The sequence below is a fragment of the Sodalis sp. CWE genome (genome assembly GCF_019646055.1).
Lineage (GTDB): Bacteria > Pseudomonadota > Gammaproteobacteria > Enterobacterales > Enterobacteriaceae > CWE.
On record NZ_JAESFE010000001.1, the window covers coordinates 115,343 to 173,013 of the forward strand.

The following is a 57,671-nucleotide window of genomic DNA, read 5'->3' on the forward strand; positions in this document are numbered from 1 at the left end:
AAGTTTAGGATCAAGCTTTCCCATAATGCTATTAGCACGCAACGATGTTTGCAAAAGAAAGAAAAATAAGTATAAAAGCATTGCAAAAAATAGGCTAAAAAATTGTTTTCGGCGCGAATTTACCATCGAAAATGGAATTGCAATTATTGCCATGATAGGTATTGAAACTATTAGTGTAAATCTCCAATGCAATTCTGCGCGTTTTTTAGATTCTTTAGAATTCCATAACTGTAATAAAGTTAATTGGTTAATATTTTGTTTAAAAAGCAAAGTTTTTTTTTGTTGATGAATAACAATTTTAGTTTGATCAAAGTCAGTAATGCGAAAAATAAGAAATGGGTTTTTTTTTTCATAAAAAGTGCCTTGTTTTAGAACAAAAACTTGTGATCCATCTGATCTATAATTTAGATATCCGTGATCGGCTATTACTATAAAAGGATATGTATCTTCTATTTTTCTAAGTTGTGCCAGAAATATATGATTAAAATTATTATTTGTGATTTGTTCAATAAACAGAACAGAATTTCCGTTCTGCATTGATTTAAATCGGCCTTCCATTATTGCTGATACACCAATATCAGCCTTTGATTCTGACATAACTATATCTTGATATTGACACGACCAAGGAGAGATCCACATTACGTTGATTCCTTCCAAGACTATTGTGATTAAACTAAGTAGGAGTGCTGAACGTAGCAGTTCAATTTTACTAAAACCGCAAGCATACATAGCGATAATTTCATTTTTGGCATACATATAACTTAACGTTATTAAAAGACTTAGGAAAAGGCTCAATGGAAAAATAAGTTGCGCCATCTCAGGCATACCTAAAATGAGCAAAGGAACAATCAGATTCTTTGATACAATACCATCAGCTGTTGCATCAAGTACCCTAACCAATTTTTGACAAAAGAAAATAAAAAATAAAATAAATAAGATAGTAACCTGGTTTTTGAGCGTTTCATAAATAAGATATCTAATAATAATCACAACTATTCGTCTATAAGGCCTTTTTAATAGAGAAAAAGCAGTAGTACCATCTTATTTTATTATAAGCTAAAAAAACTTTTTCGTTTAAAAAATAAATGACAAATATCTTTTTAAAGGCTTTTATTACTTAATTTAGTAAAACTAGAAGCAATCATTTAATTATTGAAGAGATAGATAGGAGATTTTTGATTTACTAAAATATATTTATGCAAGACGTGGATATTTTATTATTTACATGAATGTATACTAATATTTCCATGCACAGATCACCATAATTAAGACCGAAACATTAATTATTTCAAATTGACATACCAGACTATTAAAATTTTTTATAAAAAAGCAGAGAATCATTATAGTTATGATGATTCATATGGAACTTTAGTTTAAAGAACAAGAGTAAAAAAATTTAGAGATTTTCTTTTTTTTTTGAAACTTTTAAAAAATTTTCTCTAAAATAGAGAAAATAAATATATCATTATTACAATTATCTTCTAAGAAGAAGGAAATAGAATCTGTTCTTTATTAGAATTGCTTATTTACAATAAATAAATTTTCTATTTAGTTGTAGAAGCAACTTAATTAAGTTAAGTAGTTACTCTTTGATGCTGATATTTTAGATATTCTCTTCATTAAAGAGATTTAAGTTCTAATTCAAACAGAGTGCAAATCTAATTTTTTAATCATTCTTACTTTTTTAAATAAAATTTACTAGAAATAATGTCATTACGGATTGTAACATAATGTGCATAAATACTCAGATAAGTTTCATTTCATGACAACGCTTACACAAACTAGGATAATTAGGCAGATTAATAATAATGGATAAAACATATCATCCAAGAGATATTGAGCAATCACTTTACAACGATTGGGAACAAAAAGGATATTTTAAACCTAATAACAATACCCAACAAAATAGCTATTGCATTATGATGCCTCCGCCTAACGTAACTGGAAATTTACATATGGGTCACGCTCTCCAGCATTCTATTATGGACGTCTTGATTCGTTATCAGCGCATGCAAGGAAAAAATACTCTCTGGCAAGTAGGTACAGATCATGCAGGCATTGCAACACAAGTAATAGTGGAAAAAAAGATCGCTGCTGAAGAAGGAAAAACCCGTCACGACTATTGTCGTGACGGGTTTATTGAAAGAGTTTGGCAATGGAAATTTCAGTCTAGTAAAAAAATTTACTATCAAATGCGTCGTTTGGGTAATTCTGTAGATTGGGAAAGAGAACGATTTACATTAGATGAAGGATTTTCTAATACAGTTAAAGAAGCATTTGTTCGTCTATACCAAGATAATTTAATTTATCGAGGTAAACGCTTAGTAAATTGGGATCCTAAATTAGGTACCGCAATTTCAGATTTAGAAATAGAAAATCGTGAGTCAAAAGGAACTATGTGGTACTTTCGTTATCCACTTTCTGACTCAATAGTTACTCGTGATGGATTACCTTATATTGTGGTTGCTACCACACGGCCAGAAAGTATACTTGGAGATACAGGTATTGCAGTACATCCAAAAGATCAACGTTATCAAAATCTAATAGGTCGATTTGTTTTTTTACCTTTAGTTAACCGTCGTATTCCTATCATTGGAGATCACTCTGTTGATGCAACTAAAGGAAGCGGATGTGTCAAAGTTACGCCAGCACACGATTTTAATGACTACGAAATTGCAAAAAGACATGTCTTGCCAATGATAAATATACTTACTTTTGAAGGTAGAATTCGACAACATGCAGAAATTTTCAATAGTAAAGGTGAAATTAGTAATATTCTCTCAAGAGAAATTCCAGATTTCCTGCAAGGATTAGAGCGTTTCGCCGCACGAGCGAAAATTATTTCTAAAATGAAGAGTCTTGGTTTACTTTCTGATGCTAAAAATCATAATCTTACAATTCCATACAGCGATCGTAGTAATGTAATAATTGAGCCAATGTTAACCGATCAATGGTATGTTCGGACTAAATCATTAGCAAAAGTAGCAATAAAAGCAGTAAAACAAGGAAAGATAAAATTTGTACCGAAGCAATACGAAAACATGTACTTTAGTTGGATGTATAATATTCAGGACTGGTGTATTTCTCGTCAACTTTGGTGGGGACATCGTATACCAGCTTGGTATGATCCTATAGGAAAAATTTATGTTGGTCGTAATGAGATTGAAGTACGTCAAAATTATCAATTGAAAGATGACATAGCCTTACGGCAAGATGAGGATGTTCTAGATACTTGGTTTTCTTCAAGTTTATGGAGTTTTTCTACTCTCGGTTGGCCAAAAGCAACCAATGAACTACGTATTTTCCATCCAACTAATGTATTGGTAAGTGGTTTTGATATTATTTTCTTTTGGATAGCACGCATGATTATGTTAACAATGTATTTCATTAAAGACGAATGCGGTGATCCACAAGTGCCATTTAAAACTGTTTATTTAAGTGGATTAATTCGCGATGAGAAAGGAAAAAAAATGTCTAAATCTAAAGGAAATATTATTGATCCACTAGATATGATTGATGGTATTTCATTAGCTAACTTAGTTAAAAAACGTACTGATAGTATGATACAACCAAAATTAGCAGAAAAAATTCAAAAACAGACTTCAAAACAATTTCCTAATGGAATTAAAGCGTATGGAACTGATGCTTTACGCTTTACGCTTATGGCATTAAATTCTACTGGTCGTGATATCAATTGGGATATGAAACGTTTGCAAGGTTATCGTAATTTTTGTAATAAATTATGGAACGCTAGTCGTTTCATATTAATGAATACTAAAGACCAGGATTGTGGATTTTACGGTGGTGAAAAAAAATTTTCACTAGCAGATCGCTGGATCTTAATTGAATTTAATCAAGTAGTAAAAAAGTTTCGCGAAGCATTAGATAACTTTCGATTTGATATAGCTGCTAATATTTTGTATGAATTTATTTGGAATAGATTTTGTAATTGGTATTTAGAGCTAACTAAATCAGTAATAAGCAATGAAGATAACAACAATAAAGCTGAACTGCGCGGAACACGATATACCATGATTACTCTGTTAGAAAAACTATTGCGTTTGTCACATCCAGTCATTCCCTTTATTACTGAAGAAATTTGGAAGCAAGTTAAAATTATTATTGGAAACAGAGGTGACACTATAATGTTACAACCTTTTCCATTGTATGATAAAACCTTAAAAAAGGATGTAAATGCTTTACTTGATTTAGAATGGATTAAACAAACGGTTTTTGCTGTACGTAGCGTACGTTCTGTTCTTGGTATTGCTCCTAATAAGCCGTTATCAATATTGCTACGTCAAGCATCCAAAGATGTAGTCCGTAGAGTACATGAAAACAAAAGGTTCATTTTAAAATTAGCCAAACTCAATAGTATTTCATTATTATCACCGAATGATAACGAACCAATTTCTTTCATTAAAATTATCGACAACGCTGAACTTCTTGTTCCAACAAAAGACCTAATTTACGAAAAAAAAACCGAACTAAACTGTTTAATTAGAGAAACTGAGCGAATTGATGATAAAATTAATCATATTATTGCTAAACTTAACAATAAAAATTTTATCAATTATGCTCCAGAGCAATTGGTATTAAAAGCTCAAAAAGAACTGATATCTTATAAAAAATCTAAAGAGGTGTTACTTAAACAATGGAAAAATATTACTAATGAATAATATTCGTCTCTGTGAGTAAATGAATTTTTTGAAATTTGTGAATATAAAAGCTATGTTTTAGCGAAAATACCAACAGCTTTATGCACTCTTTCCAGAGTAGAGTTAGATTGAACTTTGGCTTTTTTTGCTCCATCATATAGAATTTGATTTAAATAATCCTCATTCGTACGTAATTTACGATAACGACTCTGTAAAGAAATTAATATTTCTAATACTACATCTGAAACGACAGATTTTAAATGCCTATATGTTTTTCCTACAAAAACTTTTTCTAATTCCTCAACAGAGTCACCAATTAAACCAGAAAGTATTTCCAATAGATTTGAAATACCGGGTTTATTTATTGGATCATAACGTATTACTGATGGCTTATCTGAATCAGTTACTGCTCGCTTAATTTTTTTAATAATAGATTCTGGATCATCTAGTAAAAAAATAACGTTGTTTTTATTACTATCTGATTTTGACATCTTTTTCTCTGTATTTAATAGAGACATAATCTGCGAACCATGTTTAGGAATAAGTGGATAAGGAATAGTAAATATATTTCCGTATAAAGTATTAAATCGTTTAGAAATTTTTTGAATCAGTTCTAAATGTTGTTTTTGATCCCTTCCAACTGGCACTTGATTAGTTTGATAAAGTAAAACATCCGCAGCCATCAGGACTGGATAATCAAACAATCCAACATTTATATCCTTAGCATAACGAATTGACTTATTTTTAAATTGTGTCATTCGATTCAGCTCACCAAAATAAGTATAACAGTTCAACAACCAACCTAACTGGCTATGTTCTGCAACATGAGATTGAACGAAAATTATACTTTTTTCTGGATCAATACCACAAGCTAAAAGCAACGTGAGGACATCTAAAATCGACTTGCGAAGTTTTTGAGGGGGTTGACGAACTGTAACAGCATGTAAGTCAACGATACAATATATGCATTCATAATCATCTTGCATTGCTCTCCATTGTTGTAGAGCGCCTAAATAATTTCCAATTGTTATTAATCCTGATGGTTGTATTCCACTAAAAACAATTAATTTTTTTGTTGTCATAAATTTATTTCAATTTAAATTGAATAAAAAATTAACGAAATAAAAACGACGCATCTTTTTCAGACAAGTTTTTATAAAAAAATTTTTTCATTCAAGATGACCGACGTTTAACGGTCATATAAATTATTTTTCTAACTTAGAATAAAATATATATTTAAGTTTTTTAGTATCTACTCGTCTTTAAAAGAGCTTGGCGCATAGCGCCAATTGCAACACTGTAATCTGGTTGATTGAATATGGCTGAGCCTATAACAAAGACATTAGCTCCTGCTGAAGCGATGTCCCCGATATTACTTACTTTGATACCTCCATCCACCTCAAGCCAAATATCTCTTCCACTCCGATCTATCATTAAACGAGCTTGACGTACTTTTTCTAAAGTAAAAGAAAGAAAAGATTGCCCGCTGAAACCTGGATTAATCGACATCATCAAAACAAGATCAATCTTGCTCAAAACATATTCAAGGCAACTTAAAGAAGTAGCTGGATTAAAGGCTAATCCAGCTTTACAACCGCAATTTCTAATCAACTGCAAGGATCGATCAACATGCTCCGATGCCTCAGGATGAAAAGTAATATAGTTAGCACCAGCAGCAGCAAAATCTGGAATTAAATCATCGACTGGTTTTATCATTAAATGTACGTCAATATTAGAAGTAATTCCATACTTACGTAGTGACTTAAGTACCATGGGACCAACAGTTATATTTGGAACATAGTGGTTATCCATAACATCAAAATGTATTATATCCGCTCCAGCAGCAATCACTTGAGTAATATCTTCACCTAGTCTAGCAAAATCCGCAGAAAGAATAGAGGAAGAAATTAAATAATTTTTCATTTATATGTTTCTCCGTCTCATAATAATCATAATTAGTCAGTCAAGTGATATGTTTTATTATTTTATTAACTTAGGAATTAGTTAATTTTATAGATTAATTATTAAGTTTAATGCATATTTTTTTTACATTTGAACGTAAAGGTGTGTCTATTTTGAAATATGAATTCTTGATTCTTTCATTTAAGAAGCTTTGTTAATTTTTAATAAAAAACAATAATTTCCTTTAGAAAGGAAAGGTGAATCAAATAAAGCACACATGTACATCATGATATTTCAATAAATGTAAAGAAAGTTATTAATTAGTGTCCTTATCAATTCAGCAGCTATTATGAAATGATTTTTTAAATAGATTTAGATAAATATAACATTAGTTAGTTTCAAAAAACCTAAAAAGTAGTATACATTGTCGGACAATTTCTTTTCGTTACATATAGCAAGATCTTAAAAGGACAAAAGATGAAGAAAAAACAGCCCTAAACTTCTTAAATAAAAAGAAGAAACTGTCTAAGTAAAATTGCATTGAACTAAAAAAACTATTTAAAGCAGCTTAACGTATATTCAATTAATTTACTAAATTTTGACAATCTTTAATAGACGCCATTGCCACATCATTAGTTACATTAGCATATACTTTTGCACTTCCAATCTCAGTTGGTAGCACTAAATGTAATTGTCCAGATTTAACTTTTTTATCACGCATCATATATGGTAAGTAATCGTTTGGTTTCATATTTATTGGGCCACTGATTGGCAATCCAGCACGTATCAGTAATGTACTAACACGTTTAGCTTCAAAATCATTGAATTGACCAAGTCTATAAGAAGCAAAGGCGGCCATCATTATTCCAGCAGACACAGCTTCGCCGTGAAGCCAATTACCATCATAACCTGTGTGAACTTCAATGGCGTGCCCATAAGTGTGGCCAAGATTTAACAATATACGCTGACTTTTTTCGTATTCATCGTTAGTGATTACCTTACTTTTTAACTTACAACAATGACAAACACAGTAAGCCAAAGCTTTTGGTTCCAGTTTGAATATTAATTCGAGATTATTTTCAAGCCAGTAAAAAAAACTTGCATCAAAAGCAATACCATACTTAATAATTTCAGCTAAACCAGAGGAAAATTCACGTCGTGGCAATGTATCAAGACAATCCAAATCAATTATTACTGATACTGGTTGATAAAAAACTCCAATCATATTCTTTCCAAGGGAATGATTGATAGCTGTTTTTCCTCCAATCGAAGAATCGACTTGAGAAAGTAGTGTAGTAGGCGCATGAATTAAACGAACACCGCGCTTATAGCTAGCAGCTGCAAAACCAGCTAAATCTCCAATGACACCACCACCTAATGCAATTATGGTAATCTCACGACTATAAGACCTTTTTAACAAAAAGGTAAAGATGCGATCTAGCATCAATAGTGATTTATTTTGCTCTCCGTCTGGTAAAATTATACAATCAACTTTAATGCCAACTTGAACCAATCGTTTGTAAAGAGGATCTAGATATAAAGAAGTAAGACGATCGTTCGTTATCAAAATAGCACTGTCGCCACTAATTAATGGCCAAAAAGCAGTTGGATCTTTAAGTAACCCGAAGCCAATGGTGATTGGATAACTTCGTGTTCCTAATGAAACAGTAACTTTTTCTATTTGAACGTTCATTCAAACTTAATATCCCTTATAAGGTTTTAAAAATGTTCATATTTGTTTAATAACTATTTTCTAAATATAGCGACAATATGATTTGCAACGATTCTGGTACTTTGGTCATCAGTACAAATAGTTACATCTGCTATTTCTTCGTATAGAGGATTTCGTTTGCAAGCTAATTGTTCAAGAGTATTCTGTAATAGAGTCTTAGTTTTTAACAGGGGTCGTCTTTTGTCTCGTTGAGTTCGAATCAACTGTTTTTCTATGGTTGTTTTCAGATAAATAACCATGCCTCTTGCAGAAAGGCGGTTACGTGTTTCTCTTGATTCGATGGATCCGCCACCAGTAGCCAATATAATTCCTTTTTTTTCAATTAATTGACTAATAATTTTTTCTTCTCGATTGCGAAATCCGTTTTCACCTTCTACGTCGAATATCCAGCTGATATCAGCTCCAGCACGTCGCTCGATTTCTTGATCAGAATCAAAAAATTCCATATTAAGCTGTTGTGCTAACTGGCGACCTATAGTGCTTTTCCCTGCACCCATAGGTCCAATTAAAAAGATGTTACGTTTCTCTGCCATATTATTAGTTAGATTATTTATTGTGTCGAAAACTCACTTAATCTAAGATCCACATTTTTTATCTGATTTTGTACTTTAGTGGTAAACTTGGCTAAGCGACGTGCATTTAACATTTCGTTGGTTGGTAATTTAATCTCCTGAATTTTTGATTTCATGATTCGCTCAATATTGTACAACAAACGACGTTCATGATGTTCCACAAACAATAAAGCACGTCCAGGTCGTCCAGCTCGTCCTGTACGACCAATACGATGAACGTAAGATTCTGAATCTATCGGAATGTCATAGTTTATAACTAAACTAACACGATGCACATCTAACCCGCGCGATGCGACATCGGTAGCAATAAGAACATCTAAACGACCGTCTTTCAGACGACCTAGTGTCTGCTCACGAAGTGCTTGGTTCATATCACCGTTTAAGGCAGCACTATTATAACCGTTACGTTCGAGCACTTCGGATACCTTTAGAGTTGCTTCTTTTGTTCTTATAAAAATAATGGCTGCATCAAAATCCTCTATTTCTAAAAATCGCATTAACGCTTCATTTTTGTTAATTCCATGTACTATCCAATATCCCTGACTTATATCAGGACGCGTATTAGCGTTAGATGGAATGCTAATTTCACGCGGTTGATTCATAAATCGACGACTAATACGCCGAATTGGCTCCGGTATTGTGGCAGAAAATAACGCAGTTTGACGCTTTGCAGGTATTCTTGTCAAGATATCCTCGACGTCTTCGATTTGAAGTTAAATGTTAATGATAGAAAATATCAGTTTTAGTTTTAATTATACTGATTAACAACTAATCGCTCTACGTGTCCGTGCAGAAGCATAGCGATGTTTTTGCTTGTTTTGATTCAAATAATGTTGTTGACTTTTTTTTAAATCGCTCAATTGATCTTGATCGTAGTGTTTTTCATCACAAAAATTAGAATGACTGTGTCGTTTTCCATTAAATGACTTTGTCCTTCCTATTAATTTTATATTTATAGGTTTATTTAGGATTCGAGTACGAGCGAATCGAGATAGTATTTTTTCTGACATTTTTTTTGGAAGTTCTATAGTTGAGTATAAAGCAAATAATTTAATATTTCCGATATGATGACTATTGATATTTCCTTCGTTAGTAATTGTACCTACTATATGACGCACTTCAATACCATGATCGCGACCAAGCTCGATTCGATATAAATCCATGTTATTTATTCCACTGTTCTTAATGTTATGCCATTCTTCACATTTTGTTTGAACTAAACGATATGAACGAGCTTTTTTTAAATTTTTAATTATACGATCTGGAGGTAAAAGCAAAGGACGCTCTCCTTGTGCCATTTTTAGTAGCGCTGTGGCTAGCGTTTCCATATCAATTTCTTCAAATGAATTTTTCAGTTTGTTTAACAAGGATCGATATGGAGCAAGATCCACATTTTTTATCTGATTTTGTACTTTAGTGGTAAACTTGGCTAAGCGACGTGCATTTAACATTTCGTTGGTTGGTAATTTAATCTCCTGAATTTTTGATTTCATGATTCGCTCAATATTGTACAACAAACGACGTTCATGATGTTCCACAAACAATAAAGCACGTCCAGGTCGTCCAGCTCGTCCTGTACGACCAATACGATGAACGTAAGATTCTGAATCTATCGGAATGTCATAGTTTATAACTAAACTAACACGATGCACATCTAACCCGCGCGATGCGACATCGGTAGCAATAAGAACATCTAAACGACCGTCTTTCAGACGACCTAGTGTCTGCTCACGAAGTGCTTGGTTCATATCACCGTTTAAGGCAGCACTATTATAACCGTTACGTTCGAGCACTTCGGATACCTTTAGAGTTGCTTCTTTTGTTCTTATAAAAATAATGGCTGCATCAAAATCCTCTATTTCTAAAAATCGCATTAACGCTTCATTTTTGTTAATTCCATGTACTATCCAATATCCCTGACTTATATCAGGACGCGTATTAGCGTTAGATGGAATGCTAATTTCACGCGGTTGATTCATAAATCGACGACTAATACGCCGAATTGGCTCCGGTATTGTGGCAGAAAATAACGCAGTTTGACGCTTTGCAGGTATTCTTGTCAAGATATCCTCGACGTCTTCGATAAATCCCATTTGCAACATTTCATCAGCTTCGTCCAATACTAATCTATTCAAATTAGATAGATTTAATGTTTTATTCTTCAGATGAGCTAACAAACGACCTGGCGTACCTACTACGATTTGTGGTCCATAGTGTAATGCTCTTAATTGAGTACCATAATTTTGACCTCCATATAGAGTAGCTATATTAATGTTCTTTATATATTTAGAAAAGTTGGAAAAAGAATTTCCAACTTGGATTGCTAACTCGCGGGTTGGGGTCAATACTAATACTTGCGGAGCTTTTAACGAGATGTTAATATTTTGTAATAACGGCAAAGAAAAAGCTGCAGTTTTTCCACTTCCGGTTTGTGCCATTCCTAATACATCTTGACCATTTAATAAAAGTGGAATACAAGCAATTTGAATTGGTGATGGTTTTTTATAACCAAGATCAGTTAATGCGTTTAGGACAGGGCCTGTAATTCCTAGATCAGTAAAAGAAGAAAAATTTAATTCATACATCTACAAATACCTTACTTTATAACTTAATTATCCTTATTGTAAAAATCTTTGTAAGATTATAAGGAACATTTATCAGTTGAATAAAGATAAATGTTTTAATCAATGTAATCTTAATTTTAGAATAACATTTTTTATTATATCTTGCTACTGCCTATAGTAAGTTAGGTTTAAATAATAAAGTGGACGATCATTACATAAATCAGAATTCAGTAGTTAAATTTAGATGTTTAAAAAAGCAAGAACAAATCAAACTAACTCTATTAAGAATAATAGAAGAATGCTCTCTTTTTTATTTTATATGAAAAGACTTGTCAGTCTGAGCTTCTTTAATGCTTAATCGTATTCGACCACTTCGGTCAATTTCAATAACTTTCACTGGCATCTCTTGACCTAAATGTAAATAATCCGTTACTTTCTCAATGCGTTTATCAGCAATTTGAGAAATATGTACTAGTCCTTCCTTTTTGCCATCAATGGAACAAAATGCTCCAAAATCTGCTATACGAATAACCTTTCCATTATAAATACGACCCACTTCAATTTCAGCTGTGATTTCTTTAATTCGATGAATAGCTTGATAGGCTTTATCTTTGTCGGAAGAAGAAACTTTAACAGTGCCATCATCTTCAATTTCGATTGTTGTTCCTGTCTTTTCAATTAATGCACGAATTACAGAGCCTCCTTTACCGATCAAATCCTTTATCTTTTCTGGATTTATTTTTATAGTATGAATTCGTGGAGCGAACTTAGAAATAGTGCTGCGTGGTAATTTAATAGCTTTGTTCATCACATCCAAAATATGAATAAGTGCGCCTTTAGCCTGACTTAATGTAGTTTGCATAATCTCTTGAGTGATACCTTCATTTTTAATATCCATCTGCAAAGCGCTTATTCCTTCATTAGTACCGGCAACTTTGAAGTCCATATCTCCAAAATGATCCTCATCGCCTAAAATATCTGTTAATATGATGGAATTGCCCCCTTCTTGCACTAATCCCATAGAAATACCTGCAACAGCTGCTTTAATAGGAACACCTGCATCCATTAGCGCTAGTGAAGCGCCACAAACAGAGGCCATAGAAGAAGAGCCATTTGATTCAGTAATTTCAGATACTACACGTATGGTATATGGAAACTCCCTAGCGTTTGGCATTACTGGTGAAATACCACGTTTTACTAAACGTCCATGTCCGATTTCACGCCGCTTCGGTAAACCCACTATTCCAATTTCGCCAACACAGTACGGAGGGAAATTATAGTGCAATAAAAAACGATCTGTTCGTTCACCTATTAATTCATCAATACTCTGTGCGTTACGTTCAGTACCAAGTGTAACAGTAACCAATGCCTGAGTTTCACCTCGAGTAAATAATGCAGATCCATGAGTACGTGGAAGTATTCCTGTTCGAACATCTAAACTACGCACCATATCCCTTTCTCGTCCATCAATACGTAATTCGCCACGAATTAAGCGACTACGTACTATGTTTTTCTCAAGAGATCCTAAAATAGACTTAATTTTGTTTTCGCATAATGAACTATTTTTAGTAATTAAGTATGCGATCACATCGCTTTTAATATCATTAACCATAAAATGGCGTTCTTGTTTTTCAGTAACACAATAAGCTTTTTCCAAACGAGATTTAGCTAGCTCGACAATTTGTTCTTGCAAGTAAGTATTAATATTTTGCGCTTGCCAATTCCATTTTGATTTACCAAATTTTGCAACTAATTGATCGATATTATCGATAACAATTTGTTGTTGTTCATGACCATATATTATTGCACCTAGCATTTGTACTTCGTTTAGTAATTTTGCTTCAGACTCTACCATTAGAACAGAATTTCTAGTACTAGAGACGATTAAGTCGAGATGGCTTTCTGTTAGTTCAATTAAAGTTGGATTCAATACATATTGGTTGTTAATATAACCAACGCGTGCAGCACCTATAGGTCCTTTAAATGGAATACCAGACAAGCTTAACGCAGCTGACGTACCAATCATTGCTATAATGTCTGGATTGATTTGTGGATTAACAGACACAACGGTAGCAATTATTTGCACTTCATTCAAAAATCCGTCCGGAAATAATGGACGAATTGGACGATCAATTAATCGAGAAATTAACATTTCATTTTCGTTTGGACGACCTTCCCGTCGAAAAAAACCTCCTGGAAATCGACCAGCAGCATAGGTTCTTTCTTGGTAGTTGACAGTTAATGGGAAAAAATTTTGTCCTAATTTTTCTTGTTTGGAGCCAACAACAGTTACAAAAACCGTCGTATCATCCATGCTTGCCATAACTGCAGCGCTCGCTTGACGGGCCATCATATTTATTTCCAATGTAATAGTATGTTGACCATACTGAAATTTATGAACAATCGGATTTAACAAAATAATTTCCTTTTGCAATGCAAAGTGATTTCACAATAAACAGAAAAATTTGATGGAATTATAAGTTAGTTGGAATGATTTTTCTTTATTTTGTAACGATTCATTTTTTTAATATTGTGAAGCAATTGTTTAGGGTTGTAGTTCTTGCGATTTTCTTATTTTTTTTGCTGCTATAGATAGCAAAATGTTCTTAAAAAAAGATATTAAAGTATTTAAATTTAATTCGCATTAGAAATGTTTTATGACTAAATGTGACAATAAATAAAAGAAAATACAGAAGAACTTTGTTTTTTTACTTGTCTAATGACGCAAACTCAGTCGTTCAACAAGAATTTTATATCGTGCTAAATTTTTGCTTTTTAAGTAATTGAGCAGTTTACGTCTCCGTGATACCATACGCAATAAACCTCTTCGGCTATGGTGGTCTTTTTTATGTTTTATAAAGTGATCCTGAAGGTAATTGATCTGAAAAGTTAAAATAGCAATTTGTACTTCAGTAGAACCACTGTCTTTTATGTTACGCCCAAAATCAGAAATAATCTTAGTTTTTTCAATATTTAGAGACATTGTAAACCCCAAAGTGACTTCAGAGAAAATAGTTCTGAAAATTCACTATTTAACTAGTTCCAACATTTTAATTTATAATCTAGCTATCTATAAGTTCTTTTTATGATTCCACTATACTCTTATATTAATCAAAGAGAAATTACGTATCTAAATTTATGAAATTATTTATTTGTTGTTTTTATTAAACGACGTGGAGAAAGATAACCTAATGCGAAAATTTCGCCAATTCCAAAAAATCGTCTCTCGTATCCTTCTGTCAAACGTACTAACCCAATTTTCAATTTTTTTGAAACTTCTATAGTTTGTCCAAATCTAATTTTATTAGCGGTATTAGGCGGTAAGTTGACCTCTGGAATATTCATTACTGCACTATCTAACTTTAATAAAAGAGAATCCAATTGCTTTAAAGGTTTTAGTTTTTCTATCTTAACAAGAGTTTGCAAAAATCCGAGAGAAATCATATCTTTACTTAGATAATTAGCTACTCGCAATCGACGCAGCGCTACAACATGTGCACCACATCCAAGATGTTCGCCTAAATCATCAATAATAGTTCGGATGTAAGTACCTTTTGAACAATGAATTTCAAGTTCAACTTGCTTTAAATCCCAATAATGCAATTGTATATTATATATTTGTATGGACCGCGCTTTACGATTTACGGTGACACTATGCCTGGCATATTTATATAATGGTTGTCCTCGATATTTTATGGCAGAAAACATAGAGGGAATCTGAGTAATTTTACCACGAAATTGATTTAATGCATTTTCTAATTCTAATTTGCTAAATGCAGCTTGTCTGACAGCTATTACTCGTCCTTCAGAGTCAGCAGTATCTGTACGCTTGCCAAATCTAGCAGTTACTTGATAGTATTTATCAGCGTTTAGTAAAAATTGTGAAAATTTAGTTGCTTCTCCAAAGCAAATTGGAAACATTCCTGTCGCTATTGGGTCTAATGAACCAGTATGTCCAGCTTTATTAGCTCGGAATAAGCGTTTAACTTTTTGTAACAATTCATTTGAGGATAATCCGGTAGGTTTATCTACTAAGATAATGCCGTCAATATCACGGTTATGGTAACTTGATCGGCTTATCATATTTATTTTTCTGATCTCTACTCTAAAATAGGTGTTCTTTTTTTACGACTTGATCTACCAATTTAGATATTCGTATACTTTCATTCAAAGAATGATCATAAATAAATGCTAACTTAGGTACGATACGCAGATACATATTTTTACTAAGTAAACTACGAATAAATCCTGCCATACCTTGTAATGCCTTAATTGCAATTTCATTTGCATCTGGATCTCTGCTCTTTCTTAGAAAGGTAACAAAAATCTTAGCATAAGTCAGATCTCTGGATAATGTCACATCTAAAACGGTTACCATATTAATACGTGGATCCTTTATCTTCTGTTGTAAGATAACGGCAATTTTTTTTCTTATTTCTTGAGAGATTTGTTGAATTCGATTATATTTTTTAATCATTTCTTAGAATTTAAGTTACTTTATTCAAATGGAAGATCCATCATTTTAATGATGTATTTTCTTAAATTATTAAATAATAGTACGACGTATTGCAGTGTTTTCACATACTTCAATTATATCTCCAGTACGAAGATTATTACAATGCCTTATTCCAATGCCACACTCTTTACCGCTACATACTTCATTAACATCATCTTTGAATCTTCGTAGCGATTCTAGCTCACCTTCATAAATTACTTTGTGTTTTCGTAAGATGCGAATCTTATTATGCCGTTTTACTGTTCCCTCTACTACCATACATCCAACTATAGACCCAAGTCTTGGTGAGTGAAATATATTTCGAATTTCTGCTAATCCAATAATTTTTCGCCTATATTTTGGCGTTAACATACCATTTATTAACTGTTCAATTTCATCAATTAAATGATAAATTATTGAGTAAAAACGAAGATCTAAATTCTCTTTTTCAACAATTCGACGAGCAGAACTATTTGCTTGTACATTGAATCCTAAGAGGATAGCGCTGGAAGCTGCCGCTAACATTGCATCTGTTTCAGTGATATTTCCAACTCCAGATCCAATAATGTTTATCTTTATTTTTTCATTGGAAAGTTGTTTTAATGTATCGCTAATAGCCTCAACAGTACCCCGTACATCTGATTTCAAAACAATATTTAGTTCAGCATCTTCTCCATCATTCATATTGGAGAAGGCGTTCTCTAACTTCGATTTTTTCTGATGCGCTAGTTTTATTTCACGGAATTTTCCTTGGCGATACAGCGCCACTTCGCGAGCTTTTTTTTCATTACGTATTACAGTTAATATATCTCCAGCGATTGGGACACCAGATAATCCAAGAATTGCAACAGGTATTGAAGGACCAGCACAGAAAATACTATGACCTATTTCATTCCGCATTGCTCGTATGCGGCCATATTCAAAACCACATAAGACAACATCTCCCTGATTTAAAGAACCGTCACGAATTAAAACAGTGGCAACTGGACCAAGTCCTTTATCTAAAGAGGATTCAATAACTATACCATTAGCCATTCCGTTATGGACTGCTTTTAATTCAAGCACTTCTGCTTGTAACAGAATGGCCTCTAATAATTCATTGATACCTGTTCCAAATTTAGCTGAAATAAGTACAAACTGATTTTTACCACCCCATTCCTCCGGAAGAATGCCATGTTGAATTAGTTCTTTTTTTACTCGATCTGGGTTTGCTTCCATTTTATCAATTTTATTAATTGCAACTATTATAGGCACTTTAGCAGACACAGCATGTTGAATAGCCTCAATAGTTTGAGGCATAACACCATCATCAGCAGAAACTACTAAGACAATGATATCAGTTATTTGTGCACCACGAGCACGCATTGCAGTAAAAGCCATATGTCCAGGAGTATCTAGGAATGTTATCATTCCATTATTTGTTTCTACACAATATGCGCCAATGTGTTGAGTAATGCCACCCGCTTCACTAGAGGCTATTTTAGATGAACGAATATAATCTAATAATGATGTTTTTCCATGATCAACATGTCCCATAATAGTAACCACTGGCGCACGACGCTCTAAACAAGTAGAATTACCGATATCTCGATCAGACATTACTGATTCTTCTAATTCCCCTTCATGATGCAAAGTTACTTTGTGTCCCATCTCTTTTGCTATTAATTGCGCAGTTTTTTGATCAATTAACTGATTAATAGTTACCATTATTCCCAACTGCATTAGAGCTTTAATGACAAAAGAGCTTTTTATTGCCATTCTATTAGCAAGCTCTGCTACAGTAATGGTTTCCCCAATTACTATATTACGACTCATTGCTTGTATCGGTTTGCTAAATTCTTGCACTATAGTATTTGTTTTCCTTTTATTTTTTATTCCTCGATTTACAACACGAGTCTCTTCTCGATCAATTTTAGAGTTTTCAAATAGACGACTTGTTTTTTTTTGCTTCGCAGTCTTTCCATTTCGAAATCGGCTGCGTCTTTCTCCTTCTACTTTTCGGTCATTTTCATCTTCGGCTTCACGGGCGTGAAAAGAAGTCGTAATGTGATAGTCTTTGCTATCTTCCTCAATAATTTTTTCAAGTGTATTGTTCCAATGATCGTTAAACTCTTTAGCCATACGCCGAGTTTCTGCTTCAATCCGTTGAGCATTTTCCTCAACCTTTTTACGTATCTCTTCCTCAACTTTATTTCTTAATTGTGTAGTTTCAGCTTTTAGGCGAACCTTTTCAGCTGTTTTTTGTGATTTAACTATTAAAATGCTATTTTTTTGTTGGATTGATTTAGCACTTTTTTTTTGGAAAGATTTTGTTCGATCAAGATCTTTTTTCTTAATTGTTTCTGTAATTTTATTCTTGTTTTTTTCTTTATCGCTGTTTTTAATTTTATAAACTTCTTTTTCAAAAGCATCATATTGTTGCTCTTTAGGCAGCAATTCTTCTGACTTATTTTTTTCTTCTTCACATAAATTATTCTGTACATAAATACGTTTTTTTCTTATTTCGATTTGAACTGGCTTGTTTTTTCCGCCAATACCAGAAACGTTTAAAGTGCTGTGTGTTTTTCTTTGAACTTCCAGTTGTCTAATGCCAGATGTAATGTTGCGAATTTGACTTAGATACGTTTGTAGAATTTCTTTTTCATGTTGACTCACAGAGTCAATTGCGGTTTTATAAATTCCAACATCAGCAAACTGTTGTATTAAACGATCAATTGGAACATGTCTTTCAGCAGCAAGGGATTTTATGGTTATATCCTTCATTCTATTATTTTCCTACTACGTAGCTCTATTACTAAACCAGCAAATATTGCGGGCAGTCATTATAAGTTCACCAACCTCTTCACTATTTAGACCTTCGATATCTGATAAATCGCTGATAGCCTGTTCAGCTAAATCTTCAAGCGTGCAAATACCATAATCGGCTAATTTAAATGCTATTTTTTTTTCCAATCCAGGCAAATTTAGTAAGTCTGTAGATGGTGTATTTTTTGAATCGGAAAGACAGTTCTTTCGCGTCAATTCAAGTTTAGTTAATACATTTCTTGACTTTTCTTGTAGCATTTTTATTGATTTTTTTTCAATGCCTTTAATTTTTAAAAATTCATGCGTTGGTAAATAAGCCAACTCTTCAAGGGAAGAAAATCCTTCCTTTACTAAGAGAGTTGCGAATCCTTCATCGATACCTAATTTATGAATAAAAATATCAATTGCTGCACAGGTCTCGGCTTTATGTTTTTTCTGCAAATCCTCTACTGTTGTTACGTTTAATTCCCATTTGCTGAGCTGAGAAACTAACCTAACATTTTGTCCGTTTCGTCCAATAGCTTGAGCAAGACTATTGATTTCTACTGCAATATCCATTGTGTGTTTATCTTCATCTACGACGATAGATTCAACATCGGCTGGCGCCATCGCATTAATTACAAGCTGAGCAGGATTATCATCCCAAAGCACAATATCGATACGTTCACCTCCTAATTCATTTGAAACTGCCTGAACACGTGCACCACGCATACCTACGCACGCACCAATCGGATCGATACGTTTATCGTTAGTTTTTACGGCAACTTTTGCTCGTGATCCAGGATCACGAGAAGCGGCTTTAATTTCAATAATTTCCTCTCCAATTTCTGGCACTTCTATACGGAATAATTCGATTAGCATTTCCTTTCGAGATCTACTAACAAATAATTGTGCTCCACGTGCTTCTGGTCGGATAGAATATAAAACACCCCTTACTCGATCACCAGGGTGAAAATTTTCTCTGGGCAACATATCTTCTCGGCTAATAATTGCTTCAGCATTATTACCCAAGTCAAGACTGATGTTATCACGGTTCACTCTTTTTACTATACCAGTTACAATTTCACCCTCGCGATCTCGAAATTGGTTAGCCACTGCCACTCGTTCAGCTTCGCGTACCTTTTGAATAATAACCTGTTTGGCCGTTTGAGTAGAAATACGGTCAAACATTATCGATTCAATTTTTTCTTCAACATAATTACCAAGTTGTATCGTAGGATTATCAATTTGAGCTGCATCAAATGTAATTTCTTTGGTAGGTTGAACTACCTTATGAACGACTAACCAACGACGAAAGGTATTAATATGTCCTAACTTTCGATCAATATTGACACGAATTTCAATTTCTTGTTCGTATTTTTTCTTTATTGCCGCAGATAAAGCTATTTCCAGTGCTTCAAAAATCTTCTCTTGCGGAATAGCTTTCTCATTAGAGACCGCTTCCACAACAGCTAGAATCTCTCTATTCATTTTGATTGCCTCATTAAAAGAAAATCAAAAGCAGGAAACTCTGTTGCTATCTGCTGAACTTTTATTCGTTGATCTCGCAGCCTAATCATTTATTTTTTGTTAGGATAATTTCCTGCTACCACCACAGCATAACTCTACAATTTGAATCATACTTATTAATTCATAACTATGCCGATATCAATAACAACTAAATTGTATCGTTGTTATGAATATACCTGCGCAATTTATAGAAGTGCGATTGAATTTTATTTAAGTTAAGTTAGAAATTGAGACTGTTTAGTAAACAACTATATTTTATTGATTAATTTGTTTCTTTTATTCTAAAAAGTAATAAAAAACCCCGAAAAATCGGGGCGCTAAAATGGTAAATACTATGTAAATTGAAAAGCGCCTTTTGGTGCCTGTGTCAAGATAGTAAATCCAGTTAGAAATGCTTAGGCGTTTACTAAAACGCCTAAGCAAAGTTTCTTGCGGAGGTCGGATTTGAACCGACGACCTTCGGGTTATGAGCCCGACGAGCTGCCAGACTGCTCCACTCCGCGTTTAAATTAATTGTATAATACTTCAGACGAAGACAACAAATTAAGTCTTAGTGAGACACAAGAACCTAGCTTTGTATGGATCATGGTGCCGAGGACGGGATTCGAACCCGTAAGCCTGTTGAGCACTACCACCTCAAAGTAGCGTGTCTGCCAATTTCACCACCTCGGCTTTTGCCGAAAATTTATTTTATTGAGGAATATCACTTAATTTTCCACTTTTATGATGAAATTTTTTTAAATTTTCTAAATTTAAATTACTTTGCTGACATTGAATCTCTTTATGATTACTGCTTAAGTTACTTAATATTAAACTAAGAATAAAAAAAAGAGTTGCTAATACCGCTGTCATATGCGTTAAAAAGTTCCCGGATCCTTTTGTCGAACGAAAAAAACTACTATAGGCATTTTCTCCGAAAGAAGATTTTATATTAGGGTCATCGCCTTTTTGAATTATTATTAACAAAATTAAACTAGTAGCTACTATCAAAAATATAACTAATAAAATCTGATACAAAGCTTTTCCTTTTAAGTTTCCAGATAATAAAAACTGTCAAATGCTTTATTTCTAGCTATAAACCTAATGAAGAAATAATATCTCTAATATTGTTTATTTGCAAGAACAAATTTAACGATTAAGTGCTTTCAATTAATTAAAATAATTAATTTTTAATAAAAAATATTTTTTTAGCGAAAAATAATACTGATTGAATGAACTGCTTAACGTTTCAAAAATAAGCATACAAGCAAACAAAGAAGTTTTCATTCAAAATAGAACAGTCTATAAAAAAAGCGACGCCTAATCAATTGATTAAAATTGAAATTAATAACTATTTTGATAACTTTCATTTTTGCTTTAAATTAAACTAACTTAATTATTTAAATTCCTTGATTTTTAATTCAAAAAACATTGTGTATTGTTTTGATAAGTAAACTCATTATGGATGAATTTTTTCTTGTGATCTATAATCAATATTAAGATTTAAATTTATTTGGGTATTTCCTTATATTTAAATTTTAGGTGTTTTAAAAATAATAGTTAACTTTAATTTTTTATCTCTAAGTATTCTTACTCTTTTGTATAAATTCTTTTGCTTTAAATATGGCTTTTACTATTTTCATCGCTTCTACAGTTTCTTTAACATCGTGTGCTCGAATTATTTGTGCTCCTTGCAAAGCAGCTATAACAGCACAGGAAATGCTCCCAAAAATTCTTTTTTCTACTGGAGCATTTATTATATTTCCTATCATCGACTTACGAGACATTCCTACTACTAATGGTAGATTGAAGCAATGCAATTGTCCTAATTGTGCCAAAATTTGATAGTTATGCTCTAAATTTTTTCCAAAACCAAAACCCGGATCAATTAATAATCTATTTTTTTTGATACCAGTCGCTTCACAATGCGAAATTTTCTGTGCGAAAAACTTTTTTATTTCTTCAAAAACATTTTTATACCTTGGATTTGCTTGCATAGTTCTTGGTTCTCCTTGCATATGTCCTAAACATATAAGAAGCTGACTATTCAAAGCAGCTTTAAGCGCATTTGGTTCACGTAATGCTCTAATATCATTAATTAAATGCGCTCCAGCTTTTGCACTTTCCTTGATTACAAGTGATTTGGAAGTATCAACAGAAATAAAAACATCAAAGCGTTTCGATAACGCCATAATTATCGGTACTACACGCTCTGTTTCCTCTTCGTCACTAATCGTTTGCGCACCTGGACGAGTAGACTCTCCACCGATATCAATAATAGTTGCTCCATTGGCTAACATTTCTGCCGTGTGATCAATTGCGCTAGTTAAAGTTTGATATTTACCCCCATCAGAGAAGGAATCTGGGGTAACATTAAGTATTCCCATAACATTTGGGGCTTCTAAATTAAGCGTACGTCCTAACGCAACAAGTTTCACGTGAGTCCTTAATAAGGTTTGATATTAGAAATAACGATATTTTAATTTATACTTATTTTGTTTCTTCAGTAAAGATGCTTGCTATTAAATAATGTTGAATATCATTATAGTCCTCTAACATAGACATTTATTGGACTAATGACTGTTTAATAGGATTATTTTGCGATTCCGAACAAAGTTGTTACTGGTTTCCATATTGTTCTAATATGGAATTGATAGAATTCAATATAGTTTTTTCTTCACTTACTGAAGCAAGAATGCCAGATGATTTTCCATTATTATTATTTCCAGAGGAATTTTCATTCCAACCAGCTGGAGAACGAACAGTTTTTCGATTCATTAAATCATCAATTTGTGATGCATCGATCGTTTCATATTTCATTAACGCATCTTTCATAGTATGTAAAATGTCCATATTCTCTATAAGAAGAGAGCGAGCTCGTACGTAATTTCGTTCAATAAGCAATTTTACTTCCTGATCAATGATGCGTGCCGTTTCATCAGACATATGTTTCGCTTTTGCTACTGAACGACCAAGAAACACCTCTCCTTCTTCTTCTGTATACAAAAGCGGACCAAGCTTTTCGGAAAAGCCCCATTGTGTCACCATATTACGAGCAATAGAGGTTGCTACTTTTATATCGTTGGAAGAACCAGTAGATACTTTTTCTGGTCCATAAATAATTTCTTCAGCCAATCTGCCGGCATATAAAGTAGAAATTTGGCTTTCTAATTTCTGACGACTGGTACTAATAGAATCTCCTTCAGGTAAAAAGAAAGTAACTCCAAGTGCGCGTCCACGAGGAATAATCGTTACTTTGTGTACAGGATCGTGTTCTGGTACTAATCTTCCTATAATTGCATGTCCAGCTTCATGATAAGCAGTTGATTCTTTTTGCGCTTCTGTCATTACCATTGAGCGACGTTCAGTTCCCATCATGATTTTATCTTTAGCCTTTTCAAATTCAATCATTGATACTACACGTTTATTACCACGAGCAGCGAAAAGTGCTGCTTCGTTTATTAAGTTCGCCAAGTCAGCTCCGGAAAATCCAGGTGTACCTCTTGCAATAACGGATGGATCTATATCTGATGCAAGTGGAACATGTTTCATGTGTACTTTTAGTATTTGTTCACGTCCACGAACATCAGGTAAACCAACTACTACCTGACGATCGAAACGACCTGGTCGAAGTAACGCAGGATCAAGGACGTCTGGTCGATTAGTTGCGGCAATAACGATAATTCCTTCGTTGCCTTCAAAACCATCCATTTCTACTAACATTTGGTTTAATGTTTGTTCACGTTCATCATGACCTCCACCAAGACCTGCACCACGTTGTCTTCCCACTGCATCAATTTCATCGATAAAAATGATACAAGGTGCCGTTTTTTTTGCCTGCTCAAACATATCACGTACTCGTGAGGCACCAACACCAACAAACATTTCTACAAAATCTGAACCAGAAATAGTAAAAAATGGAACTTTTGCTTCTCCAGCAATAGCTTTAGCTAACAAAGTTTTACCGGTTCCTGGAGGTCCTACCATAAGAATTCCTTTTGGAATTTTTCCACCTAACTTTTGAAATCGACTTGGCTCACGTAGATAATCTACTAACTCACTGACTTCTTCTTTAGCCTCATCACAACCAGCAACATCTGCAAACGTTGTTTTGATTTGATCTTCTGACAACATTCGAGCTTTACTTTTTCCAAATGACATTGCTCCTTTTCCTCCACCTCCCTGCATTTGACGCATAAAAAAGATCCAAACTCCAATCAGTAACAACATTGGAAACCAAGAAATGAAGATAGATGCAAGTAAACTTGGTTCCTCTGGAGGTTCACCTATTACTTTAACATTCTTAGTTAAAAGAATATCAAGTAACTTAGGATCATTAACAGGAATATAAGTGGTGTAATGATTACTGTCCTTCTTAGTGACAGTAATTTCACGACCGTTAATGTGAACCTCTTTAACTTGATCGTAGTTTAGTTCAGACATAAAAGTAGAATAGTCTACCGTGTGTCCACTGGTATCGCTAGGACCGAAACTCTGGAACGCCGATATTAAGACAACTGCGATTACTAACCAGAGAATCAAATTCTTGGCCATATCACTCAAGGGGTTTAACCTCATAATTACATTAGTGCTAACAATTAGCGCAGGAACCTACCAATACTATAATTTTGATTCGAATTATAATATACGTCCCATCGCCACAATATATACTTCTCGAGAACAAGTCCTGGAGGAGTCGGGCTTACAGATTTTTACTTTTGTAAATAGAGAACGAGTTTCTTTTATGTAATCATTAACACTTTCTCCTTGAAAGATTTTAACCAAAAAATTCCCACCAGACGACAGAATATTCCGACAAAAATTTAAAGCTGATTGTGCAAGATGTATGGATTTTGGAATATCGATCTCTGGCACTCCGCTTATATTAGGTGACAAATCAGATAAAATCAGTTGCACTTTTTTTTTTCCTATAAGCCTATAAATATTTTTTACTACTGCAGGTTCACGAAAATCTCCATGAATAAAATTAACGTTTACTATGGGGCTCATTGATAGAATATCACAAGCGATAAGGGAACCGTTGTTGCCAATTTTCTTAGCGGCGTATTTGGACCAACCACCAGGCGCTGCACCAAGATCTATCACTGTCATGCCTGGCTCTAACAATTTATTGTTTTTTTGTATCGCATCAATTTTAAACCAAGCTCTAGAGCGTAGCTTTTTTTCTTTTGTCTTTTGGACGTATTTATCATTAAAATTTCTGTGTAGCCAACGACAAGAGCTTGGAGAATGTTTTTTCATGATTGTTTTTTAAACAAAACCAAATTATTTTAATTTTCCTCTTTAAGAAGAGCAAAAATTGAAGAAAAAGATATATTACTTTTTCTTTAAAATCGTCATAAAATGAGGATATATACGATATAACGGTAGAGTATTTTACTTCAATAAATATTAGATAAAACACATTTAAGTTAAAAGTAACGAAGTGTTTTTTCAAAAGTTAACCGTCGAAGTAAATATATATAGTCTTTCCGTTGAGTAAGTAAACTTAATTTAAACAAAGATTTAAAAACAAAATAAGTTAATAAGAAAAAATTGGAACATTAAAGTTTAATATAGTGACTTTAATAAATGAATCTTACAAGTATTCTACTTTAAGTATTTTATATTCCACTTCTCCACCAGGAGTTGTAACTGTTACAAGATTTCCTTCTTCTTTTCCTATTAAGCCTCTAGCGATTGGAGAATTAATAGAAATTAAACTTTGTTTGAAATTAGCTTCATCATCACCAACAATACGATATTTATGTTGCTCATTAGTATTTAATTTTTCTATACTAACTGTAGAACCAAAAACAACACGATTGCTTGGAGTTAATTTAGTTACGTCAATTATCTGTGCATTGGATAGTTTAGCTTCGATTTCACGAATACGACCTTCGCAGAATCCTTGTTGTTCTCTTGCGATATGATATTCAGAGTTTTCTTTTAAATCACCATGTTCTCGAGCATCAACAATAGATTTGATTATTTCAGGTCGACGGATGTTTTTTAGATAATCCAACTCTTTCCGCAACTTTTCAGCGCCACGTAAGGTCATCGGAATCTGGTTCATAACTATATATCCATTTAGCAACGTCTTATTTATTTAAACGGTTTTCCTTCTAAAGGTTTAGGTATTACTTTTATAGCTTAAAGCATTAACAACTATAAATTTATCACTAGCTTTATTCAATATATTATTGAATATAAAATTTTTATTTCTTTTTATAGATGGATAGTATATCAATATGTTTCGCCTTATTTTTAATATATCCACTTTTTAATAGAGAACTAATATTATAACTTCTTAAGAAGAGAGGCTTCTTATACCTTAAAGCAGCTGATAAAATTATTTTATTACTTTTTGCTTGGTTATACATCAGATTCCAAAAACTGGAAGATTTCTTCTTAGTAAGAAATATAATTATCTTCAATAAAAGTGAAAAACTGCTAAAAAATAGCACTGTATGTAAATAAATTAATATAGAAATTAGCTCTTTCATATAAAGAAATTATCTTTTCTCAATAAAAAAAGTTCCAGAAAAGACAGTTCTGTTTTATTTTTAATAATGCTCTTAATTTTTTACTTTTAAATATAGCTATACAGCAATTTTTCTGGTTTTATCTTTAATAAAAGACATTATATCCCAGCAAAGAGCTTCTACACCAAAACGATTAATAACAGATATTAGATAGTACTTTTCTTTTTCTAAACCTAGCCTATGTACAATTGTACTAGCGCGTGATTTTGCTTCTTCTTGAGTAAGAAGGTCAACTTTATTGAACACTAACCAACATGGTTTATTAGCTAATTTTTCACTATATCGATTTAATTCACTAATAACATTGCTAGCATTTTCTACTGGATCAGATTGATCAATAGGAGCTAAATCAACAAAATGTAACAACATTCGACAACGCTCTAAATGTTTAAGAAAACGAACTCCTAGACCTGCTCCATCTGCAGCACCCTTGATTAATCCAGGAATGTCTGCAATTACAAAACTTTTTTTATTATTTATTCGTACTACTCCTAATTTTGGCACTAAAGTAGTAAATGGGTAATCAGCTACCTTTAACTTAGCTGCTGATACTGTGCGAACAAATGCTGACTTACCAACATTAGGTTGGCCCAACATGCCAACATCTGCTAATAACATTAGTTGCAGCTGAATCGATCGGATTTGTCCTTTTTTTCCGTTAGTTCTTTGATATGGAGTTTGATTGATCGATGATTTGAAATGAATGTTTCCTAGGCCGCGTTTTCCTCCTCTGGCTACCATTAGTTTCTGGGTATGGTTGATCATATCACTAATTAAATGATTAGTATCTAGATCTATCACTCTAGTACCTACTGGAACCGTAATTATAACATCCCTTCCGCATTTTCCGGTACGCTTTCGACTTCGGCCATGCTGACCACATTCGGCACGAACGATTCTTTTAAAATGAAAATCAATAAGAGTATTTACATTCTCATCTGCTAGTAACCATACACTACCTCCATCACCTCCATCGCTTCCATCAGGTCCACCGCGAGGTACACATCTGCTACGATGAAAACTGATACAACCATTTCCACCATCTCCTGCCATTGCTAAAACGTTAACTTCGTCAACAAACTTCATCATTAACCTCATAAATTAGATAAAATATATTTTTTAACTAAATTTAACAATAATTTTATGGTTCATTTGTTGATTAAGGTTCTATCATGTAATAATCGTATTGTGCTCTAATTTTGTAGATAAACTCGGTGAAAGGTAAGGGTACAGGGGTCTTGCTCAGCGGACTATAATTGTAACTTATTAAAATCTAACTAAATAGATCCTAAGAAAACCTACACAGTACGTTCTTTTGCTTTTAAAATTATCCTACTTTGTTAAAAAGCTTCTTAAGTTTAGTTAGGAGGTAATCCATTAAAAGTAAAATTTTATTAGTAAGCAAGACAATAAACAAGTTATTTTAATATCTAATATTAACTAGCCTTTGGTTTGTAGAAACTTTAAACGTAAACTGAACTCGCCCTGTCTTCAAGGCAAAAAGTGTATGATCTTTTCCGCAACCCACATTTTTTCCAGGATGAAAGAGAGTTCCACGTTGCCGAATAATAATGCTTCCAGCATTTACTATTTCTCCTTCGTATCGTTTAATACCAAGACGCTTACTTTTTGAATCACGTCCATTACGTGTAGAACCACCAGCTTTTTTATGTGCCATAATTTTTTATATTAAACTCTAAATACTGATATTATTAATTTTTACGTCAGTAAACCATTGACGATGTCCTTGAGACTTACGATAGTGTTTGCGACGACGGAACTTAATAATTCTTATCTTATCAAGTCGACCATGATTTATGATTTCTCCTATAACTTTAGCACTACATAAGAAAGGAGTACCAATTTGTATTTTTTCACCATCAGTAATCATCATAACATTTTTAAATTCAATAAATTTGCCTTTTTCTGTGTTCAATTTCTCGAGACGAACGATCTGTCCTCTGCTTGCCAAAAATTGTTTACCACTGCTTTGAAAAATCGCATACATAGAAATTCAACTTCCTTATTTTAATTTTTAGTTGTCAAAAACTATCTAACACGACCTTTTTATATCTGATTTTTTTTATAAAAGCAAGTGTAATTTTTGTAGAAAAAAATTCCTAAAGTTTAGAATATTCCCCTCTTTGGAAGAAAAATTCCTATTTACCTTATACTTTTTGTTTTTTTAATAATTTAATGATTGATACGCTTTTAGCGTTCTTTATCATGTTGTGTGATATAACTAGTTACTAGTGAGCTATTCTTAATTTAATTAATAATAATGAATCTTCAACAAATTAATAAACTAACTGCGCAAGATATGGCAGAGGTAAATACGATAATTCACAGACAGATTAAATCCGATATTGCTTTGATTGATCAATTAGGACACTATATTATTAGTAGTGGCGGAAAACGTATAAGACCAATGATTGCAGTATTAATTGCAAGAGCTTTGCATTATCAAGGGAAGCAACATATAACCGTTGCTGCTTTAATTGAATTTATTCATACTGCTACGTTACTTCATGATGACGTAGTAGATAAATCCAATATGCGTCGAGGGAAGGCAACAGCTAATGCGGAGTTTGGTAATGCAGCTAGTGTATTAGTTGGTGATTTTATCTATACTCGAGCGTTTCAAATGATGACTACTTTAGAATCACTACGGGTATTAAAACTAATGTCAGAGGCAGTTAATATTATTGCTGAGGGTGAGGTTTTGCAATTAATGAATTGCCACGATCCAGATATCACTATCAATGATTATATGCGAATCGTTTATAGTAAAACTGCAAGGTTGTTTGAAGTAGCTGCACAAGCCTCTTCTATTTTAGCTGGTGCTAATGAATATCAGGAATCAAAACTTTGTGCTTATGGTCGACATTTAGGCGCTGCTTTTCAATTGATCAATGATTTACTAGACTACAGTACAGATTGTAAATTTTTAGGAAAAGATTTTGGTAGTGATTTAAATGAAGGAAAATCTACTCTTCCATTGCTGCATTCTATGCAAAACAGCAAACCAGAGCAGGCAGCTTTAATCCGAAATGCTATCAAAACAGGTAAAGGACGTCATCTAATGGAATTCATTCTAGATATAATGCACCAATGCAACTCTCTTGTTTATACTCGCCGCTGTGCAGAAAAAGAAGCGAAAAAAGCTATTGCTAGTCTCAGCTGTTTATCTCCATCTCCTTATCGCGATGCATTAAAAAGTTTAGCTTGCGTAACAGTACAGCAAGATTTATAAATAAAGAAATATATTTAGTTTCTGTTTTTAGCAAAATTAACTGATAATCTTATTGCATTAAATTTTATCCATTAATTAAGAAGTAGAATTTTCTATACTAGAATGATGTAAATATAGATTGAGAGTATTGACAACATTTTTTTATAACTACCATAATTAGATAATCCTTTTTATTTCTATACGAAAAATACATGCTAAGTAATTAGAGAAAGTAAATATGAGTTTGCTTCAAGTTCCAGCAGGAAAAAATCTTCCAGAAGATATTTACGTAATTATTGAAATTTCGGCTAATTCTGGTCGCAATAAATATGAAGTTGATAAAAATAGTGGTATTTTGTTTGTTGACCGATTTATGTCAAGCACAATGTCTTATCCTTGTAACTATGGATATATCAATCATACATTATCTTCGGATGGAGATCCAATCGACGTGTTAGTGCCAACACCCTTTCCATTGCAGCCAGGTTGTGTAATAAGATGCTGTCCAGTTGGAATGTTAAATATGATCGATGAATCGGGTAAAGATATAAAAGTAATTGCAATACCACACGCTAAATTATCGCAAGAATTTGCTTCCATTAAAGACATTGATGATTTGTCTTTATCACTACGAGAACAAATAGTTCATTTCTTTGATCATTACAAAGATCTTGAAAATAACAAATGGACAAAAGTAGAAGGTTGGAGTAATGCCGAAAAAGCAAAAACCGAAATTCTTTCCGCTTTTGATCGAGTTAGAGCAACTAAAAGTAAAATTAATGTTAGTAAATTGTAAAATCATTCTACTTTACTAATTGTAAGTTAAATTTCTCTCGATTAAAAAAGCTATCTTTAATAGAGGAAAAAATAATTTTAGATTTTTGATTATAAAATCGTAGATATAACATAGAATCATTATTTTCCAAATGGAAACTACTACGATATTTTTGACATTTAAAAGCTAAGTCAATTAAGTCAAAAAGTAAATATTTAAATTTTATAAATCAAGTTCGATTTATGCAATTACCTACGTAACAAAGTAGCATTAAAAGAAATTTCCTTTGTAATTTAGTTTGTAATAGAAAAGTAACCATCCTTTCTTTTTCAGTTAATGATTTAAACAAATCATTTGAACTGTGAAGATAGCACTATTTTCGTTAAGAAATTTAATTTTTCATGACTTCTGATTAAGTAAGGCTGAACGAAAAGATCAAAAATAGCCGCTATTCAGAAATTTTTGAGTTTCTTATTGGAACCTCCAGAAAAAATACCTCCAGTAGTACATGCTCTAAAATAAACTGGTAAGTTTAGGAGTTAAATAAGATTAAGTTAACATTTATTTTTAAATGAATTATTATATCTAGTCTTTGTTTAAAAGACGTCTACAGTTTGATATATTTTATTTAATTATTTCAATTATAATGTCCAAAAGTATTTTTAACTATAATACTATTAATGATGATAACTTTCTCATATATTTGATTATATTTCCGCTTCAAAAATATTGCTTTAAATAGCAAACACCATTTTTGTTTTTTCTAATCTAAATCTCTTATAAAATTTCTTTACAAGAAAGAGTGATTTGTTAACTGTAATTTTTTAAGAGAAAAGTAAAAATTAGTTTCGAAAGAGTTAGTTATAAGTTTTAAAATAAAAGTCTGAATTTAATTGTTATAAAATAAATTACTAATTACAACGAAGATAATTAAAAGTCTTTGATTTTAATTTTTAAGATCTCTAGTGAATTTCGAAAAACTATTACATGTCGAATACCTATCTAAAAAACTTTTTAATTTTTTCGTTGGACAAGCTCGTGAGTTATAACTGAATTTAAATTTTCATTTAATATTCAAGCTTAATGTAGTTTTTTATTTTTTATCTTACGATGTAAATGCCTTTAATCAGAACATTATCAATAGAAGGAGAATTGGTTAACGCGTTTTCAATAGCATTTTTTCATCTAAGGTTTATAGTTAATGATATTTAGTACATTTATAGCCTTCAATTTAATGAATTAACTTAATAATTATGAAATAACTTCAAATTTCTAAGTTTTTCAGAACTTTTGGTGCTATTTGTTTTTTTTCATCATTTAATGAGTTAGCATGAAGATTTGTTAATTTTAAATATAGATTATTAGGACTTTATGCTTATAACTACACAGATGTAATTTTTTTAAAAACTATAATTTTTTCTTCTAATTGCTTTAGCCATTTAATCATTTGTAAACAATATCAATTTGTTTAAAAAAGAGCTAATTTAATGGTTATTTCAAGTTTAAATCCTGATTTAAGGTATATTTTATTTTAGCTACTTTTTTAAGCAGCTATTAAAAATATGCAAAAATCAACTTTCGGTAATTAATTCTATGATTATCTTAATTTAAATGATAAACAATAATTCTATGTATAGAAGTAACGTTTAATTAAAACTGGCGCTACTAATTATTGAAAATAAAGCTTTCATCAAATGAGTTTAAGAACCTTTGAAAATAGATTTAGTGCGTCTTTAACGTAGAAACATGAGTTTCATTTATTTGCTTGTTTAGTTGTAACAACTATTTGGTATGTAATCGATACACTAGCAATAGTGTTGCAAATTATTATTAATATTAAGTTAATTTACTAAATTAAAACATAATTTCAAATTTATTAAGATCAATATAATATTATTGTTTATAACTTGTATGCGTGTTATCAATTGTTAAACGATAATAAATTAATAAAATTAAAAACAAAAAATTTAATTTTTCAAAAAAAAGAGCGGCAGTAAACAATTAACAATATAATAATTCTATTATAACCATATTGCTTTTCCATCAATAGCTAGATTGAATTTTTTAAACTGAAGAATTCAAATGATCTATTCTAGTTTTTATAAAAAAATTGTATTTTACTTAAGATCATAGTAAAGCAAGCAATTTCATTATAAAAAATCAATCAGCGCGGTTCTTTTTTTTGATTTTTTAGTTTTATTCCACCAACTATTATCAATAGTAAATAAGTTCTTTAACATATTCCGCAAATATTAAATTAGTGTTTTGTCTTAGAACTGTTAGTTTGGAATTACTAAACAACTTAGCGATTGATCTTTATCTAGTTTTATGGAGAAAAAATGTTATAGTTAATAACTTTATGTTTCTTTTTATCAAGAAGGTCGAAAGAATAGGAAAGAAAGAGGAAGTCTGTAAAAATTTTTTACAAAAAGCTAAGTGTGTTACAAAAAAAATATTTTGTTGCCTAGTTTTATAAACTTATAAGTTAAATGAAATCAATTTCACGCCTATAAGAATTAATTATTTTAAATATAAAAACTTTAATTCTTTACGATTATATTTCTTTCGATCTTAAAAAGACTCGTCAAATAAAAGTATTACATAATTTTTTCGTTTCTCAAAAGCTAAAAATAAACGCGTGAATCCTATCTTAAATCAAAATGGATTTTTCTTGCTTTGCAAGAAAATTTTAAAAACATTTAAATATCTTGCAGATTTAAATTAACAAAATTTATATAGCTTATACCTTTAATTTAAATTTTTTAAAAACCAAGTCTTATTAATAATATACATGTTTTTTGTTTTTTCTTTAAAGGACGATGATATTCTTTAATTTATTTGGACATGATAATTTTTTTGTTTTTATATTGAGAACCATAACTCAAAATTATTATCATGTTGTAATAAAAAATTGAATTTCTTAATTATTCTTTAAAATTTCTATAATTCAACTGATGGAAAAGCTTAATATCAATTAAAACTAAATTTTTCCTCTTTTTTAAAAAGAACTAAAACGTTTTATTATTAAAACTTTTGATGCTACAAGCAGTTTTATTTTACGAAAAATGAGTTCTAATTCAGAGCTATTAAATTTAAAATTTTAATGCTTAAAATATAAAAATTGATCTAAAAGTTAAAAACAAATTCCTATGTTTCAGGAAGAATTATTATATTTATATTGACGGAAATTTCTCTATGTACCTGAATTTTTACTACGTGACTGCCAACAGATCGAAGGGAGTTCGCTTTTAAGCGGACCTCGTTTTTGACGATTTTAATTCCTTTATCGCTAATAGCGTTTGCGATATCACGAGTACCGATAGAACCAAACAGTCTATTTTTAGAACCTGCTTTAGAAAAAATAGTAATACTACCTAATTCTTTAAGTTTTAAAGCACGTTCTTCGGCAGTGCGTCGAATATTTTCTGCTCGAACCTCAAGTTCATTGCGACGTGATTCAATAAGTTCAAGATTTTTTTTAGTGGCTAAAATAGCTTTTCCTTGTGGAATTAAGTAGTTTCGCGCGTATCCAGCTTTTACACTGACTTGCTTACCGAAGTTACCAAGTTTAGAAATTGTATCAAGCATAATAATTTGCATTGTTTTATCCAGTCAAAGATAAATAAGTCGTTACCGATGGTGATCAGTGTACGGTAATAAAGACAGATAGCGAGCACGTTTAATAGCGCGGGATAATTGACGCTGATATTTAGCACTAGTGCCTGTAATCCGACTTGGAACAATCTTTCCGCATTCAGTAATATAGTTTTTTAAAAGCGTGATATCTTTGTAGTCAATTTCAGTAATTTTTTCCGTAGTAAAACGACAAAACTTACGACGATGAAAGCGAAGCGCCATAAAATCACTCTCCGGATGTTATTAAATCAATTTTTTTGGCGTGCAAAACAATTCTGCTTAGGCCATCATATCTTTGATGGCAATTAATAAATCCTTGCACGATAACTTCCTTTCCAAGGATTGTATGTTGATCAACATCAAATGTCAAATTTCCGCTAACCATTACAGATAGACAACACCGTGCTTGACGTGAAAAACCAGATTCTTGTTGCAAGGAATGATGATCCAGCATGAATTGATAATAAGGAATGCCTGATGGATTTATTTTTTTAACAAAAATCCTATAAATGGTTCCTGATAATTTTATATTATTCTCTACCATTTTATTCTTTTTATAGATTTATACGATTAATATTTTCGTCAAATTTAACGGAGGAAGTTTTATGATTTGATATTTCTTGTTGTTCGTTTTTTATTTTGTTCATTGGAGATGGTTCAAGTATATTAAATTTAGTACACGTAATCATACTACGAATAATAGCTTCATTAAATTGAAGATCTAATTTTATTTCGTTAATTATAGTTTTTGGTATTTCTATGTTCATTAAAACATAATGAGCTTTATGTAATTTTTTGATTGGATAGGCCAAATGGCGTCTTCCCAAATTTTCTAAACGATGAATTTGTCCTTTAACATTGTTAATTATCGTTTTGTAGTGATCTATCATTTTTTCAACTTGTTCACTGTGGTCAGGATGAACCATGAAAATAACTTCATAATGACGCATCGGATGGTTTTTTTTAAAAAATTTACTTGCCATGAGAACTTACCTTTTTATGGAACTTATTTTCAGTAAGTAAAATAGATTCAATGTCACATACCAAAATGTAGCCAATATGCTGGAGTTGAACACACGCTGAAATGAAACGTATTTTTTTGTTTTTTATTTGGAAGAATTAAACAAACAACTTCTCACGATTATAATTAATAAGAATGTAATTTTCAACTCTTTTTAAAAAAGAGTTAAACATACTAAAAAACAAAAATTTGATTTTGCTAAATATCTCACTTATTTGCTGAAGACTCACCTATAAAATTTGATTAAGTGATTAGTAACTAATATCGATAGATAACGTTTACTTTTTTATAGTAAAAAACACTTTTTACTTGAGAATATTATAATTTTTTAAAAATTAAAAAATCTGTTTGCTCTATATAGTTATGGAGCATTAAATTATAAAGAAGTAATAACAATTAATAATTAATTTTTTTCAGCATTGCAATTGCAAGTAGCTTCCACTCAGAAAAAGTCTCTCACTAGAGACCTCAAACTAAGAATAATTATCATTGCATATTTTTAGAATATTCTGCTCGTGATTCTCTTCAAAAGAGAATACCGTTAATATTTATAATAAATTTACTTAAAGGTAAAAAATCTGGCTATTTTAGCGATGCAAAAATTTTTTAGACATGACCTAGAAAAACTTTCTTTGTATAATCGGAAACTTCTTTTCTTCTTTGTCGTATTATTTCAAATAAACATACGCCAGTAGCGACTGAAACATTAAGTGAAGAGACCGTTCCGCTCATAGGGATATTAATAAATTCATCACAATATTTACGCGTCAGATATCTTATCCCTTTTCCTTCTTCTCCCATAACTAATGCAAGTGATCCAATCAATTTACTTTGATAAATAGAATGATCAGCTGATTCAGAAGTACCGGCCACCAACACGTTGTTCTTTTTTAAGAGAAGTAAAGTACGAATTAGATTGGTGGTGCGAATAAGCGTTACAGTTTCTGCGGCACCACTAGCTGCTTTTTTGGCGGCAGCGTTTAGTGGTGCTGCTCGATTATGAGGGACAATCACTGCATGAACTCCTGCAGCGTCAGCACAACGTAGACACGCACCAAAATTACGCGGATCAGTAACACCATCAAGTATTAGAAATAGCGGAAGTATATCTCTCCTTGTTAGAAACATTGACAAATCATTTTCACTAAGAAATTGACTTGTTTGTACATGGGCGATAATACCTTGATGTGCTGTACTGTTCGCTTTTTTGTCTAGACATTTACGTGCAGCTACCTGAATTACAATTCCTGCATTTTTTAATTGCTTTACTAAAGATTGTAAACGAGGATCGCTCTTTCGTTCTTTTGATATATATACGTTTATAAAATGCTGAGAATTCCACTTTAAAATAGATTGTACAGCATGAATACCGTAAACAATTTTACTCATGATATTGTTTAGTAGTTTTTGAATTAGATTTTTATATAAGTTATTCACTGCAAATAAAATTTATGATACTCTTTACCGTATTATCAGATAATTTATTACTATGTACGATAAATTATTTCCACAATCTCAACTTGGAAGATTGAAAATGTCAGCAATTATTGACTGTTTATTTTAAACAGATAAAAGTATAAGATTTTTTTAAAAAACTATTAATTCCTTTTTTCGTATAACTATAAATTGTTTTAATCTTTTATTTAAAATAAACTATTATTCTTAATAATTAACTGAATTGTTTTTATTTTATTTATTATAGCAATTTTTTTTTTCTTTTTTGGAAATTCTTTTTTTCTGATTAATATTTAATTTCTTTATCATTCTATTTGAGAGACGTTTTTGATCAGAAATCAAAGAAAAATCAATCTTTCGATCAATCACATTTACAGTTTCGACTCGAATTCTTACTATATCCCCTAATTGATAGATTTTTCCGCTAAATTCTCCTACTAATCGATGCGAAATACTGTCATAACGGTAATAATCGTTATCCAAGGACGAAATATGTACTAAACCATCAATAAAAAGCTTGCTAACACGTACAAAAAAACCGAAATTGAAAATATTTATTATAATACCAGTAAATATTTTACCAATATGTTCTTGTATAAAATCACACTTTAACCAATCAGTTACACTACGAGTTGCTTCATCAGCTCGACGTTCACTAAGTGAACATTGTTGACCTAACCGTAACATTTCTTTTAAATTGGAATGCCAACCGCCGCTTGGCGTAGCACGACCATGAGTCCTTCCATTTTTTTGTCCGAGAAGATATTTTATTGCTCGATGCAATACTAAATCTGGATAACGACGAACTGGAGAGGTAAAATGAGCGTAGGCCTGAAGAGCTAACCCAAAATGTCCACGATTTTCTGGGTCGTAGATTGCTTGTTTCATTGAACGTAACAATATAGTTTGTAATATTTCATGGTCTGGACGATTTGCAACTAAATTAATTATGTCAGCGTAATCTTTTGGTCCAGGGTTATCTCCACCACCAAGAATTAAACCTCTTTCTTTCAGAATAATTCTTAATAGTGTAATATGTTCATTGCTTGGCTTATCGTGTACTCGATAAAGTACCGGTTCCTTATGCTTCTCAACAAAGCGAGCAGCAGAAGTGTTTGCTAAAATCATACATTCTTCAATTAGTTTATGAGCATCGTTACGTTTTACTGATTCAATTCGTTTGATGCGATGAGATGCGTTAAAGATAAATTTAATCTCTTCGGTTTCAAAAGTGATTCCTCCTCGCTCTACTCTAGCTTTTTCTAAAGTCTGATATAGTTTATGTAACTGCATTAGTGGATTAACGGCTTTTTTATATTGAAAACAAAGTTTTTTATGTCCTTGCAAAATTTGTGAAACTTCGTTGTAAGTTAAACGTGCATAAGAATTCATTACTGCCTCGTAAAACTTGTAAGACAAAAGACATCCTTGAGACGAAATGACCATTTCACATACCACACATAATCTATCGACTTGTGGATTCAATGAACATAAACCATGAGATAATTTTTCTGGAAGCATCGGAATTACCTGAGAAGGAAAGTAAATTGAAGTAGTGCGACGGATTGCCTCCTTGTCAAGCGGGGTGTATGGACGAACATAGTAGCTCATGTCGGCAATTGCTACCCAAAGAAACCAGCTTCCATCTCGTTTTTCCTCACAGTAAACTGCGTCATCAAAATCTTGAGCTTCTTCACTATCTATAGTCACTAACGGTAATGTACGTATATCAACACGTCCTCGCTTAGCTATTTCTGGCACTTCTTCCTGAAGGTTAGCAATTTGCTGTTTAACTTCTTGTGGCCATGAGTAAAGAATATTGTGTGTACGTAATGCAATATCTATTGCCATGCTAGCATTTAAGGTCTCACCAAGAATTTTTATTACTTTACCAACAGCTTTTGCATTCCAGTTTGGACGCTGAGTTAACTCAATAACAACTATGAGCCCAATGCGCGCACCTTTAGTTTCTTCTGGTGGAATTAAAATTTTAAAATTAAAACGTCTATCATTTGGGACAACAAACGAATTATAAGCACAGGTAAAAAATCTACCTACTATTTGACCAATTTGCGGAACTAGAATGCGAATAATTTGTGCTTCATGCTTATTTTTTTTGTCTGTATCCTGGTAAGTGAACGCCATCACTTTATCACCGTGAATAGCAATTCTCATTTGTTCGTGTGAAAGATAATAATCATTTTTTTTTCTTTCATCAGTACGAAGAAAACCAAAGCCATCTCGATGTCCAATAACTACACCCTTTAATAAATTTAGGTTTCTTGATATTGTATAGCATTGATTTCCAGTAACAACCAATTGCTTTGTGCGTTCCATAGCAGATAAACGTCTGCATAAATTTTCTAATTGGTCTTTCCTTTTTACGCCAAGCTCTTGCGCTAACACTTTTCGATTAACTGGTTTTCCTCGCTCGGCTAAGTAAAAAAGAATAAGTTCTCGACTTGGAATTGGAAATACATACTTTTCTCTTTCCCTTTCCAGAAAAGGGTCTCTTAGCATTTTATACTATCCCCCAAACAAACTCGAAAAATAGGACTAATTATAATTATCAATTAAATTTTGCACCGCGTTTTATGGAGAAGAAATTAGAGAAATACGGAATTAGTCTGTATAAAACAGAAGAAAATTTAAATTTTTTAAATTTTGACTGTTTTAAACAATGATATGAAGATTGAATTACACGCTATTCGTAATCAGACGCACAAAAACAGACTAAATATTGTTTTCTCTTAGTAAGAGAAAAGCAGCCTGGGATTGAAAAATCTTAGAAAAGAACAAATAAAAACTATTTACCAAATTTTCTTATTATTGATTTAACTATTTCCAATTTAGACATGAGAAAATAGGTCATGTAGTATCACTTTTTCATTACGCTTTGGTCCAGTTGAGATAATATCAACTGATACTCCAGTAATTTCTTCAATTCGTTTAATATAACGACGCGCTGCTTCGGGTAACTGATCATATTCTTTTATACCTGAGATAGTTTCATTCCATCCAGACATGGTTTCATAAATTGGTTCAACTTTATCCCAACATTCTTCTGCAAACGGAATTTTCTTTAAAATTTGGCCGTTAGGTAAACGGTAGGCTGTGCAAATCTTTATTTCTTGCAAACCATCCATTACATCAATTTTTGTAAGAAAAAAACCGGAAAATGAATTCACTTGCACTGCACGACGTACTGCTACTGCATCAAACCAACCAACGCGACGACGACGACCAGTAGTAGATCCAAATTCATGGCCTTTGATACATAAAAATTCTCCGATTTCATCAAATATTTCGGTGGGAAAAGGACCAAAACCAGAACGAGTTGAATATGCTTTAACTACGCCAAGAGAATAATCGATATGTTGTGGACAAAAACCAGAACCAGTAGCGACACCACCTATAGTGGTATTAGAAGAAGTTACGTAAGGATAAGTTCCTTGATCAATATCTAATAACGAGCCTTGAGCACCTTCGAATATTATTAAATCATTGCGTTTTCTAGCTTGTTCTAACAACTCTGGAATATCAGTAACTAGTCCAGTTAATAAGTCAGCTACATCAAAAATGCTATCTAATACCAAATGGTAGTCTATCTTATTAGATCGATAGTAATTTACTAATTGAAAATTATAGTAATCTATAATCTCTTTTAGTTTATTAGAAAATGTTTTTTTGTTAAAGAGATCTTTTACACGAAGTGCACGTCTCGCTATTTTATCTTCGTATGCTGGTCCTATACCACATCCTGTTGTTCCAATAGCTTTCTCACGATCAATTTTTTCTCGTGCCCTATCCATTGCTACATGATAGGGAAGAACCAATGTACACATATCAGAAATAAGTATGCGCTTCTTTGTAGGAATACCTAGAATTTCTAGCTCTTGGATTTCTTTTGCTAAAGCATTTGGCGACAAAACAACATTGCCAGCAATAATGCATATAACATTAGTATGGAGAATTCCAGATGGAATTAGATGTAAAATAATTTTTTTATTGTTGATGAACAAAGTATGACCTGCATTATGCCCTCCTTGGAAACGAACAACATATTTTGCTCGTTCTGCCAATAAATCAACAGCCTTGCCTTTTCCTTCATCACCCCATTGTACACCTATTACGGTAATATTATTTCTCATATTTCGATAAATTTACTTATTAAACTAATATTTAGTTGTAAAAAACTATAAATACGATTAGAAAAATTTGAGTGTTTTTTGCATTGTTTTTTTAAAAAAATAAAAATTACTAGAAATAAAAAATTAACGTACCTTTATTCTATAATAAATATATCTGAGATGTTAGTAGCAATTTCTTTTTTCGCTTAAAAGCTGCAAAAACAGAAATTGATAAAAATTCTCCAGAATATAAAAAATCAGAAGAGTAGTTCAATCATTTTATTTTAAAAGAATCCTTAGAATTTTGACTAGTCATACTTGACGATTTCATGAACCGAAAAAAATCACTATCCGGATTAAGTACCATTAAATCATTTTTGTTATTAAAACTTTTTTCGTATGCGCGCAAACTACGAATAAAGACGTAAAAAGAAGGATCTTTGTTAAATGCATCAGCATATAGTTTGGCGGTTTCTGCATCTGCCTCACCACGAATAATCAACGCTTGACGCTTCGCTTCAGCTAATGTGCGAGCTACTTTATAGTCTGCTGCAGCACGCAACTTTTCTGCTTCTTCTTGTCCTTGCGAACGGTGACGACGAGCTACAGCTTCTCGTTCAGCACGCATACGCTGATAAATTGCATCAGAGACTTCTGATGGAAGATTAATTTGTTTAATACGTACATCAACGACCTCAATCCCTAAAACAGCCATGCTGTTAGGACTGACAGAAAACAAAGTATCGCTGACTTCTTTCTCTGTTTCCAAAGGAGCAGGTGGGATTGCACTCATTGAAGTTGTTTGTATTCCTTCATCATCATCAGATGTTCCATTATTTAGTGAATCGCGTACATCAGTCATCAAGCGATTACGGGAGTCTGTAACAATTTCTTTAACGTTTAATCGACCTAACTCTGAGCGCAAACGGTCGGAAAATTTTCGTTTTAATAACACCTCTGCTCTAGATATATCACCGCCTCCAGTGGCTAAATAATAACGACTGAAGTCGCTGATCCGCCATTTGATGTATGAGTCAACAATTAGATCTTTTTTTTCCATGGTAACAAAACGATCAGCTTGATTTTCCATGGTTTGGATACGTGCATCAAGATTTTTAACTTTTTCAATAAAAGGTGTTTTCATATGTAAACCAGGACTATACACTAACGGGTTATTATTTCTGTCTCGTAATACTTTACCAAAACGCAAAACAATACCGCGTTGTCCTTCCTGTACTACAAAAAATGCTGTACTTAGTAATACAGATCCTACTATTGTAATAAATAATAAAATTTTACGTATCACAAATTATTCTCTCCCTGTGCGTAAAGAAGTTTCAGTACGTTTTGCATTAGTACGTCGTTGATCCAAAACATTTTCTTTAGCATTGTTTTTTTTAGTAAGTGATCTAGTAGTAGTAACATTCTCCATATCTGGCAAGATAGGAGGATTAACAACATTTTTTTTCGGATGAAAATTATCAAAATAATTGAGAGGTGCTTGTTGTGATGTCTGATCTATTGGTAATAGTACTAGTAGATTATTGCTATTTCTCTGCCTGTCATTGACTAAAATCTTTCTTGTATTACTTAATATACGCTCCATTGTGTCGATATACAAACGTTCACGAGTAATTTCCGGCGCTGCTCTATATTCTGGAAGAACTTTAAAAAATCTTTGAACCTCTCCCTGCGCTTCTAATACAGTATGAGCTTTATAAGCTCTCCCTTCTTCTAAAATGCGCTGCGCCTGTCCATTCGCACGCGGTTGTACTTCGTTTGAATATGCTTCAGCTTCACGAACATATTGTTGTTCATTTTCTCTTGCAGCAATGGCATCATCGAATGCTGCTTTTACCTCTTCCGGGGGTCGAGCAGCTTGAAAATTAACATCTAATAAAACAATTCCCATATTATATGGAAGAATAGTTTCTTCCAAAACATGCTGAGTATCACTACGTACCAAAGTACGACCTTCCGTTAAAATACGATCCATAGTATATTTACCTATAACGCCTCGTAAAGCGCTATCGGTTGCTTGACGCAGACTATCATCAGCATTAGTTACACTGAATAAATAAAGATTAGGTTCAGTTATGCGATACTGAACATTCATTTCTACACGAACAACGTTCTCATCAGAAGTTAACATCACGCCGGAAGCAGCTAGTTCTCGCACAGATTCTACGTTAACAGCAGTTACGGTATCAATATAAGTCGGCTTCCAATTCAAACCAGGTTGAACTAATCGATTCAACTTTCCAAAACGCAACACTACCCCGCGCTCAGCTTCTTTAATCGTATAGAATCCACTTCCAACCCAAATAATTATAAGAATTACGCTTATCAAGCTAATATAACAGACATTTTTTTTTGGTAGTCTAAAACTCATACCGTCTTTTTTATTACTGAATTCATTTAACCTAAATCCAATTTTTTTGAGAAATTTATCTAAATAAGAAGTTTTTTTTTCAGAGTTTTTTTTATTGTTTTCAGTAGAATCACTATTGCTATTATTTTTTCTCCCCCATGGATCGTGATCTTGCTTATTGTTCCCAGGATGATTCCACGTCATAATTCTAGCTCCATTTTAATAACTAATCAATTTAATTTAAGGCTTAACTGCACCGCAAAGATGGTTTAAATTCCAGTAAGGGTTTTTGATTCTTAAGTTGATACTGAAACCAATGGCTGCAACTAATTTTGCTTCTATATTTTTTAGTAAACTCTCTTAATTTTAAATTATTGTTTCTTTTCTTACGTTAAGTCATAGTTATACTTTTTTGATAAAAATTCCGGTTAACAAATTATTTTTGAAGTATCTAAGTAGGCAATTTTTCTTTTATCAAAGATGAATTCGAAGTATTTATTAGTAGTGATATTAGTCGAGATCACTAGCTAATAACGTTTATTTCGCTTTCAAAACAAATAGTAACCGATTTTAAATTTGAGTAAACTCGTAATCTCTATGAGATTAGTATATTAATATATTTTTTATCATAATAAAAATGTACAATAACTTATTGATACACAAACTTTTGGAGAAATAAAGCACGAAAATCCTTTTAGCTCAATGGAAATTCTCCTATGTCTAAGATAGAAGTTTCATGTTATAAACATTTCTTTCTTAGAAAGATTTAAATATATGATTTACTCAAATTTATTTTTGAATTAAAAAGTGAGTTTGTTTACTGAGCGCGTAGTAAGTAAATTGGTATATAATTTATCTTTTTTGAACTTATTCGACTTCTATTATGATAGAGATTTTTGTAAAAAACTTACTCTAAAATTAGAATCGGAAGAGGCATGTTATTTATTATTCATTTTAGGAATCAATTGAGGGGCTTAGTTGTTTTCATAAAAATAACCGCTAGAAGTAGCTAAACTAGGATTATTGTCATGATATGAAACTGAACGCGCAGGAACTATAGTTGAAATAGCGTGTTTGTAAATTATTTGGCTAACTGTATTTCTTAATACAATAACAAACTGATCAAAAGATTCAATTCGACCTTGTAATTTGATACCATTTAATAAATAAATAGAAACCGGAATATGTTCTCGACGCAATGTATTTAAAAACGGATCTTGTAAAGATTGTCCTTTAATCATCTTATTATATCCTTAATATTGTATTCCTGACATTTATTAAGAATTATTTTTTTAGATTAATAGTTCTAAGCTAGAAGCTTATACAATTAAAATAATTATTGCCAATAAAAACATTTTATCTGTCTGCTTGCTAACTAAGTTTATGCAAGGTTGTCTGATTGTAGATTTTTAACTATTTGCAGAGCTCTCTTGAGAGAAAGGTTAGAATTGTTGTTCTCTATCCAGTGAATATTGGCCCAACGTTTTAACCAGGAAATTTGATGCTTAGCTAGCTTTTTTGTTGCGCGAATTGCATGAAAAATCATGTCATCATAATTAATTTCATTAGATAAATATGACCACATTTGACGATACCCAACGCAACGGATAGATGGTTTATTTTTATGTAAATCATTTCTTGAAAAAAGCATATTGACTTCTCGTTCAAAACCATTATCTATCATCTGATAGAATCGTTGCGTTATACGTTGATGCAATAAATCGTGATCAAACGGAATAATGGCAAGTTGAAAGACTCGATATCCTAATACCTCACCGGATATTTTTGTTAGTTCAGTTATTGTATTACCAGAAATAATAAAAACTTCTAGCGCACGTGATAATCTCTGAAAATCATTTGGATGAATGCGACTTGCAGCAATTGGATCAATTTTTTGCAGTCGCTTATGTAGAGCTATTTTTCCTACCTTTTCCACTATTTTTTTAATATAACGACGAACCTCATAATTTGCAGAGGGTAAATAAGAAATTCCATACAGAAGACTTTTAAAATAAAGCATGCTTCCACCAACTAGTAATGGAATTCGTCCTGTTTTAGTGATATCTATCATTTCCTTTACTGCGTCACGACGAAAATCTGCCATTGAATAAATTTCAGATGGATCACGAATATTTATTAAACGATGTGGTATCGCCTCTAATATGCTAGAAGGTGGTTTAGCTGTACCGATATCCATTCCTCGATAAACCAGTGCAGAATCAACACTAATAATCTCTATTGGAAGATATTTATATAATTCTATTGCTAATGAAGTTTTTCCAGAGGCAGTTGTTCCCATGAGAAAAATGGCTGCAGGATGAGAAGAACGTACATGTATGGTCATGATTTGTGTTTTAGTTGTTTAGAAACATACAACTTTTAGCAAAAAAACTTTTTTCTACTGAAAAATAATTTTATTGCATATGATATTTTTAGGAGTAGCTTGTAAATAACAGAGTCTCGTAACCATAAATTAGTAAAAAGAAAACACAGATTGTTATATTATGTGTATTGCTGATGATTGGAATCATAACGTTATTTTTATAATTTTTAAAAAATTTGCTGTTATAATAATACCTGCATTGTATCACTTTTCTTTTAGAAAGATACCTTTCTATGAGGTATTTTTTAAAATTTAATTAAAAAAATTCATTATACATGGATTTATTATACTGTAGCGCATAACGAGTAATCGTATACGATAAATTTTTAATTCAGAATTAAACACAATTGGTAATCTATTTGAAATGCTAAAGAGAACTCTTTTTAAAATCGAAATAATAAAATACTGATACTTTTATCCATTGTTAACTCTAGTTGAAGCATAGTTTTTAATTACACCATTTTTTCTAAAAAATTCTTCTATCTTAATATTAAGCTGATAGCATGAATTATCCCTTAAGACAGCTGCGAAGATTTTTAAGGTTTAAACAATTTATCTTGAATAATTTAAAAAAAATAGGTTTTTTTGTAAAAAACTACTATAACATAAGATTTATAATTGCTTCAAATTTCTTTTGAGGTTAATTAGAATAATTAAAATTTCTCCTATCCTAATATCATAGGGTAACGAGTTGTTGACTTATCTTATGAGATTGACAGATACTCCATAATGCGCAGCAATTATTCTTAATGAATTTCCATTTATTACTTGATATTAGTAATACTCAAGTGATCTTGTATTTTTGAATTTTTTACCAGGTAAAATGAAAGTTCTCTGTATAATTTTTCATTATTCTTTTTCAATTTATTTAATATAGAAGTCGAAACTATGTGAATCTTACCTGTCTTCTACATGAAGACGTTGCTAACTCACAACGTTTATTGTTATTAAAATACTGTTTAATAAAAGGTATTGTTATTTTGAACATTTTGATTTTTATTATCAAAATTTACTCTCTTTGAGAGATTAGTACTACTTTTTAATTTTGGAATATAGCGTAATGAATGCTCAAAAAAATAAGAGCGTAAACCTAAGTATACGGCATTAGCAATTTTATCTTGATAAATTTTGTTAGTTAGCTTTTTCGCTTCTTTAGGATTGCTAATGAAACCTGCTTCTATCAATAGTGAAGGAATGTCCGGTGAACGAAGTATTCCTAAACTAGCGTGTTCTGGTTGATATTTATGTAGATTGCATACTTTTTGTAACTGACTTAGAATTTTTACTCCTATTTCATATCCTACTCGTTGTGAATAACCAAATTGGAGATCTAGCAACGTTTGATTAAGATAAACATCAGTTCGTAAATCTCTGGTTGAAAATTTTTCAAGCTTTAACAATTCAGTACGTTTTTCACATTGTTCCAACCGATCTACTATTTCGTTATTGACACGTCGATTAGAAAGCACCCATACTGATGCGCCGTTTGCATTATGATTTTTTGCGGAATCAACATGAATAGATATAAGCACTCTAGCTCCATTTTGACGTGCTATGTCAGAACGTCTCTTCACTGGAATATAAAAATCGTTGTTTCTAATTAGAAACGGTTTAAAGGTGAAATCCTTTTTAAGCAATGTTTTTAAATTTCGCGCAATAGCAATAGTCACGTCTTTTTCATATAAACCATAAGAAGTGGTCGCTCCAGGATCTTGTCCACCATGTCCAGCATCAATAGCTATTATAATTGGTTTAAAGTTTATTTTTGATTTATTTTGTGTAGTAGATATTGAAGCTAGTGGCGTCATTACTGTAATTGGTTTCTTTATTCCTAATTTTTTATTAAACAAATTTCTTTTTTCTTTAGGTGATTTGTGTATTTTCGTATTCGAAATGCGTTTACTTGTTTGCAAAGAGGGTTTAATGAAACTCAATTGCCGACTGACAATGGTTAATATAAGATCATAGTGATTATTAACCCGTTTTGTTTTAAAAAAAATTTTAGACTCTTTAGTCAGATCACATATTAGTTGCAAAATTTTTTTATCATGGAACATTCTGATATTAATGCACTTAAGGATTTTTTTTTCATTGAACTCAGCTGATCGTCGTTTTTTCAAAATTAAATCGCTGCGATAAATATTAACCATAATCCTTTCAGGACAATGAACTAAAGAAAAAGAATACATTGGCTTTTGAATAAATTTTAATGTGATTATTGACTGATTGAATTTATTAATGATATCTATCAGAATGGGGTTTTTTTCTGTTGACTCTGTATTTTTTACTGACAGGCTCAGCATAACTAACACAAATATGGCTCGCATTAAAAAGATCATAAATTGTAGTAACATACCACAGTAAATATACCTTTAATTACTAATTAAAAGATAAACAGGCCCAGCCATAGAAAAAACAATAAAAGGTGAATAAAAATTCATTAGTGTTTATGTTGTTCTAAAATAGAATTAATTAGGTCTTTTATTAGAAAATAAGTTGATATGTAACATCACAGTATCATTATCGATGATTAATTATTTAAAAATTTTTACAACAACATACTAGAGTGAGTTGTAGTTTCTACGTTTTTTTCAGAATCTTCTTTTAGTTGAAATTAATTTTGTAATGTCTAACAAAGATTGAATGCCTGTCTTTTAGCATAAAGAGAAACAACTAGATGAAATGGTGAATTTTTTAAATTAATACCGTTGAATATAGCTTTATAATTAGAAAGAAAATCAACCTGGTTCAATCAATTTTTTAATTTACATTAATTCCTGTTTCTTACATTTAAGAAAATTTAATTTTTTAACTATATTATTGTTTATTTTTGGAGCGGGAAACGAGATTTGAACTCGCGACCCCAACCTTGGCAAGGTTGTGCTCTACCACTGAGCTATTCCCGCATATATTAGAAATTTGCTTTCATATCTCTAATGAGATTGCATTTCTTCTTAGAAAGAATTAATTTTTTCTTGAATCTAAATAAGATTTTATTTTTTTTGAAAAAATCAATTTTAAATTAAAAAATCAAAAATCATGATCTTATTTTTTTATCTCTTAATTTTTTATAAAAAATGATATTTTTGCTTTACTTTTTATTTTTTCGATTATTGCGAAATTGTTTTGCTATTCATTATTTGATCATGTAAATATTATATTAGTGGAATCACTAAACGAGATATTTGACATGCTTCTTAATAAAGAATGGCATGTGTTTCCTTCTAAAAAAGACAGATAAATAAACTTTTTTCTATCTACAAAAACAACTAAAATCTTTGAAAGGCTAATTGATAATTATTAAAAATAATAAATTACAAACGATTTTTTGAGGAAATCATTATTTTTATAATAGAATCTGTAATTTATAGAATACTTACATTTCTAAATGGTTTTTTACTAATCTTTCATTAAAGACGAATAAAATGTTCCCTATAATAAGCCATTTCAGCTACTGATTCTCTGACATCACTTAGAGCTTGATGGACTTTATTTTTTTTTAATCCAGATAAGATCGCTGGTTTCCAACGACGTGCTAGTTCTGCTAATGTGCTAACATCTAGATAATGATAATGAAAGTAAGCTTCAAGTTCTGGCATGTAGTATGACAAAAATCGTCGATCCTGTCCGACACTATTACCACAAATTGGTGATCTTCTAGCTGGAACCCACTTCTTAAGAAAAGATAGAGTACTCATCATTGCTGTTTCTTCATTAAGTTGACTATTTCGCACTTTCTCAATTAATCCGCTAGATGTGTGAATTTGTCTATTCCAATCGTCCATTAATGATAATTGACTATCAGACTGTTGAATAGCTAACACAGGGCCCTCTGCTAAAATGCTCAAATGAGCATCAGTAATTAACGTTGCTATCTCAATAATACGGTGTTTTCTTGGATCAAGTCCAGTCATTTCTAGATCAATCCATATTAAATTATTAATATTTATTGTCATAATCCTCAAAGAGCATCTTTACAAGAATATTACTTTCTATCTTTAGTTACAATTTCTAATTGTTAAATTTATTGTCAAATGTTTACAAATTGCTCGTCTGAATTAAATCAGTGAGATTAAACTTCTTTCGAAGAAAGCTTTTTGTAAATTATTATGTTGAAATATCATCTTATTCTTCTCATTATACAACAATAATTGCTTAGCTTAGTTCATATAAGGAAGCAGTTAGAAAGATACATCTCTTTCAGTCAAGTTTATATACTAATTTTTTAATTCTATTTTATTTAAACTGTTTAAAAATGAAACCTATAGTTCTTGTTTTTGAATAAGTCAAGATATAATGAGCTCGAACGATTAGTAAGATCAAAAAATTGAATTTCTAACCGTAAGACTAATTTTAGCAATAATTCATTTAGATAATACTTTACTATCAGTCCATTTACAATGAAGAACATTATATTCTGCATATAACAAAGATCTTTTTTTTCAAAAAAATGGTACTTTTCAAGTGTTAATTATTTAAAATAAATAATGGATAATACAATTTTAAATTTAAACTTTACAGAAATTACAATCTGGCTATATCCATTTTTAACTTAATCATGTTAGTATTTTACATATCTTTTATCGCTGAAAAATTTTTTAAATGATTATTATTGATAATAGTCCAATGTTAAAATGCATGCCCTTTAATCTTTAAAAAAGAAACTATAATACATATAAATTTTTTTGATGATTGATTGTATAAACTATTTATGATTAAAATACGAGGTCTCGTTTGGACAAACTAAAAATAATTTTACATCAATTTCTTCCTAAGAAATGGATAACAGAATTAATTGGCTTAGGTGCTGAATACCGTGGAGGATGGATTACTAAAGTTTTGATTTCTTTGTTTGTTCGTTGGTATAACATTGATTTAAAGGAAGCACAAAAACAAGATATATCCTTATACTCTACCTTTAACGAATTTTTTGTCAGACCACTACGTTATGAGGTTCGTCCTATTGATACTGATCCAAAAGCATTGATATGTCCGGCAGATGGAGTTATTTCCCAAATTGGGTTTATTAAAGACAAACAGATTTTTCAAGCAAAAAAACATTACTTTAACCTAGAAGCATTATTAGCATGCAACGAATTTATGGTAGCCAAGTTTCAAAATGGAATTTTTGCCACTATTTATCTTTCTCCTCGAGATTGTCACCGTATATATATGCCTTGTGATGGCATTTTACATGAAATGTTATATGTTCCTGGCGAATTATTCTCTTTAAACTCACTGGCAGTAACCAATATTCCAAATGTATTTGCTCGAAATGAACGTGTTATTTGTTTATTTGATACAAATTTTGGATTAATGGCTCAGATTTTGATAGGTGCAATCATTGTTGGTAGTATCGAAACCGTGTGGGAAGGAGTTATTACTCCTCCGCGAGAAGGAGTCATTAAACGATGGCGTTATTGTCATGCGGATAATAAAAAAAAGATAACTTTGCTTAAAGGACAAGAAATGGGACGTTTCAAACTTGGTTCTAGCGTTATTAATTTATTTACTAACAACAGTGTAGTTTTAAGCGAACATCTGCATAAAAATTATACTATCCATTTTGGTCAAAAATTAGGCCATGGAATCCCACAAAATAATATACATAACAATGTATAGCCCTCAACTGACTTGAGCTTAAAACTGTTAAGCTAATTGAAGAACTTCTTACTTTGCGCCTGATTACAATTTTTATTTTAGGATGGCTATCATTCTTTCCAATCTTCGCCACTAATTTATCTGATGAGGTTTGGGTTAAAACATCTTTACAACATTTTCAAGAAAATAAAAATGAATTAAAACAAACAAATTTGTTTATTATCAAGAAATTGGAATCCGTGTTAAATTCTGTTGTTGAGCAAAAGATGCTTATTCTGAAAATTGAAAACTTTCAAAATCAGAAAGCCGATAATAATTTACTAACAACTGCTTGTCATTTTTTCAAAGAAAGTGAAAAAGATAGAATCTTGTTAAAAGATCTTTTTATTTCTAGTTTAAGACTGATTGACAATCAGTTCAACTGGCTTCTATTGAAGATAGGCAATCAATTTATAGATCAGTTAAATCAATTGCAAAAAGAGTGGAGATTGTTGTGTATTATTAATGATTCGTTGACAAGTTTATTATCTTTTCAGCAACAACAAGCTAAAGCATTAAAAAACCTAAATAATATAGAGCAAAAAAATCGACTTTTTTTTATACAAAAAAATGTTTCGAAAATAATCCAAAAGGATATTGAGCTAGAAACAAAACAAAAAATTACTGAATTAAAAACAAGAAAATTAAATCCTATCCAGTTTCCCGAGATTATTAATAGTCAATTAAAAATTAATCGTGAACTTTCTATTACTCTAAGTCAACAAGCAAAGCGTTTGGATTTTATCATTGGTCAGCAACGTCAAGTTTCCTTACAAACTCTCCAAGTACGGCAAGCTCTTGTCACTCTTCGAGAACAAGCACAATGGTTGGATAAGTCACCAGTTTTAGGAGAAACACTTCGAGCGCAAGTTGCTAGACTACCGAAAGTATCAAGATCGCAACAACTTGATAACGATATGGCTCAATTACGCGTTCAACGTCTTTATTTTGAAGAACTAATGAATAAATTGGCACAATCTCTTTATGCAACTTATCGTCAAGATAATGGGCTGCCATTATCTTCTGCACAAAATCGTATTCTTGAAAAACAACTCGCCATACAACGTAATCTTCTAAATGCATTATTAACGGGATGTGATACTCAAATTCTAGAACTAACTAAATTGAAAGTAGCCAACAGTCAGCTTAAAGAGGCAATGAATGAAATGCAAGAAGCTACGAATCGCTATCTTTTTTGGGTAGCGGATATAATTCCAATTTCTTTTTCTTATCCATTACTTGTTGCTCAGGACTTACGTCGATTAGTAACTTTAGATACTTTTCATCAATTAACTAATGCGTTTAGCATGATAATTTCTAGTCAAGAAACACTTTTTTTATTATTTGGAGCATTGTTATTAGGTTGTTTTAGCCTTAGCTCCCGTCATCATTATTATGCTTTTCTTGCTAGAACTAGTGGTCAAGTAGGAAAAGTTAATCAAGATCATTTTTCTTTAACTTTGTGCAATGCTCTTTGGTCAGCACTGATAGCTTTACCTTTACCTATCCTATGGGCCGTTTTAGGGCATGGATTAAGACATGCTTGGCCTTACTCGGTGGCAGTTTCTATTGGCAATGGGTTTACTGCTACGATACCAGTTTTATGGATATTTGTAATGTGTTTTCATTTTTCACATCCGCAGGGACTATTTATAATTCATTTTGGTTGGCCAAAACATCAGGTTAAACGTGTACTTCGTTATTATAGTTTAGCTATTGGCATGATTATTCCAATGATAATGGCGTTGATTTTTTTTGACAGTTATAGTGAGAGAGAGTTTGCTGGAACTTTAGGAAGATTTTGTTTTCTCTTATTATGTATTTGTCTGGCTATTGTGACTAATAGTTTGAAACGAACTGGATTGCCACTTTATTTTGATAAAAGTGGCAGTGGAAACAATGTCGTTAATCACTCTTTATGGAATCTTATGATTTGTGCACCTGTTATTGCTTCCATTTCATCTTGTCTTGGATATTTAACAGCAGCAAAAGTGTTATTAACACGACTGGAAACTTCATTATCTATTTGGTTTCTATTATTAATAATCTACCATATCATACGAAGGTGGATGTTTATTCAAAGGCGTCGTATTGCATTCGAACGAGCCAAACAACGTCGTGCAGAAATACTAGCTTATCGAGCACGTACAGAAGAGGACTTGCCACAATTGCAAATGAATAACGAAGTTGCTGCTGAAGTCGATGCAAAGGTGTTAGATCTTGATACTATCAGCGCGCAATCATTACAATTGGTAAGGTCAATCTTAGCATTAGTTGCGGTATTATCGGTAGTTTTATTATGGTCGGAATTACATTCAGCTTTTAGTTTTTTGGAAAATATAACTTTATGGGATACAACTTCAACGAGTCATAAAGTTGATGGCATTCAATCAATCACGTTTGGAGCAGTATTGATTGCCATTTTAGTTTTTATCATTACTGCACAAATGGTACGTAATTTACCTGCTCTTTTAGAATTAGTTTTATTACAGCATTTAGACTTAACTCCTGGAACTGGATACGCTATAACTACTTTGACCAAGTATAGCCTAATGTTAATAGGATGGCTTATTGGTTTTTCTATATTGGGAATTGAATGGTCAAAATTACAATGGTTAGTAGCTGCGCTTGGGGTTGGACTAGGTTTTGGTTTACAAGAAATTTTTGCTAATTTTATCTCTGGACTAATGATTTTGTTTGAAAGACCTATCCGCATTGGCGATACAGTCACAATCCGTAATTTAACTGGAAATATTACAAGAATTAATACTCGCGCTACAACGATTACAGATTGGGACCGTAAAGAGATCATTGTTCCGAATAAAGCTTTTATTACTGAACAATTTGTGAATTGGTCGTTATCAGATACCTTAACGCGTGTAGTGTTGAACGTACCTGCTCCATCAAACGCTAATATCGAACAAGTGACTCGCATTTTAGTACAAGCCGCTCAAAAATGTCCGTTAGTTTTAGAGTTTCCACCACCTGAAGTGTTTTTGGTTGATTTACAAAAGGGCTTACCATTATTTGAATTACGCATGCATGCAGCAGAAATAGGACATAGAATGCCACTGCGACATCAGGTCCACATGTTAATTTTAGAGAGCTATCACAATAATGGTATGGAATTACCATTTCCTCCTTTTCAATTACGAGAAGAACAAATTAAAGTAAGTAATATCGCTAATGATTTTGTTAAATCAGATAATGGTTACATTTAAGACTAAATATAAAGATCCGCTCTATGAGCTCTGACGCCTTATTAAAGAAAGAGTTAATGTTACATTATAGTGTAGAATTTGGAAATATGTTTTAAACATTTAAGCTCGCTCTACTGAAAAAGCAATTACGTCGTTTAAACAATTTGTATTCAACACCATCATAATTAAACGGTCTATACCTAATGCTACTCCAGAACACGCTGGCATTCCATGAGTCAAAGCCGCTAGAAAATTTTTGTCAACAGATTGCTTATTAAGTTGCATTTTTTCTCGTTTGCGATTATCCTGCGCAAATCGCTGACGATGTTCATTTACATCAATTAGCTCACGAAATCCATTAGCTAACTCAATACCTCTAAAATAAACTTCAAATCGATCTACGACGCGACAGTCTTCAACGTTAACTTCAGCTAATGCTGACTGCGAAATAGGAAAAAGGTAAATAAAAGTAGGTTTTTTAAGTCCAATATTTGGTCTTACTTGTATTGTAAATAATAATTGTACAAGTGTGTCACGATCCTCTTGTTTCTCTATTAAATAAGCTTTTTCTTCTTCTTCGAAGAGATTTAATTTCACGGCTGCATCGTATAACTGTTTTTTATTTGCTGATAAAGGATCAAATCCTACATGATTTATAAAAATTTGCTGATAAGTAAACATTTCCCTACCATTACAGTCTAGAATATTCTGTAATAAATCATTAACTTCATTCATCAAACAATGAATATCGTAATTTAGTCGATACCATTCAAGAATAGTAAATTCTGGATTATGATAACGACCAATCTCCTCGTTACGAAAACTATGACATATTTGAAAGATAGGGCCACTTCCTGCAGCAAGGAGACGCTTCATATGGTATTCAGGACTAGTTATCAAATACAATGGAACTGTTTTCGTACTAATTCCTGATTTAGTGAAATACGTCTGAAAAGAAGATAAATGAACATCCGTCACTGTAAAGTGACTCATTGATGGTGTTTCTACTTCAAGAAGCCCACGATTCTTAAAAAATCGTCGAATTTGATCTAAAATTGCAGCACGTCGTGAAAGGTTAGAAATAGGAGCACTTGGTTTCCAGTTCATTAATATTGCCTTTTGTGATTACTCTCTATATTTTATTACTAATCGAACATAATTAGAAAATTTTTTACTTTTATGGAATGGTTTTACTATCCTATACCAAGGGATGCTGTAATGATAAATCCATCATTTAATAATTAACCGAACGAGTTTGCTTATTTCGCTAAATTTAAATATTCCGTGCTTTCTAATTTTTTAGTTCACTACTCCTCACTTCATATACATTCCAGACATCTGTAACAACTAACATTGATTTTTTCTTCATTTTTATCACTGTATTATTTTATTTCAAAAATTTCATAATCTAAAAAAAATTATTTTTAATAAAGTTAGTTTGTTTACAACTTATGAATATCTCATCTCTTAAACTGAGATGAACTTACATCATCCTTAACTATATTCAATTAAACGTTAAATTTTTAACTTCTTAAGAAGAAATCTTCATCACAAGGAAAATCAATAAAGGATAATAAAAATTATACAGTAGAAATTGGTTAGCTAAGAGCCATATCATTATCAAATATATGAATATTTTTAGTAAAAAATTACTTGATCTTCATAATCTTTTTGCTTATTAAGTAATAATTTGAATACTTATAAACATTTAAGATCTGAAAAAATTTAATTAATATAATTTAATGAATTTAATTTTATTATTGTAATTCATCTATACTAGGACCTATTCTAGTTTTTATACCTACATCAAATCCATGAATTAATTTATTCAAAAAAAAATAATTTTTGCTTCATAGAAATGATTGTTTTCAAAAAAACATAAGCATCATTTTTGGTGGAAATAAAAACTAAAGTTGTTTAATTCGAGAAACATACTCTCCTGAGCGGGTATCAATTTTAACTGTTTCTCCGGTCCGCAAAAAAAGCGGGACTTTTACTACTGCGCCGGTTTTTAATATAGCTAATTTATTGGAACTGCCTCCTAAAGTGTCTCCTTTCAAATTTAAATCAGTATTAATAATTTCTAATTCTACAAAATTGGGAGGATTTACGATAATAGGCTCTCCATTCCACAGTGTTAACGTACATATGGTTTGTTCTACCATCCATTTAGCGTTATCACCAATTGCTTTATTGTTAACAGCTAGTTGCTCATAAGTTTTTTTATTTATAAAATACCAAAATTCTCTATCACGATATAAATAAGTTAAATTTATTTCTACAACATCAGCGGCTGGTACTGAATCACCAGACTTAAAAATTTTTTCTAGAACTTTTTTGGATATTAATTTTTTTAAACGAACACGATTAAATGATTGTCCTTTTCCTGGTTTTATAAATTCATTTTCAATGATTATACACGGTTCACTATCAACGATAATTTTAAGACCAGAGCGAAATTCGTTAGTATTGTAATAATGAAGTGACATAGTATCTTTTTTTAATTAAAAATTAGTGAATTACAATGACGTATATTGCACCTCTTAAAGAAGATTGGTTGCGTCAACTTAGTGATGTTATTACTGATCCTTTTAAACTTCTCCAGATTCTTAAACTTGAAAAAGATCCTTTTCTTTGTAGAGTTGTTGCAGCAAGTCATCTTTTTCCTTTTCTGGTTCCTCGTGCTTTTGTTTCTCGAATGAAACCCGGGGATCCAAATGATCCTCTTCTCCGTCAAGTAATTACAACAAACGAGGAATTTAATTTAATACATGGATTTAGTGTTAATCCACTGAACGAACATAGTGTCATTCCTGGAGTGTTGCACAAATACAAAAATCGTGCACTAATTCTAGTAAAAAAAAGTTGTGCAATTCACTGCCGATACTGTTTTCGACGATTTTTTTCATATAAAAAAAATCAGGGAAGTAAAAAAAACTGGATGCGGATAACAACCTATTTTCAGGAACATCCTGAATTAAATGAAATTATTCTTTCCGGTGGTGACCCACTAATGGCTTTAGACGACGAATTGGGTCAACTTATTTCTTTGTTGGAAAAAATTCCT

General features: G+C 31.8%; 40 protein-coding genes, 3 tRNA genes and 2 pseudogenes (2 of these 45 running past the window's edge). 6 read left to right on the forward strand and 39 right to left on the reverse strand.

Annotated elements, in window-relative coordinates:
* Positions 1–990, reverse strand: the 5' portion of a protein-coding gene (gene lptF, locus JK145_RS00490; protein WP_220664935.1) for an LPS export ABC transporter permease LptF. It extends 111 nt beyond the left edge of the window; only the first 990 of its 1,101 coding nucleotides appear in the window; the start codon lies at positions 988–990; its stop codon lies off the left edge, out of view.
* 818 nt (positions 991–1,808) lie between these two features.
* Here lptF and JK145_RS00495 point away from each other — a divergent pair.
* Positions 1,809–4,679, forward strand: a complete 2,871-nt coding sequence (locus JK145_RS00495; protein ID WP_220664936.1) for a valine--tRNA ligase — start codon at positions 1,809–1,811, stop codon at positions 4,677–4,679.
* A gap of 50 nt (positions 4,680–4,729) precedes the next feature.
* Here JK145_RS00495 and trpS read toward each other — a convergent pair whose 3' ends face one another.
* From trpS to rplU, 22 genes and pseudogenes are all read right to left on the reverse strand, one after another.
* Positions 4,730–5,740, reverse strand: coding sequence for a tryptophan--tRNA ligase (gene trpS, locus JK145_RS00500; protein WP_220664937.1), 1,011 nt, complete (start codon positions 5,738–5,740; stop codon positions 4,730–4,732).
* A gap of 163 nt (positions 5,741–5,903) precedes the next feature.
* Positions 5,904–6,581, reverse strand: a complete 678-nt coding sequence (rpe, locus tag JK145_RS00505) for a ribulose-phosphate 3-epimerase (RefSeq protein WP_220664938.1) — start codon at positions 6,579–6,581, stop codon at positions 5,904–5,906.
* Between the two features lie 562 nt (positions 6,582–7,143).
* Positions 7,144–8,241, reverse strand: a complete 1,098-nt coding sequence (gene aroB / locus JK145_RS00510) for a 3-dehydroquinate synthase (RefSeq protein ID WP_220665223.1) — start codon at positions 8,239–8,241, stop codon at positions 7,144–7,146.
* A gap of 65 nt (positions 8,242–8,306) precedes the next feature.
* Positions 8,307–8,825 carry a shikimate kinase AroK gene (gene aroK, locus JK145_RS00515; RefSeq protein WP_220664939.1) on the reverse strand — a complete coding sequence of 173 codons (519 nt, stop codon included), beginning with the start codon at positions 8,823–8,825 and terminating at the stop codon, positions 8,307–8,309.
* A 44-nt stretch (positions 8,826–8,869) separates the two neighbouring features.
* Positions 8,870–9,571 (reverse strand): annotated as a pseudogene (locus JK145_RS00520) (helicase-related protein); the annotation flags it as partial.
* A gap of 54 nt (positions 9,572–9,625) precedes the next feature.
* Positions 9,626–11,449: a DEAD/DEAH box helicase gene (locus JK145_RS00525; RefSeq protein WP_220664940.1), complete on the reverse strand. Its 1,824-nt coding sequence runs from the start codon at positions 11,447–11,449 to the stop codon at positions 9,626–9,628.
* Positions 11,450–11,738: 289 nt separating this feature from the next.
* The gene (gene pnp / locus JK145_RS00530; RefSeq protein WP_220664941.1) at positions 11,739–13,844 is read right to left on the reverse strand and encodes a polyribonucleotide nucleotidyltransferase; all 2,106 of its coding nucleotides are present in this window, start codon (positions 13,842–13,844) and stop codon (positions 11,739–11,741) included.
* Positions 13,845–14,144: 300 nt separating this feature from the next.
* A complete protein-coding gene (gene rpsO, locus JK145_RS00535) occupies positions 14,145–14,411 on the reverse strand; it encodes a 30S ribosomal protein S15 (protein WP_220664942.1) in 267 nt (88 codons plus the stop codon).
* 161 nt (positions 14,412–14,572) lie between these two features.
* On the reverse strand, positions 14,573–15,508 hold the full coding sequence (gene truB, locus JK145_RS00540; RefSeq protein ID WP_370627584.1) for a tRNA pseudouridine(55) synthase TruB: 936 nt from the start codon (positions 15,506–15,508) through the stop codon (positions 14,573–14,575).
* A 25-nt stretch (positions 15,509–15,533) separates the two neighbouring features.
* Entirely contained in the window at positions 15,534–15,905 is a 372-nt protein-coding gene (gene rbfA / locus JK145_RS00545) for a 30S ribosome-binding factor RbfA (protein ID WP_220664944.1), read from the reverse strand.
* Positions 15,906–15,974: 69 nt separating this feature from the next.
* Positions 15,975–18,686: a translation initiation factor IF-2 gene (gene infB / locus JK145_RS00550; protein WP_220664945.1), complete on the reverse strand. Its 2,712-nt coding sequence runs from the start codon at positions 18,684–18,686 to the stop codon at positions 15,975–15,977.
* Positions 18,687–18,701: 15 nt separating this feature from the next.
* Positions 18,702–20,198 (reverse strand): transcription termination factor NusA, encoded by a 1,497-nt coding sequence (nusA, locus tag JK145_RS00555; protein WP_220664946.1) that lies wholly within the window; start codon positions 20,196–20,198, stop codon positions 18,702–18,704.
* A 468-nt stretch (positions 20,199–20,666) separates the two neighbouring features.
* Positions 20,667–20,740, reverse strand: a tRNA-Met gene (locus tag JK145_RS00560).
* An 83-nt stretch (positions 20,741–20,823) separates the two neighbouring features.
* A tRNA-Leu gene (locus JK145_RS00565) sits at positions 20,824–20,909 on the reverse strand.
* A gap of 18 nt (positions 20,910–20,927) precedes the next feature.
* On the reverse strand, positions 20,928–21,254 hold the full coding sequence (secG, locus tag JK145_RS00570; protein ID WP_220664947.1) for a preprotein translocase subunit SecG: 327 nt from the start codon (positions 21,252–21,254) through the stop codon (positions 20,928–20,930).
* A gap of 542 nt (positions 21,255–21,796) precedes the next feature.
* Positions 21,797–22,654 carry a dihydropteroate synthase gene (gene folP, locus JK145_RS00575; protein ID WP_220664948.1) on the reverse strand — a complete coding sequence of 286 codons (858 nt, stop codon included), beginning with the start codon at positions 22,652–22,654 and terminating at the stop codon, positions 21,797–21,799.
* 181 nt (positions 22,655–22,835) lie between these two features.
* Positions 22,836–24,770, reverse strand: a complete 1,935-nt coding sequence (gene ftsH / locus JK145_RS00580) for an ATP-dependent zinc metalloprotease FtsH (protein WP_220665225.1) — start codon at positions 24,768–24,770, stop codon at positions 22,836–22,838.
* An 84-nt stretch (positions 24,771–24,854) separates the two neighbouring features.
* Positions 24,855–25,478: a 23S rRNA (uridine(2552)-2'-O)-methyltransferase RlmE gene (gene rlmE / locus JK145_RS00585; RefSeq protein WP_220664949.1), complete on the reverse strand. Its 624-nt coding sequence runs from the start codon at positions 25,476–25,478 to the stop codon at positions 24,855–24,857.
* A gap of 337 nt (positions 25,479–25,815) precedes the next feature.
* Complete coding sequence (gene greA, locus JK145_RS00590; protein WP_220664950.1) at positions 25,816–26,292, reverse strand: transcription elongation factor GreA; 477 nt, start codon at positions 26,290–26,292, stop codon at positions 25,816–25,818.
* A 553-nt stretch (positions 26,293–26,845) separates the two neighbouring features.
* Positions 26,846–27,847, reverse strand: a pseudogene (gene cgtA, locus JK145_RS00595) (Obg family GTPase CgtA); the annotation flags it as partial.
* Between the two features lie 337 nt (positions 27,848–28,184).
* A complete protein-coding gene (gene rpmA / locus JK145_RS00600; RefSeq protein WP_220664951.1) occupies positions 28,185–28,439 on the reverse strand; it encodes a 50S ribosomal protein L27 in 255 nt (84 codons plus the stop codon).
* Positions 28,440–28,457: 18 nt separating this feature from the next.
* A complete protein-coding gene (gene rplU, locus JK145_RS00605; RefSeq protein ID WP_220664952.1) occupies positions 28,458–28,769 on the reverse strand; it encodes a 50S ribosomal protein L21 in 312 nt (103 codons plus the stop codon).
* Positions 28,770–29,042: 273 nt separating this feature from the next.
* Between rplU and ispB the strand changes: the two genes are divergently transcribed.
* Complete coding sequence (gene ispB / locus JK145_RS00610; protein ID WP_220664953.1) at positions 29,043–30,014, forward strand: octaprenyl diphosphate synthase; 972 nt, start codon at positions 29,043–29,045, stop codon at positions 30,012–30,014.
* A 217-nt stretch (positions 30,015–30,231) separates the two neighbouring features.
* Complete coding sequence (gene ppa, locus JK145_RS00615) at positions 30,232–30,789, forward strand: inorganic diphosphatase (RefSeq protein ID WP_220664954.1); 558 nt, start codon at positions 30,232–30,234, stop codon at positions 30,787–30,789.
* 3,126 nt (positions 30,790–33,915) lie between these two features.
* On the opposite strand, the gene rplI is transcribed toward ppa, so the two are convergent.
* The 14 genes from rplI to orn all read right to left on the reverse strand — a co-directional run bounded on the left by rplI (position 33,916) and on the right by orn (position 49,720).
* Positions 33,916–34,368 carry a 50S ribosomal protein L9 gene (rplI, locus tag JK145_RS00620; RefSeq protein WP_220664955.1) on the reverse strand — a complete coding sequence of 151 codons (453 nt, stop codon included), beginning with the start codon at positions 34,366–34,368 and terminating at the stop codon, positions 33,916–33,918.
* 30 nt (positions 34,369–34,398) lie between these two features.
* Complete coding sequence (gene rpsR / locus JK145_RS00625; protein WP_220664956.1) at positions 34,399–34,626, reverse strand: 30S ribosomal protein S18; 228 nt, start codon at positions 34,624–34,626, stop codon at positions 34,399–34,401.
* Positions 34,627–34,630: 4 nt separating this feature from the next.
* A complete protein-coding gene (gene priB / locus JK145_RS00630) occupies positions 34,631–34,948 on the reverse strand; it encodes a primosomal replication protein N (protein ID WP_220664957.1) in 318 nt (105 codons plus the stop codon).
* Between the two features lie 10 nt (positions 34,949–34,958).
* Positions 34,959–35,354 carry a 30S ribosomal protein S6 gene (gene rpsF, locus JK145_RS00635; protein WP_220665227.1) on the reverse strand — a complete coding sequence of 132 codons (396 nt, stop codon included), beginning with the start codon at positions 35,352–35,354 and terminating at the stop codon, positions 34,959–34,961.
* 677 nt (positions 35,355–36,031) lie between these two features.
* The gene (gene rlmB, locus JK145_RS00640; protein ID WP_220664958.1) at positions 36,032–36,814 is read right to left on the reverse strand and encodes a 23S rRNA (guanosine(2251)-2'-O)-methyltransferase RlmB; all 783 of its coding nucleotides are present in this window, start codon (positions 36,812–36,814) and stop codon (positions 36,032–36,034) included.
* 300 nt (positions 36,815–37,114) lie between these two features.
* Positions 37,115–39,400, reverse strand: coding sequence for a ribonuclease R (rnr, locus tag JK145_RS00645; RefSeq protein WP_220664959.1), 2,286 nt, complete (start codon positions 39,398–39,400; stop codon positions 37,115–37,117).
* A gap of 329 nt (positions 39,401–39,729) precedes the next feature.
* Entirely contained in the window at positions 39,730–41,031 is a 1,302-nt protein-coding gene (locus JK145_RS00650; RefSeq protein WP_220664960.1) for an adenylosuccinate synthase, read from the reverse strand.
* A gap of 253 nt (positions 41,032–41,284) precedes the next feature.
* Positions 41,285–42,313, reverse strand: a complete 1,029-nt coding sequence (gene hflC, locus JK145_RS00655) for a protease modulator HflC (protein WP_220665228.1) — start codon at positions 42,311–42,313, stop codon at positions 41,285–41,287.
* Positions 42,314–42,319: 6 nt separating this feature from the next.
* Complete coding sequence (gene hflK, locus JK145_RS00660; RefSeq protein WP_220664961.1) at positions 42,320–43,585, reverse strand: FtsH protease activity modulator HflK; 1,266 nt, start codon at positions 43,583–43,585, stop codon at positions 42,320–42,322.
* A gap of 770 nt (positions 43,586–44,355) precedes the next feature.
* Complete coding sequence (hfq, locus tag JK145_RS00665; RefSeq protein ID WP_220664962.1) at positions 44,356–44,622, reverse strand: RNA chaperone Hfq; 267 nt, start codon at positions 44,620–44,622, stop codon at positions 44,356–44,358.
* 140 nt (positions 44,623–44,762) lie between these two features.
* A complete protein-coding gene (gene miaA, locus JK145_RS00670) occupies positions 44,763–45,725 on the reverse strand; it encodes a tRNA (adenosine(37)-N6)-dimethylallyltransferase MiaA (protein WP_220664963.1) in 963 nt (320 codons plus the stop codon).
* 998 nt (positions 45,726–46,723) lie between these two features.
* Positions 46,724–48,118 carry an N-acetylmuramoyl-L-alanine amidase gene (locus JK145_RS00675; protein ID WP_220664964.1) on the reverse strand — a complete coding sequence of 465 codons (1,395 nt, stop codon included), beginning with the start codon at positions 48,116–48,118 and terminating at the stop codon, positions 46,724–46,726.
* A gap of 477 nt (positions 48,119–48,595) precedes the next feature.
* Positions 48,596–48,670 (reverse strand) — tRNA-Gly (locus tag JK145_RS00680).
* Between the two features lie 504 nt (positions 48,671–49,174).
* On the reverse strand, positions 49,175–49,720 hold the full coding sequence (orn, locus tag JK145_RS00685; RefSeq protein ID WP_220664965.1) for an oligoribonuclease: 546 nt from the start codon (positions 49,718–49,720) through the stop codon (positions 49,175–49,177).
* 778 nt (positions 49,721–50,498) lie between these two features.
* Between orn and asd the strand changes: the two genes are divergently transcribed.
* The gene (gene asd, locus JK145_RS00690) at positions 50,499–51,386 is read left to right on the forward strand and encodes an archaetidylserine decarboxylase (RefSeq protein ID WP_220664966.1); all 888 of its coding nucleotides are present in this window, start codon (positions 50,499–50,501) and stop codon (positions 51,384–51,386) included.
* A gap of 53 nt (positions 51,387–51,439) precedes the next feature.
* A complete protein-coding gene (gene mscM, locus JK145_RS00695) occupies positions 51,440–54,625 on the forward strand; it encodes a miniconductance mechanosensitive channel MscM (protein WP_255555772.1) in 3,186 nt (1,061 codons plus the stop codon).
* 99 nt (positions 54,626–54,724) lie between these two features.
* Here mscM and epmA read toward each other — a convergent pair whose 3' ends face one another.
* Positions 54,725–55,711 carry an elongation factor P--(R)-beta-lysine ligase gene (epmA, locus tag JK145_RS00700; RefSeq protein ID WP_220664967.1) on the reverse strand — a complete coding sequence of 329 codons (987 nt, stop codon included), beginning with the start codon at positions 55,709–55,711 and terminating at the stop codon, positions 54,725–54,727.
* Between the two features lie 800 nt (positions 55,712–56,511).
* Positions 56,512–57,093 carry an elongation factor P gene (efp, locus tag JK145_RS00705; RefSeq protein WP_220664968.1) on the reverse strand — a complete coding sequence of 194 codons (582 nt, stop codon included), beginning with the start codon at positions 57,091–57,093 and terminating at the stop codon, positions 56,512–56,514.
* Between the two features lie 35 nt (positions 57,094–57,128).
* Here efp and epmB point away from each other — a divergent pair, with 35 nt between their 5' ends.
* Positions 57,129–57,671, forward strand: the 5' portion of a protein-coding gene (epmB, locus tag JK145_RS00710) for an EF-P beta-lysylation protein EpmB (RefSeq protein ID WP_220664969.1). Its footprint extends 471 nt past the window's final position; the window shows 543 of its 1,014 coding nt (coding positions 1–543); it begins with the start codon at positions 57,129–57,131; its stop codon lies beyond the right edge, outside the window.

What these genes read in the sequence shown, in the direction of transcription:
- rpsR (WP_220664956.1), bottom strand. Translation starts at nt 34,626, where the DNA reads ATGGCGCTTCGCTTTCATCGTCGTAAGTTTTGTCGTTTTACTACGGAA.
- infB (WP_220664945.1), bottom strand. Translation starts at nt 18,686, where the DNA reads ATGAAGGATATAACCATAAAATCCCTTGCTGCTGAAAGACATGTTCCA.
- hfq (WP_220664962.1), bottom strand. Translation starts at nt 44,622, where the DNA reads ATGATTAAAGGACAATCTTTACAAGATCCGTTTTTAAATACATTGCGT.
- epmA (WP_220664967.1), bottom strand. Translation starts at nt 55,711, where the DNA reads ATGAACTGGAAACCAAGTGCTCCTATTTCTAACCTTTCACGACGTGCT.
- orn (WP_220664965.1), bottom strand. Translation starts at nt 49,720, where the DNA reads ATGACAATAAATATTAATAATTTAATATGGATTGATCTAGAAATGACT.
- rplI (WP_220664955.1), bottom strand. Translation starts at nt 34,368, where the DNA reads ATGCAAATTATTATGCTTGATACAATTTCTAAACTTGGTAACTTCGGT.
- rlmB (WP_220664958.1), bottom strand. Translation starts at nt 36,814, where the DNA reads ATGAGTAAAATTGTTTACGGTATTCATGCTGTACAATCTATTTTAAAG.
- priB (WP_220664957.1), bottom strand. Translation starts at nt 34,948, where the DNA reads ATGGTAGAGAATAATATAAAATTATCAGGAACCATTTATAGGATTTTT.
- JK145_RS00675 (WP_220664964.1), bottom strand. Translation starts at nt 48,118, where the DNA reads ATGTTACTACAATTTATGATCTTTTTAATGCGAGCCATATTTGTGTTA.
- ftsH (WP_220665225.1), bottom strand. Translation starts at nt 24,770, where the DNA reads ATGGCCAAGAATTTGATTCTCTGGTTAGTAATCGCAGTTGTCTTAATA.
- JK145_RS00525 (WP_220664940.1), bottom strand. Translation starts at nt 11,449, where the DNA reads ATGTATGAATTAAATTTTTCTTCTTTTACTGATCTAGGAATTACAGGC.
- trpS (WP_220664937.1), bottom strand. Translation starts at nt 5,740, where the DNA reads ATGACAACAAAAAAATTAATTGTTTTTAGTGGAATACAACCATCAGGA.
- efp (WP_220664968.1), bottom strand. Translation starts at nt 57,093, where the DNA reads ATGTCACTTCATTATTACAATACTAACGAATTTCGCTCTGGTCTTAAA.
- rbfA (WP_220664944.1), bottom strand. Translation starts at nt 15,905, where the DNA reads ATGATTAAAAAATATAATCGAATTCAACAAATCTCTCAAGAAATAAGA.
- rpmA (WP_220664951.1), bottom strand. Translation starts at nt 28,439, where the DNA reads ATGGCACATAAAAAAGCTGGTGGTTCTACACGTAATGGACGTGATTCA.
- rplU (WP_220664952.1), bottom strand. Translation starts at nt 28,769, where the DNA reads ATGTATGCGATTTTTCAAAGCAGTGGTAAACAATTTTTGGCAAGCAGA.
- rlmE (WP_220664949.1), bottom strand. Translation starts at nt 25,478, where the DNA reads ATGAAAAAACATTCTCCAAGCTCTTGTCGTTGGCTACACAGAAATTTT.
- JK145_RS00650 (WP_220664960.1), bottom strand. Translation starts at nt 41,031, where the DNA reads ATGAGAAATAATATTACCGTAATAGGTGTACAATGGGGTGATGAAGGA.
- nusA (WP_220664946.1), bottom strand. Translation starts at nt 20,198, where the DNA reads ATGAATAGAGAGATTCTAGCTGTTGTGGAAGCGGTCTCTAATGAGAAA.
- greA (WP_220664950.1), bottom strand. Translation starts at nt 26,292, where the DNA reads ATGAACCAGATTCCGATGACCTTACGTGGCGCTGAAAAGTTGCGGAAA.
- JK145_RS00495 (WP_220664936.1), top strand. Translation starts at nt 1,809, where the DNA reads ATGGATAAAACATATCATCCAAGAGATATTGAGCAATCACTTTACAAC.
- rpsF (WP_220665227.1), bottom strand. Translation starts at nt 35,354, where the DNA reads ATGCGTCATTATGAAGTTATTTTCATGGTTCATCCTGACCACAGTGAA.
- rpsO (WP_220664942.1), bottom strand. Translation starts at nt 14,411, where the DNA reads ATGTCTCTAAATATTGAAAAAACTAAGATTATTTCTGATTTTGGGCGT.
- aroK (WP_220664939.1), bottom strand. Translation starts at nt 8,825, where the DNA reads ATGGCAGAGAAACGTAACATCTTTTTAATTGGACCTATGGGTGCAGGG.
- hflK (WP_220664961.1), bottom strand. Translation starts at nt 43,585, where the DNA reads ATGACGTGGAATCATCCTGGGAACAATAAGCAAGATCACGATCCATGG.
- miaA (WP_220664963.1), bottom strand. Translation starts at nt 45,725, where the DNA reads ATGACCATACATGTACGTTCTTCTCATCCTGCAGCCATTTTTCTCATG.
- ppa (WP_220664954.1), top strand. Translation starts at nt 30,232, where the DNA reads ATGAGTTTGCTTCAAGTTCCAGCAGGAAAAAATCTTCCAGAAGATATT.
- ispB (WP_220664953.1), top strand. Translation starts at nt 29,043, where the DNA reads ATGAATCTTCAACAAATTAATAAACTAACTGCGCAAGATATGGCAGAG.
- rpe (WP_220664938.1), bottom strand. Translation starts at nt 6,581, where the DNA reads ATGAAAAATTATTTAATTTCTTCCTCTATTCTTTCTGCGGATTTTGCT.
- rnr (WP_220664959.1), bottom strand. Translation starts at nt 39,400, where the DNA reads ATGCTAAGAGACCCTTTTCTGGAAAGGGAAAGAGAAAAGTATGTATTT.